The sequence below is a fragment of the Candidatus Eremiobacteraceae bacterium genome (assembly GCA_036511855.1).
Lineage (GTDB): Bacteria > Vulcanimicrobiota > Vulcanimicrobiia > Eremiobacterales > Eremiobacteraceae > JABCYQ01.
On record DATCBN010000081.1, the window covers coordinates 1 to 43,306 of the forward strand.

The following is a 43,306-nucleotide window of genomic DNA, read 5'->3' on the forward strand; positions in this document are numbered from 1 at the left end:
TCCGGCCTAGCTTGACCTCGACGGTCGACCCTCCGGTGAACGATAGGCCCAGCGGCAGTCCGTGATGGACGAACAACGCGATAATGCCTGCGGCGATGACGATGGCCGACAAGCCGAACCAAAGGTTGCGCTGGCCGACGATATCCCACTTCAGATTGCGAAAGAACATGCGCGCCCTCTACGCCCCGTACCAGACGGGCTTGGTCGCGACGTCATTGTCGACGACGATGTCGGTGAACGCGCGCGTGATATTGACCGCGGTCAGCAGTGAGAAGATCGTTCCGATCAGGAGCGTGAAGGCAAAACCTTTGACGGTGCCGGTGCCGAGCCAGTACAACACCGCCGCGCCCACCATCGTGGTGACGTGCGAATCGAAGACGGTCCAAAACGCGCGCTTGAATCCTACGCCGACGGCAGCGCGGGTCGTGCGCCCTGCCCACAGCTCTTCTTTGATGCGTTCGAAGATCAGCACGTTCGCGTCCACCGCCATGCCGATGGAGAGCACGAAGCCGGCGATGCCCGGCAAGGTGAGGACCACGCCGAATTGCGCGACGTACGCGAGCATCATGAAACAGTACACGACCAGCGCGAAGTCGGCGAGCAGGCCCGGCACGCGATAGACGATGAGCATGAACGCGAGCACGATGCCGAGGCCGACCAAAGACGCGACCAGCGACGTCTGCAAGTCCAGCTTGCCGAGCAACGGTCCGACGTTTTCCACTTCGATGATGCGGGTGGGCACTTTCAGTGCGCCCGAATTGAGCTCGGTCACGAGCGACGTGGCGGTCTCGAGCGTGAAGTTGCCCTCGATCTGCCCGTTCGCACCGATCGCGCCCTGGATGGTGGGCGCCTCGATCAGCTTGCCGTCGATGAAGATCGGCAGCGGATTGCCGATGTTCTTGCGCGTCCATTCAAGGAACCGCCGCGCACCGTCGCTCTTCAATGTGAAATCGACGACGTATGCGCCGCCGCCTGGCGCCGGCGCCGGCTGCGCGCTCGAAAGGTCCGAACCTGTGATGATCGGCGCTCCCGATGCTTTGTACGCGTTGAACTTCGGATCGTACGTGGAAGTGCCGGCGCTCCCGCGCGCGACTTGCGCAGCAGTGAGCGGACGCATCTCGAGCACCGCGGCTTGTTGGATCAACTGCAGCGCTTGCTTCGGATCCGTAAGGCCGGGCATCTCGATGTTGATGCGGTCGCTGCCGACTTTCGAAAAGGAGATTTCGCTCGTGCCGAGCGTGTTGAGACGGTCTTGGAGGACTTGCATTTCCTCGCTTTGGATGTCGGTCGTGATGGTCTTGTACTGGTCGTTCGGTTCCAGCTCGACGAGCGCGCGCAAGCCGCCTTGCAGGTCGAGACCGAGTTTCACGGTGCTGCTCAGCGGCGTGAAAATGAACCAGCATCCGACGCACAGGCCGAGGATGACGAGCATCTTGACGAGATGCTTCCAACGATACCAAAACATGACTGGAAGAAGACCTCAAGCGATGAGAAATGCTTTAGCGACGCCGCTCTGACGAGTTCGAGCCACGGGTTCGTCGGCCCACGTCCCGCCGCCTTGCAGGACCGTCCTGCACTTTGCGATGGCCCCGACAATCCGTCTACGTCAAGCGCACGCCGTTGATGGTCACTTCATACGTACAGCCAAGGAGGCGCGCTGCCGCGTCGCTCAGCGCGAAACGCAGCGCGAAGATATCGGCTATCTCCGCTTGTTCCGCGAACGCGAAATCCGCCGCAAGCCGAAGACTGATCCGGCGCTGCGCCGCATCGAATTCCAGCTCGGCCTTCGTGACCGCGTGGTTCACCCGGTCGTGGACGTCGAATTCGTTCGCGTCTCGCGTGCGTACGCGCGAACGGTGGATGTCGGCCTTGTCGGCGATGATGAGCGCCGCGCAGACGGCGTTCACCGGCACGCCGCGCTCGGTCTCATCGTGATTGCCGATGGCCGCGACCACTTCGGCCGCATCTTCGACCGCGAAGCCGCGCGCGGTGAGCAACGGATACGCCATCACCGCGCCGGCCGCGGCGTGGGTGTTGCGGCCCACGACATTGCCGATGTCGTGCAACAGCCCGGCGACGGCGGCAAGCTCTTGTGCGCGGTCGTCGTGCTTCAGATCCGCGAGCAATTTCGCGCCGTTGACCGCGACGAGCGTGACGTGGCGGCGTCCGTGATCGGTGTAGTTCATCGCGCCCAAGGTACGATCGGCCGCATCGATCAAACCTAGTATTTCCGGGTCGCGGCGCAGCGACTCGAAGCGCTTCATGTCGCCAAGCCTTCTTCGATGGCGAGCGCATACCCCGGCGCCACTTCGTCGATGGCAAGCACGGTCGCACGCACGCCCGCGATCTCCGCAAATCGCGCGAGCGCGGGCCGCACGTGGCGCCCGCAGACGATGACGACGGCGCCGCCCCGGCGCGCTGCGACGCCAGAAAGCGATACACGCAGACGGTCCGCGATCTCTGGACCAAGCCCGAAAAGCGGACCACCTTCGGTCTGCAGGAGCGCGCCCGTCAAGAGCTGTTCGAGTTCGGGTCCAAGCGCGATCGCGCGAATGGTTCCGTCGCGGTCTGCGATGTCCGAACAGATCGAAGGCGCGAGCCTGCGACGCGCGGCTTCGCCGATCATTGATGCGTCTTTGGTGGATTCGGCTTCGTCCGCGATCGTCTCGAGCACGGCCACGATGTCTCGGATCGAGACGGCTTCGCGTACGAGATGTTGAAGAACGCGCTGCACGAGTCCGAGACTCGCCACTTCCGGCACGACGCCTTTGATCGCGGCCGGATGCGTGCGGCGGACGTGATCGAGCAAAGCCTGGACTTCCTGCCTGCCAAGAAAGGCGTGCGCGTTCGCCCGCACCGCGCTTGCCAACGCCGACGCAAGAACGCCGATGGGGTCGACCGTGATGGCTCCTGCCGTTGCGGCCGCGTGTGCGACCGTGCCGGCCTCGACCCAGCGGGCATCGGCGCCCGTCACGGGATCTTGCGCCGATTCGCCCGGCAACTGCGACAGCGCCGGCCGCGTGCCGATGGCGAGCGCGCGGTCTGCGTGCAGTTCGCCGCGGACAGCGACGCGGTCACGCACGCGGATCGCATAACCTCGCGGCGGCAAACGCAGATCGTCGCGCACGCGAACGCCGGGAAGCACAACGCCGAGTTCGAGCGCGATTTTCGTGCGTACGCTTGCGATCCGCGCGAGCAACGACGACCCTGCCGGCTCGTCGAGAAGCGGCAAGAGCGCCTCGCCGACATCGATGCTGAGCTGGTCGACGCCGACAAGCGCGACGGCGTTTTCCGGTTTGCGGGCGTCGGCGCGGCGGCGCTGCGCATCTTCGGCAGCCGTGGCGCGCGCGCGCCGCTCGTTGGACCGCAGCGATGCATGCGCGATGCCCAAGCCGGCGAGGCCAAGCGCGCCGAACGCGAAGTGGGGCGTGCCGGGGACGAACGCGAGCACGAGCATGGCGCCGCCGACCGAACGCATCGCGCCTGGGTGGGCCGATAACTGGCGTGCGAGATCATCGCCGAGCGCGGCGTCGCTTGCCGCCCGCGTGACCATGACGCCGGCCGCCGTCGAGATGAGAAATGCCGGCAACGTCGTGGCGAGCGCATTGCCAATGGAAAGCAGCGCAAAGGTCTGCACGGCGGCACCGGCGTCCAAATGTTTTTGAAGCACGCCGATCGCAAAACCTGCGACCAGATTGACCGCGACGATGACGACGGCTGCGATCGCATCGCCCCGCACGAACTTCCCGGCGCCGTCCATCGCGCCGTAGAAGTCGGCCTCCGCTTGCACCGCGCGACGCCGCGCGCGCGCCGCGGGCGCGTCGATGAGTCCGGCGTGGAGATCGGCGTCGATCGCCATCTGCTTGCCCGGCATCGCGTCGAGCGTGAAGCGCGCGGCCACCTCGGCCACCCGCTGCGTTCCATTTGCGACGACCGCCAATTGGACGACGAGCAGGATGACGAATAGCAAGAGGCCGACAACGACGTTGCCGCGCATGACGAACTCGCCGAACGCCGGAATCACCGTGCCCGCGCCGCCAGGCACGTCGCCTTGTGTGAGGATGAGACGCGTCGCGGAGACGTCGAGGCTTAACCTGAAGAGCGTGGCGATGAGCACGAGCGACGGAAATGCCGAGAGCTCGAGCGGATCCTGCACCGATAACGCCGTGACCAGCACGGCGCATGCGGCCATGACGTCGAGTGCGAGCAATGCGTCGAGCAAGAACGGCGGCAGCGGCACCACCAGCATCGCGACGATCGAAAGCACGGCGGCGACAAGCACGCGGCCGCCGCGAGCGGAGCCTGTCGTCAAGTCGCTACGGATTCCCGATCGTCCAGGCCGGCCTGCGCACCCGGAAGCGCGCCGCGCGTTCTCATTATCCACGCGAAGACTGCTGCCACCGCCGCGTATGCCTCCTCAGGTATCGGGCAGTCGGCTTCCGCCCGCGCATAGAGCAAGCGGGCGAGCTCGGGCGCTTCCACGATCGGCACCCCATATGTCTCCGCGGCGCCGCGCAAGAGCGACGCCATGAGGTCGGCGCCGCGCGCGACGACGACCGGCACGTCGATCTCCGGCGGACAATAGCGAAGCGCGATGGATATGTGCGTGGGATTGGTCACCACGGCGGTCGCGTTTCTTACGGCGCTGATCCGTACGCCGCGCGCGCGCTTCGCAGCCGCATGCCTGCGCCGCGCTTTGATCTCCGGGCGGCCTTCATTGTCGGCGCGCTCTTCTTTCACTTCGCGCGGCGTCATGCGCAGCCCGCTCATGTGCCGGTGCCGCGCAAGCACGATGTCGGCGGCGCCGACGAGCAGTGCGATCGGCGCCGCGCGGCGCCACGTGTCCGCAAGCGCGGCGCCGAACGCCGTCATGTCGGCGCCGAAGTCGAACCGCTGCGATGCGATGCCTGCCCATGCGTGCACCGCCGCCGCGGCAGAGAAGACGATCGCCGCTGCACCGGCAAGCGCGACGCCCGCGCCGGCAAAGTCGGCAGTCGCGAGCTTTTTCGCGCCCCCGGCCCATGATAGCCGATCGCCGTCGATGCGCAGCGCCGCCACGCTGGGCGACACGCCGCCGCACAACCCTGCGGAAATGAATGTCGCAGACACCGCGCACACCCATGCGCAGCCGATGGCGGACCACGGCGCCGCGGCGCGAAGCAACGTTGCCGCCGGCCGGCTCAATGCGGACGCGTCTTCATGCGCCGCCGCAGCGGCATGCAGCGCAGACTCGCGCGCGATCTCCATCCACCACGCCGTCGCGTGACCACACGTCGCCGCCACAACTGCGCACGCCGTGACCGTCAGTGCGGCTACCGCACCTGCGCTCCTAGCGGCATTGCCTTGCGAGCGCGCCTTCGCGAGGCGGCGCTGCGTCGGCGGTAGCGTGCGCTCGTCGTCGCCGCTCATCCGTGCGCGCCTACCGCCGCGGCGGCGCGCCAGGCGATGGCATCGAGCGCCGACACCAACGCGCCCGCGCCGACGATGAGCGAAGCGATGACCAGCATCGAACCGATCGGTGCGCCGAGGAACATCCCGTTGATGCGCGGCGCCAAACGCGAGATGCCGCCTGCGGCCGCCGTCGCAAACGCTTGCGCGACGATGGCGGGACCGGCAGCCGCGAGTGCGATCTGAACGCAGGCGCTTGCCAAGGCGGCGACGACGGACGCGCCGATGGCATGATAATCGGGCGCTATGCATACCTGCACGAGCCTGTTGAACGCGCCGCCGAAGAAGAACCAACCGAATGCCGACGTGCAGAGCAGCCCTGCCGGACCGGACTCGCCGAAGACGTCGCGCACGGGGCCGGATTGAGACGCCACCGCCGCGTCGATGAGTCCGCCGGCCGCTGCCGCCGCGCCTGCGACGATCGTCGCGCACAGTCCGATGGCTGCGCCGTGTGCCGCATTGACGAGCGCTGCGACGGCGAACGCGCTCCAGTCGCGAAAGCTTTCGGCATCCGAATGCTGCGCGCTCGCGGCAGCGGGGGCCAAGCACAACGCGATCACGACCCGGACGACGCGCGGCACCGCGCGCGAACGACCGAGCGGCATGGCAGCCGCGAAGGCAGCGGTGTGCGCGAATCCGAGCGCGAGCGCGATATCTTCGTGCCCTATCACGCGCGTGCGAGCTCGGGCAGCGCGCGCATCACCGTATAGAACAGGTCGGCGAGCAGGGCGAACGCGGCGGGCCCAAACACGCCCGCAGCCCACGCGATCGCCAACAGCTTGGGAAAAAACGAGATATTTTGATCCTGCACTTGGACGACCGTTTGCACGATGCCGACGGCGACGCCGACGCACCCGACAAGCGCCACCACCGGCATGGCGATGAGCGCGGCCGTCTGCATGGCGGCGAGGAACAGTGATTGTGCTACGGCCGGCATCGGCGCGTCACCGGTACGATGCGGCAAGTGCTCCGGCTACGAGCGTCCACCCGTCGACGGCGACGAAGAGCAGAAGTTTGAGCGGCAAAGAGAGCGTCGCCGGCGAGACCATGAACATCCCGAGCGACATCAGCACTGCTGCGGTCACCATGTCGATGACCGCGAACGGAAGCGCCAAGGCAAAGCCCATCGCGAATGCTGCCCGCAGTTCGCCGACCAAGAAAGCCGGCGCGACGGCGACGAACGCGGCTTGCGCCGGCGCTCCGGTCTTCTCCCGAGCCATGCGGGTGAAGGCGGCGACGTCCGACGGCCGCGCCTGGCGCAACATGAATGCCCGCAATGGTTCCGAACCACGCTCGATAGCTTGCGCCGGCGTGAGCCGGTGCGCGAGATACGGCCGGACCGCATCATCGTCGACGCGCGCAAGGGTGGGCGCCATGATCGCGGCGGTGAGCATGATGGCCAGCGCAGCCAGCACTGCGTTCGGCGGCAACGACGGCGCACCGAGCGCGGCGCGTAGCAGGCCGAGCACGACGATGATGCGCGTGAACGAAGTGGCGGCGACCGCCAAGAGCGGCACGATGGAAAGGGCGAAAAATCCGACGATGAGATCGACGGGCGTGCCGGCCTGCGGCGCGGCCGCGGCGTGCGGCGCGAGCGTGTGCACAGCGGACGAAACGGAGATCACGAGAGCTGTTCGCGCGGCGTTGCGAGCGCCGCGATCTCAACGGCCAGCGAACCGTCTTGCGTCACGACGATATCACCGTGCGCGATCGCAACGCCGTTGACCAAAAGCGCCACCGGTGCATCCGGTGCGGCGTCGAGCGGCACGACGACGCCCGGCGCAAATCCGAGCACATCCGCCACGCGCACGGAAGCGCGGCCGAGCACGACTCGCACGTCAAGCGCGACCGAGTTCAAAGCGGCGAGGGTCAAGCGATCTTCGATCACGCTGCGTCGCCGCACTGGACTGCGGCGATCTCGAGCGCCCGCACCGCACAGCCAGCCTCATCGGAGGCTGCGCCCGCCCGCCCTCGCGCAAGCCGCACATCGGGATTTGCGCAGATGTTCACGGCGCCGAGCGATCCGCGCGGCAACGGCACGATCGTACCCGGTCGCCACCCTAAGATGTCGGCGAGCGTGACCGCGACCGGCGCGACCTCGACAGACAACATGATGGGCACTGCTTGCAGATCGGGCACGCCGTCTGCATTGTCTGCGACCGGGTTGCTGCGGTCTGCCGGCGCGGGCGGCGCGAACAGCTGCAGCGTGGCCGAGCGGCCACTGCGGGGGGTGAGATCGACGTTGCACCGCCACCACTGCTCGTGAAGCGGCCTTTCGCGTTCGCATTCGGCGAGTTGCGATTCCGGCGAACCCGCACGTAGGAAAAGACGCTCCATCGTTTCAGCGACGATCGCGCGCTCGATAGACGTTGGCCGTACTGCGCCGGGTCCGCCGAGCACGGCTTCGAGCAGCGCTGCCTGCGATTCGAAATCGACGATGCACCAAGCGATGGTCTCGGCTTGCGCAACGCGCCATGCGCGGTCGCCGAGCGGTGATGGCGCGTAGCCGCCGCGTTCGGCTTGCGCATACGCGACGTCCATGCGCCGGTGCAGTGCGCCGGGCGCGTTGTCCGCAACGCGGCGGCTGAGCTCTTCGAGCACGATCGGCGCCGAAGGCGTGTTGCGGACGCGGCTGCCCGAACGAGGCCATGATGGGCGGCGCAATGATGTGCGCCTCACTTGACGAGTCCAAGAGCGGTGCGCGCGTTTTGATCGTTCGCCGCAGCGATGGTCTGCGCGAATTCCGCGCGCCTGCGCGCGGCCCAAAGGCCCGCAAGATCCCGCTCGAGGTCGACCATGCCGTTTTCGAGGGCATGCGTGCGCAGCTTCGCCATTCCGGAATCGCCGGCAGGGGCGATCACCGGTTTTCCCGCCGCGCTGCCGGCTGCAAGCATCGTTTCGCCGTCGAGCGTCATCCGCTCCGGTGCGGGCAGAATCGCGAGTGCGAGGCGGCCGAGCGCGGCAGTCTGCGTGACGCGCTGCCCACTACGGGCATCGGTGCGCTGCATGACGCCCATGAAGACGCCGCGTTCGTCCAGCATATAGGAAGAGAAGCGACGCGATGCGGCGTCCGCCGGCGGCACGCGAAGTTCGGACATCCCCGCGACCGGTTCGCCCGTCGCATCGACGCCGAACCCGAGCGCGCGCGCGCCTTCGGCGTTCGTGAGATACCCTCTCGCGTCGACGCTGAAATCGCCTAGCCGCGCGAATCGTCGCGCGCCATCTCTGGAGAAGACGAATAGACCGGGTCCGTCGATGGCGACGTCGAGCGCCGATGCGCTCGGCGTGGTGCGCACAGCTGTGCCACCGGGGAGCTGCGCTCCGACAAGAACGCCTTGACGATCGGGCGCGTTGCCGATGGCGCCGGGCACCGCTGCGCGCCTGGCGTCGGCGATCATGGCTTGGATGTCGGACATGTGCGGACACCTCCTGAGAACACGCGGCCTCGCCGCACGATCGCGCGGACGACAACGCCGGCGCAGGCCACGAACAGGTAGTAGACCGATGCGGGGCGGCGGCTCGGCTCACGTGGGCGGATCGTCGTGCGCGCGGCGTGAACGGAGGGATCGGCATCTCGTTGTGCTGTGCCGGAGGAGAGCGATCCGCTTGCGTCACGTTGGCGCGGGCCCAATACGGTCGCACTGCCGCAATGGCTTGCCGGCGTTTTATCGCAACCCGGTCCGTGCACGGCCTTGAGGAGAGCTTCGCAAAACGATGGTGCTTCGCGGTGCGTCCGGTCGTGCATTCCGTATGCAGAGCGCGAAGCCGCGCTCAAAGCGGCCGGCGTGCGGTATGCGCCGTCGTAGGCAAACGCGCGATCGGCTTGAGCGAGCGGGTAGCCGGAATCGTCCATGCGCGCATTGTGGCGTCGGCATACGAACTCGATGCGGCCTCAAAGCGGCCGGCGTGCACGATGGAACCTACGAAACTCGCGCTTCGCCCGCTTTGAAGCTCGCGTACAAGTGCACGCCCGGCGCCAGCTCGAGCGCAGCCGCCGACGCGGCGGTGATGCGCGCAACGATCGGCGGCACCGACGCTATTCCCACGCGCACGGCGCTTCCGTCCGGCGACATGAGATCCACGAGACCGCTCAAGCGATTGCGTGCCGACGTCGCGCGTTCGTCGCGCGAAAGGGTCACTGCGTCGGGGTCGACGACCAGCGCGACGGCGCCCGTCCATGCGCCGTGCACCACAAATATTGCCTGACCGACTGCGACCTCGCTCGTGCCGTCGTCGAGCGCGCGCGCCGTGCCCGTGAATAGATTCACGCCGGCGAAAGCGGCCACGTACGGGGTGGCGGGTGCGCGGCGAAGGTCTTCGCCGCTCCCCTGTTGCACGATGCGCCCACCTTCCAGCACCGCGATGCCGTCGGCCAGAAGCAGCGCTTCGGCGGGATCATGGGTGACGAGCACGGTAGCCGCGCCGGTCGCGCGCACCGCTGCGCTAAGCGCCGCCCGCAGTCCGGCGCGGGCGTGGACGTCCACGGACGACAGCGGTTCATCGAGCAGCAAGACCTCCGGACGAAGTGCGATAGCGCGCGCAAGCGCGACGCGTTGCGTTTCGCCGGCCGAAAGCGTTGCAGCGCGGCGCGCGCTGAGACTGGCGGCACCGGTGAGGTCGAGCGCTTCAACACCGCGCGCTCTCGCTTCGTCCAAACGCCAGCCGGCCGCGCGCGGGCCGAACATCACGTTCTCGAGCGCGGTCATCTCGCCGAACAGCGCGCCGCGCGAAAACGTCATGCCGATGCTGCGCGTATGCGGCTCCGCGAAGATGCGCGACGCGGCGTCGAACCACACCGAGTCGCCGCATCTGATCCGGCCGCGATCCGGCCGCGCGAATCCCGCGATGAGCCGCAAGACGGTGGTCTTGCCGGCGCCGCTCTCGCCGACGAGCGCGAGCGTCCGCCCGCGCGCAACGTCGAAGCGCGCGTCGATGGCGAACGGCGCATCGGAGGCGATGTCGATCGAGAGATCCATCCCGGATGCGCGCTACCGGCCCACGCGCGAGAGCGCGCCGGCGGCGAGCAGCGCGCCGTACGACGCGCACGCGAGCACGACGGAGATCGCGACGGCCGCATCCATGTCGGACTGCGCCGCGGCGTAGGCGGCAAGCGGCATCGTCTGCGTGACGCCCGGAAGATTGCCCGCGAACGTGATGGTCGCGCCGAATTCGCCGAGCCCGCGCGCGGCGGACATGGAAAGGCCAGCGCCCAGCGCGGGCAGCGCCGGCGGAATCGCGACGCGCGTGAACGCGTAGACTGGCGATGCGCGCAGCGACGCCGCCGCGTCCAACAACTCGCGGTCCGCGCGCGCAAAGGCGGATCGTGCGGCGTTGATGTAGAGCGGCGCGGCCACGAACGTCTGCGCGAGCACGACGGCGGCCGTGCTGAACGGGACTTGGATGCCGAAGATCGAGAGCACGTGTCCGAGCAGACCCGCGCGCCCAAATGCCAGCAGCAAACCCAAACCTGCCACCACCGGCGGCAGCACGAGCGGCAGCGTGATGAGCGACGCGAGCGCATCCCGGCCGCGGAAGTCGCGGGTCAGCAATGCCGCAAGCGGCGTGCCGCCGAGCACCGTGAGCGCGGCCGCGGCGCAGGTCGTTTCAAACGAAAGACGGAGTGCTTGGATCACGATGGGCTGGTGCATCATGTCGGCAAGCGACGCGACCGGCAAGCGCAGCAGCAACGCGGCGAGCGGCAGGCCGGTGAAGGCGCCGAAGAGCGCGGCCAGCGCAATCGCGACGGCTCCCATCGCCGAATCGCGGGCCACGGCGCGCGGCCGGACAGCCCGGCCGGCGGCGCTCTCGCCGCGCAGGCTTTCAATCTTCATCTCAGGCTAGTTACGCCGCGGGCACGCTATGAGTGTTGTGCGCCGCGCACAACGTCAAACGTGGCGGCCGTCAAGTACGCCGTATCGGATTTGGGCGGACGTTCTCAGGCGACGGAGCCGAAACGCGGACGAATGCCATCAGCGCCGGAGCTATCGTGGCGAGCGAGGCGTCGAACGCCGCGACGTCGCCGTCGACTTTGAAAAGGAGACACGCGCCGTCGATCTGCACGACGAGCGCCCGCGCTAGCACGCGTGCATCCGCGGTCGAACCGGTCTCAATCGCGATCTCCGTGACGAGCGCCTCGAACCGGTCGATCAGGGCGGCGTACGCGCGCCGGATCCGCTCGCCGAACCGCTCGACGTGACCGAGCTCCGCCGCGAGATTCGCGAGCGCATCGCCGCAATTATCTGCATGGCGGCGCTCGCGTACGAGCGCGATGTAGTCGGTCAGCCTTTGCAGCGGCGATTTGGAATGCGAAAATACTTCATCGAGCGTCGGCCCGTTCAGCGCTTTCCCGAGTTCGTCGACGATCGCAAGACCAAGATCGTCCTTGCTTCTGAAGTAGTGATAGAAGTTGCCTTTGCCGACGCCCGCCGCGCGAAGCATGTCGTCCACGGTCGTTCCCGCGAAACCTTTGCGATATACGATGTCGGCGGCCGATTCGATGATATGTTGCCTGCGATTGGCCACGTTGCTCCTAACCCGGCGCTGGACAGCCGCATCCGTGCGGCGGCGAATTACTGCGGGTCGTATCCTATTTCATCTGTCCGAATCCGGCGCTCTACTTCGTCCGTCTGCGCCGTCACCGGCACGCAACGGTAGACTTTGAGCGCGATGTCGTATAACCGGTCTCGATTGTTCGGGTCATGTTCGCGAATCGCATCCACCACTGCCAACCCCTTCACAACGCGTCCGAACGTCGAGAACGCGGCGTCGAGATGTAATTGCGGCGACTGCGTCACGTAGTACTGGCTACCTCCGGAATCGAGCAGCGGTGTATTCGACTTCGAATCATAATTCAATCCAAGCGCGACGACACCCGTCAGTTGCTCGAGCGGATTGAGCTCGGCGGGAATAGTGTAACCTGCGTCACCGTCGCCACGGTTGGTCGGATCGCCGCCCTGGATCACAAAGTCGGCGATGACGCGGAAGAACGCGGTGTTGTTGTAGAATCCGCGGTCTACGAGGTTCGCGAAGTTGTCCACTTGATAGGCGGCCTGATCGGGGAACAACTCGATGACGAACGTGCCCGCGGTGGTCACGAACGCGACTTGCGGATGCGAGCCGAGCGGTGAGCTCGTGAGCACCGCTTTCGGTTCGAACTTGTCGGAGGCGGGCACGGGCGGCGGCGTCACGTCGACCGGCGTTGGGTCCCGCAGCGCTTTGAGCGCGTTGCGGACTTCGACGCGCACGCGCCACGACGGATCGCGCACGAGCAGCCGGACCGCGGTGACGTTCGCGCGATCTTTGATCTTGCCGAGACCGTAAACGCCGAGGCGGCGCACGAGCGGTTCGCGATCGTTCAACATCGTGCGAAGCACCGGCGCCGACATGCCGTAGTAACCGCGCGCGATAGCCCACGCGAGACGCCAGCGGACTTCGGGATCCGCTTCGGTGCGAAACGCAGTCCCGAGCGCGCGGCCGCCGGTGGTTCGCGCGGAATTCGTCAGCGGCGTCTTCGCCGAGGCGAGACCGGCCTCGCCAAGACCGATAGCCGTGCGCGAGCGGATGTAGGAGTCGCGATTGGATAGCAGTCGCGAAAGCGGGCTGATCGCGGCGTCCGCGCCGATGCGGCCCAACGCATCGGCCGCCAGCCCCACCACCATCGAATCGTCATCGCGCGTCGCCGTGACGAGCGGCGGAATCGCTTGACGAGTGCCGAGCAGTCCAAGCGCGAACGCGGCCATTTGACGAATCTGCGCGGGCCTTGTCTTGTCGGCGAGCGCTGCGACCACCATCGGTATCGCCGCCGGATTATCGAGGCGTCCAAGGCCCAGCATCGCGCGCGCGGCAAGCGCCGTATCGTCGGACAAAATGTATTTCGCAAACGCAGACGGCGACGTCTTGCGATTGCGCTCGAGCGGCCCGATGATGCCCTCTGGCGTCCCGGATGCGGCGCTCGCAGGCGGTGCCGTGAATTTCGGCTTTGGCGAGGGCGCGATTTTCATCGTGGCCGAAGGGGTCGGGCTGCCTTGATGAACGGTGATCGGCGCGGGTGTCGCGCCTATGCACGCGCAGGCCGCAAACCCTAGGATAAGCCGCGCGTATAAATGGCGTGCAGGGTATCGCATATGAAACGGGTACGCCAAAGACCGCTGGCTCGCCTTGTCCTGGCGTTTAGCGACCGCTTGGACCGGGTATTCTACAAGGTACGTCGAGTTAGGGCGCCCGGCGCAGGATGGAATAAACAAGGCGAGGAGCGCCGAATGATGACCAAACCAACGAAAAAGCCGCAAGGCGGCATGTCAGTCCGCGAAGCTGGGCGTAAAGGCGGGCAAACGGTCAAAGCGCGGTATGGTTCGGAGTTCTACGAGAGCATCGGACGCAAGGGCGGCGAGGCCACAAAGAACACGCACGGCCACGAGTTTTACGAGAACATCGGCAAGCTCGGCGGCAAAAAGGGCGGAGAATCGACCCGCGATCGTTACGGCCCGAAGTTTTACGAGACCATTGGCCAGCTTGGCGGTCAGAAAGTCAAGCGCCTGATCGAAGAGGGCAAGAAGACCTCTAAATAGCGAAGCGGCCGGCTGATGCCGGCCGTTTCATTTGTAACCCTTTAGTCATTCCGCTTGCCAATAATCCTTGAGCGCCTTGCCGCGGCTCGGGTGGCGCAGCTTGCGCAGCGCTTTCGCTTCGATCTGCCGGATGCGTTCGCGTGTGACGCCGAATTCCTGACCCACTTCTTCCAACGTGCGCTGGTGACCGTCTTCCAAGCCGAAGCGGAGCGTCAGCACCTTGCGTTCGCGGTCGGTGAGATTCTTCAGCACATCGCCGGTCTTCTGCCGCAACAGGGTCATGGATGCGGCGTCGGCCGGCGCCACAGCCTCTGGATCTTCGATGAAGTCGCCCAAGTGGCTGTCTTCTTCTTCACCGATCGGCGTCTCGAGCGAGATCGGCTCCTGCGCGATCTTCATGACTTCGCGCACTTTATCCGATGTGAGATTCATCTCGCGCGCGATCTCTTCGACCGATGGATCGCGTCCGAGCTCTTGCAATAGTTGGCGCGAGATCTTCACGAGCCGGTTGATGGTCTCGACCATGTGCACCGGAATGCGGATGGTGCGCGCCTGGTCGGCCAACGCGCGCGTGATCGCCTGGCGGATCCACCACGTCGCATAGGTCGAGAACTTGTAGCCTTTTTTGTAGTCGAATTTTTCGACCGCGCGGATGAGCCCGAGGTTGCCTTCTTGGATGAGATCCAAGAACTGCATTCCCCGCCCGACGTATTTCTTCGCGATGCTGACCACGAGCCGCAAGTTGGCTTCGGTGAGATCGCGCTTTGCGGTATCGCCGGCATCGACGATGGCTACGGTTGCATTGACGCCCTTTGTGCGCGCCCGCTCGACTTCGTCCGAGGCGCGTTCGATGGCTTTGGCGAGGTCCTGTTCCTGCGACATGCCGAGGAGCGGCACTCTGCCGATCTCCTTCAGATACATGCGGACCGGATCGTCGAGCGACATGCCGGCCGACACCGACGTCAGGTCGACTTCTTCCGGTTCAGCCACGTCATCTTTTTCAACGACGACCGTGTCGGGCACGTCGGTGATCTCGATGCCTTGCGCCATCAGCTCTTCGACGAGCTCGTTGCCCTTGTCCGGATCGTCTTCGTCGAATGCCGCCGAAACCGTGGCGACTTCTTCGTACGTCAGCGAGCCGCGCGCTTTGCCGCGCTCGAAGAGTCCTTTGACGGCCGCCTCACGGGTAGAAGGAACCGCCGCCGCGCCGTTCTGCGCAGAAGGCGCATCGGTGATGGGCGTTACTTTGGAATTTTTCGGCAGTGTGACGGCTGAAGCCGGCCGTTTCGGCGTTGCCACGCGCTAGTTCATCCTCTCCCCGTAGCCCCAAGCCCACGCAAGCGCAGCGCGAGCGCATTGTATTCTTCGCGCAAGGCGATAGGCACGGTAAGTCCTTCGGTCAGGAGCGAATTCATTTCAACGTCAACACTCGAAAGCCTCCGCTCCAGGCGTCTTCGGTCGAAGCGGTCCAGCACGCGCGAGAGGCGCCGCTCGTCGTCTTCGGCGCTCATCGGCGGCGCCGCAAGCGCGAGTCTGGCGAGTTCTGCGCTGCTATCATCATCGGCGAAGACGCTCAGCGGATTGAGCCCTTGCTCGACCTCGTCGCGCCGTTCGAGCAATCGGGCGAACGCGTCGCGGAATTGGGATTGCTCGAGGTCGGCCGGCGCGACGCGCGCGGCGGCCGCGCCGATGAGGGAAGGCCGCGCCAGAATGATCTGCAGCAATTCGCGTTCGACCGACGGCGGATCCGGCGCGCTGCGCGGGCGCGCGCGAACGGGCGCCTCGTCGGCGGCACGTTGTGGCGATGCGTTGGCTGCGCCGTGCGGCGTCGGTGAAAAGCGCGCGTGGCGAAGCGCGGATTCGTCTATGTCCAGCCGCCGCGCCATCGCCTTCACATATTGATCGCGTTCGATGGGATCGCGCACGTGCGCGATGACTTGCATCGCCTCGCGCGCGACCTCGCTTTTGCTCGCGAACGCAAGGGCGATCCGGCTGCACGCCATCTCGATTTTGAAATCCACCCACGGCGTCGAAGCGGCGAGCAGCGCCGCGAAGGACGCGGTGCCGCCGGCGAGCACGATTTCGTCCGGATCTTTACCGTCGGGGAGGCTGACGACGCGCACAGACAATCCTTCCTCGATCAACATGTCGATGCTGCGCGCGGCGGCGGTCTGCCCGGCGGCATCTCCGTCGAAGCACAGATAGAGATTGGCGGCGACGCGCCGGAGTTCGCGCGCCTGCTCTGGTGTGAACGCCGTGCCGAGGCTCGCGACGGCATTGCCGAAGCCGGCTTGATGAAGGGCGATCGCGTCGAGGTAGCCTTCGACCACGATCAACGCGCCCTCGGCAGCAGCGGCGCGCCGGGCGACGTTGAGGGCGTAGACGTGCTTGCCTTTGGTATACGCGGGCGTGCTGGGCGTGTTGATGTATTTGGGCTGTTCGTCTCCGAGCGCGCGTCCGCCGAACGCCATCACTTCGCCGGTGAGATTGTAGACGGGCAGCATCAGCCGGTTGCGGAAAAAATCATAGTGCCCATCGCCGCGCTCGCGCGCGCGCACGAGACCGGCGGTGATCGCACTGCCGATATCGACGCCGCCTTTTTCTAGCGCGAGCTTCAGTCCGTCCCACGCATCCGGCGCGAAGCCGATGCCGAACGCGCGCGCGGTGTGCTCTTCGATGCCACGCTGCTCGAGATACGCTTGGGCCATCGGGCTCGCGCGCAACGCGGCGGCGAAAAACGCTTGCGCGGCGGCGTTGGCTTCGTAGATGCCTTCGCGTTCGCTGCGGCGGCGTTGCGCACCGGGCGACTCGTCGATGACGATGCCCGCGCGGCCCGCCAACATCCGCACGGCAGTGGGAAAATCCGCGTTCTCGTGACGCTGCACGAATTTGAAGAGATCGCCGCCCGCGTCGCAACCGTAGCAATGCCACACGCCCTTTTCGGCGTTCACCGAAAACGACGGCGTGCGCTCGGCATGAAACGGACATAGCCCGACGTATTCGCGGCCCTGCTTCTTCAGCGTGACGTACTGGCTCACGTATCCGAGCAGGTCCACTTTGGCGCTGATCTCTGCGAGGACGGCGCGATCAAACCCGGGCATTGCCTATGCCTGCTCTGTGGGGCCGACCTTTATGGTCGGCCAGCGGCGAGCCGGAGCTCGCCGCTTCAGAGGATGTAAAATCAGACATCCCATTCCTTCGGCAGCAGCAGCTCGAGCGGATCGACGAACAGCTCCTTGAATTTCTTGATCGCGTAGCGATCGGTGAATCCGGCGACGTAGTCGCACACGCGGCGGACGAGCGGATCCTCAGGCGGCAATGCGCTCGTGAACTCCTCGGGCATTTCGGCCGGATGCTCCATGTAGTATGCGAACAGCTTCTTGACGATGTTCTGCGCCTTCGGTTCCTCGGTCTTCGCTTCCGCATTGAGATACACGCGTTCGTACATGTATTCTTTGATGGTCTCGACCGCTGAGAGCACTTTGTCCGAAAGCCGGATCTCGTTCTTGTCGCGGCACGCGGCGATCATGTCCTCGACGACCGTCTGTACGCGAATGCTGCCGCGCGACCCGAGGACGCGCAGCGCCGATTGCGGCAGGTCTTCTTGAGAGATGACGCCCGCGCGAATCGCGTCGTCGATGTCGTGGTTGATATACGCCAGGCGATCGGCATAGCGCACGATCTGACCCTCGAGCGTGTAGGGAAGGTCTTGCCAACCCGCCAGTGCGCCCTTGTTCTTGCTGTGCTTGGCGATGCCGTCGAGCACTTCTTCGGTGAGGTTCAGCCCCGCCGCATCGTGCCGGTGCTCGAGATACATGACGACCCGCATGCTCTGTTGGGAATGGATGAACTTGAAGCCCGGTTCGTACTGGGCGCCGATTTCGGTGAGCGCCGATTCGCCTGCATGTCCGAACGGCGAATGCCCGAGATCGTGACCGAGCGCCGTGGCTTCGGCGAGATCTTCGTTGAGCATCAGCCCGCGCGCGATCGAGCGCGCTAGCTGCATGACCTCGATCGAATGGGTGAGACGCGTGCGATAGTGATCGCCCAGCGGCGACAGGAACACTTGGGTCTTGTGCATCAGCCGCCGGAAGGCTTTGCTGTGGACGATGCGATCGCGGTCGCGTTGATAGCAAGTGCGGATGGGATCTTCGGGTTCGGGCGAGCGCCGGCCGCGCGAGTTCTTGGCAAGCGCCGCGTGCGGCGAAAGCGTGGCGGCTTCGCGCGCTTCGAGTTCTTCGCGGATGGAGAGCGTTTTTGTCATTGCTCCTGATCGGTTTACTTTTCGGAGTTGGGACTCAGATTCCGGACGCGTTCGGCGCAGACCCTCTCTCACGCGTCGTGAGCTAGACGGCAGGTCACGGATGGAGTTGATTAGTCAGTCAGAACCCATTATTAGATCGATGACCACAAGGCTCTTGGCTCGGATATCTAGCCAGTCGCCCGACTTAGCTGACGCAAGGCCGGCGCGGGCGACTGCGAGGCCGGGTATATCCGTGTCGAGATCGGAAACTTCCCCGATCCGCGCTCTAAGTCTGGAATCGTCGGCGGTATCCCGGTCACTGCTCGCGTTGCGAAAGATCAGCGCAGCGGCTTCTCCGAGATTCACGCGTCGTTGCCGGTCCTTATCGTTTGTCTTCCCGTACGTAGCCATATCGGTGTAGAGGGCGTCGAAACGTTGGTCCTTCGCAAATGCCATTGCCTGCGCGGGAACGGAAAACTGTGCCCTAGCAGCCGCCAACGCGGCGAGTGCGCCGGCGTCCGTCGTCGTTGACTTCAGCGAGGCGAACAAATCATCGATGAATCGTTGCGCGTCGCGCTGACCCAGCAGCGCCGGCACGTCGAGCATCTGCGACGCTGTGATTGAGGCTACGCCGCGGCGACCGTCGGCAATACCGCCCGTTCCGTACGTGATCGCCGGGAATGCAGGCTCGGTGAATACGCCCGCGAGGCGATTCGATAAATCTGCTTGATACGACTCCAGATCCGTCTCATTGAGACTCGGCACAGGCGAGGCTCCCGGCGCCGGTGACGCAAGTATTTTCGAGAGGGGTTGAGGCTGGGATGCAGCGGCAATCGCGCTCCCACCGGGAGGCACGATGGACGAAAAGCGACCCGCGTACGAGAGGTGACCCGCCAACCACGTCGGATGAATCGATTGCAGATCGCCTGCCAAGAAGTCCACCCTTGCGGCATCGGTGTCGATCGACGCCATCCCCGCCTCCACGATCCACCATTGCTCCGGATTCGGCGGAGCAGTCAACATGTACGGCTCGATGAATGCGGAGCCCCACAGCTCCCGGTCGACGCCGCTTTCATCGCCGCGGTCAATAAATGGCCTGAGCGTTTCCAGCTTCGATAGTAGTCCTGAGAACTTCTTGGCGTCGCGTCCGCCTCCGAGAAGTTGTTCCGTAGCGGTTAAATCGGCGATCGAGCGGCTACGCAGCAACGCGATCGCGAAGATTTGTGGCCGCTCGAGGCCAAACATGATTCGCTCTGCCGAACGCCCCTGCTCGAATAGAGCGCGCTCGGATGCCGTCGGCACTATTGGTGAGGCCGTGGGTACCGCAATGCTCGACGACGGCGAGCTCATCGCCGCCACCATCAGCGCCGCTAGAGCTAGGGGAGCCACGCCTCAATCCTGATCCGCGGATTTCTTCTTCGCGCCTTTTTCGTGTTCGGCGCGTTCGCGCAGCACCACTTGAGACGCCGCGAGACGGGCGACCGGCACTCGGAACGGCGAACAGGAGACGTAGTCCAGACCTAGGTCGTGGCAGAACGCGACCGACGACGGGTCGCCGCCGTGCTCGCCGCAGATCCCGATCTTGATGTCCGGACGTGTCGAACGGCCGCGCTCCATGGCCATGCGCATCATCTCGCCCACCCCGTCCTGATCGATGACTTGGAACGGGTCTTCGCGCAAGATCTTCTTCTCGAGATACGCGGGGATGAACGACCCTTCGGCGTCGTCGCGCGAATACCCGAAGACGGTCTGCGTGAGATCGTTCGTGCCGAACGAGAAGAACTCGGCGTGGTCGGCGATGCGGTGCGCCACGATACACGCTCGCGGCAGCTCGATCATGGTGCCGACTTGATACGGCAGCTTCACGCCGGCTTCTTTGATGATGCGCTCCGCTTCTTTCACGACGAGCCCGCGCACCGCGATCATTTCCGTGACGGTGCCGACACCTGGGATCATGATGAACGGACGCGCGTCGATCTTCTCTTTGCGCAGCTCCACCGCCGCTTCGACGATGGCGCGCACCTGCATCTGATAGATCTCCGGGTAGACGATGCCGAGCCGGCACACGCGCAGGCCGAGCATGGGATTGCTCTCATGCAGCGCGCGAACCCGGCGCAAGATCTTGTCTTTTTTCGCGAGCAGCGACGCGTCGGATTTGTTGAGGCGCATTTCGGTGGTTTCGACGAGCAGGTCTTCGAGCGACGGTAGGAACTCGTGCAGCGGCGGATCGAGAAGCCGGATGGTGACCGGCAAACCTTTCATCGCCTTGAGAATGCCCTTGAAGTCGTCGCGTTGCATGGGCAAGAGCTGCTCGAGGCACTTGCGCCGCGAATCCGGCGTCTCCGCCATGATCATCTCTTGCACGACCGGAAGGCGTTCCGGCTGCATGAACATGTGCTCCGTGCGGCACAGACCGATTCCCTCGGCGCCGAAATCGCGCGCTTTTTGCGCATCCTCGGGAGTGTCGGCGTTCGCCCACACGCCGAGCCGCTTGTATTCGTCGGCCCACTGCAAGACGTGCTGGAATTGCGGCGACATCCTCGCCGCCTGCATCGGCAGCTCTTCGAGATAGACGTTGCCGGTGGTGCCGTCGATCGTGATCGGATCGCCCTCGTGGACGATGACGCTCGAGCCCTTGATCGCGAATTGACGCGCACGCAGGTCGATCAAGATCGATTCGCAGCCGACGATGGCCGGCTTGCCCATGCCGCGGGCGACGACGGCGGCGTGCGACGTGGCGCCGCCCTGCGACGTGAGGATTCCCTCGGCGGCGTACATGCCGTGCACGTCGTCTGGCGTGGTCATGGGGCGCACGAGCACGCAGCGTTTGTTCTGTCGTTTGTATTCCACAGCGGTGTCCGGTTCGAACACCACGACGCCCGCCGCCGCCCCGGGCGACGCGTTGAGACCGCGAGTGACCGCTTTGGCTTTGATCTTGTCGTCGAGCTGCGCGTGCAGCAACGCTTGAATCGAGGCGGGATCGATGCGGAGCACAGCCTCTTCGCGGGTGATCTGATGTTCTTTCACCATGTCGGCGGCGATCTGAATCGCCGCGGCGGCGCTTCGTTTCCCCGAACGGCATTGAAGGATGAAGAGGCGGCCGCGCTCGACGGTGAACTCGATGTCCTGCATGTCGTGGTAGTGCTTTTCGAGCGTGGACGCGAACTCGAGGAATTGCTTGAAGAGCTTTGGATTGCGCCGGTCGAGCTCGGTGATCTTCATCGGCGTGCGCGATCCGGAAACCACGTCCTCGCCCTGCGCGTTGGGCAAGAACTCGCCGTACAGCTTTTTCTCGCCGGTCGACGGATTGCGCGTGAACGCCACGCCGGTGCCCGAGTCCTCGCCCATGTTGCCGAAGACCATGGTGACGATATTGACCGCGGTGCCCCACCAGTCGGGGATGCGTTCGTGCTTGCGATATTCTTGCGCGCGTTTGGAGTTCCACGAGTTGAAGACCGCGTCGACAGCCATCCGCAACTGCGAGTAGACGTCTTCGGGGAAATCCTTTTTGGTATGATGGCGGACGAGCGCCTTGAATTCGCTCGTCATATTGCGAAACGCGAGCGCGGTGAGTTCCGAGTCGGACGCGACGCGCGCTTTTGCGACGTACCGTTCGATGACTTCCTCGAACGGATCGCGCTTCATCCCGAGCACCACGGTCGCGAACATCTGCACGAAACGCCGGTAGGCATCCCACGCGAACTTGTCGTTCTTCGTGAGGACGACAAGCGCGTTGCACGTGCGGTTGTTCAATCCGAGGTTGAGAACGGTGTCCATCATGCCCGGCATGCTCACGCGTGCGCCGGAGCGCACGGATACGAGCAGCGGATTCGTCTCGCCGCCAAATTCCTTGCCTGTCTTGCGCTCGAGCTCGGCGATCCGGCGATGGATCTCTTCTTCAAGTCCGGATGGGAATTGACGGCCGAGCTCCATGTAGCGCCGGCAGACTTCAGTCGTGATCGTGAATCCCGGCGGCACCGGCAACCCGATGCGCGTCATCTCGCCTAACCCTGCGCCCTTGCCGCCGAGTATGTCGCGCAGATCGGCGCCCGATTCTTCGAACGTGTACGTCATCTTGCCGAGGTGCAGCTTGGTGGGCGGATCCGGCTTCTTGTGAGTGCGGTTCCGCGGCGACGGAAGTTTCGGCATCGGCTTGCGCTCGATGTAACCGAGCGGCGGTATCAGATCGATGACGGGTACGGCTGCCACAACGGCCGCCTCGCCGTTGACTGCAACCGCTTCGACGACCGGAGGCGCCGCTGCCGATTTGCCGTTGCCGCCCTTGTGCGCGGCCGCGATCTTACCGGCCGGCGCTTTGGCGGCGACAATTTTGCGTGCTCCGGCAGCCTTCAGGGATTCCGCTTTGACGATCACGCCTTTTTTTGCGGGCTTGAGGGGCTTCTGAGGTGCGACGGATTTCGGGGCCGGTCGCGCCGGCATGGCCGCTTTTCCGGCTGCCTTTTTAAGGATTGTCTTCTTCGCATTTGCGGTTGTCTTGCCGGTCTTCAAACGATGGTTCCTCACCCGAGAGTGCCGACCAACAAAACAGCCGGGACGCCGCAAAATCGGGGTCCACGGCCATTTTTGGACGCACTATTCCTGGTAAGCCGCATACGCCGGGGGTCTAGAGAACCCTTTTTGCGGTCTAATCGCGCAATGGGCAAGCGATGCTTGCCCTAGTACGAGGGAAAGCATCGCCTGCCCAAACGTGAAACCCTGAGGCTTAAAACTAAGTACGAATACTTGAGTCTTTCGCCAGGAGGCGGGTAGGCCGACAACTAAGAAATAAAGAGTGATGCCAATGGCTGTATCCCATTCGGAGGCACTTTTCTCAGATGTTAATGACAATTGGTGAGAAGAACTCGGTGCTGGACGACATCGACGCCAAAATCCTCGAAGAGGTCCGCGTCGACGCGCGCATCAGCTACCGGGATTTGGCCGAAAAGGTCGACTTAAGCGCGAACGCGGTGGCCGATCGCTTGCGCAGACTCGTGAAGTCCGGCGTGATCACGGGTTTCCATGCAGCCGTCGACAACGTCGCGGCCGGCCGAGGCATGCTCGCGCTTATCGACCTGAAGCTCGGCGCGAGTCAGACCCGGGCCGGTTTTGAAGAAGCGCTGCGCGGCATTCCCGGCGTTTTGAGCGCCATGCTCATGACCGGAAAGTCGGACTATCAACTGAGGGTTGCGTGCCGCGACGCCGCGGATCTCGACGCTCTCATCGGCACGCTGCGCGAACGAGCGGGCGCCGTCGACACGTATAGCCATGTCGTGCTTCGCGAGATCGTCTTCTAGCGAGCGTACTTGTCCTAGGATGCGGCGCGCGCCGAGCGGAATCCGCGGCTTCCACCTGTGAAAGGGGGCCGCATGTTCAAGGATCGCGTCGCAATCGTCACCGGAGGCACGCGCGGTATCGGCGCTGCCATCACTTCGTTGCTCGCGCGCAGCGGCGCCCACGTCGCCGCAGGCTACGCGCGCGACCGCACGCGCGCCGAAGAATTGCAGAAAACTCTGACCGCGGCCGGCGCATCGGTTTCGGTTCATCAAGGCAACGTCGGCGACGCGGACGACTGCAAGCGGGTGGTCGACGAAGTGCTTCGCGAGCGCGGCCACGTCGATTTCTTGATCAACAACGCGGGCATCACCATCGACAAGACCGTCCGGAAGATGACGGTTGAAGATTGGCACAACGTCCTGCGCGCAAATCTTTCCGGCGCGTTTTACATGACGAAAGCGCTGCTCGAGCACATGATCGAGCGCAAATTCGGCCGCATCGTCAACATCAGCTCGGTGATCGGCGAGACCGGCAATGTCGGGCAGGCGAATTACGCGGCGTCGAAATCCGGTCTCTTCGGCTTCTCCAAGAGTCTGGCGCTTGAGATGGCGCGCAAAGGAATCACCGTTAATTGCGTGGCGCCGGGGTTCATCGGCACGGAGATGGTGGAAGCGATTCCTAAAGCCGTGCTCGATACTGTCATCGAAAAAATACCCATGCACCGGCTCGGTACGCCGGACGAAGTGGCGCGCGTCGTCCGCTTCTTGCTGGAAGACGAGTCGGGATACATCACCGGTGCCGTTTACACCGTGAACGGCGGCCTTGATATGTGATCCTTTGTTACATCGCCGGTCGACAAAAGTCGTCGGGCGCCGAAATATTCGACCATTCCTCTTGACGCGCTAAGCGGGTGCTAGGTACACTTAGCGCATGACCGACACAAAACAATTGGCGCTCGCTGCTCGCGTCGCTATCGTCACCGGCGGAGCGCGCGGCATCGGCGCTGCGGTCGCCCGTAGACTTCTCGCCGACGGCGCCGCGGTTGCCGTCACCGGGTTGGCCTCCGATCACGACCGCGCCGAACTCCTTCGCGCATCTTTGCCTCCCGAATCGGCAAATCGATTTTCATTTCATCAGGGCGACGTCGGCGAGTTCGCGGACTGCGAGCGCGTGGTCGCTGAAGTCATCGCACAGCACGGTCACGTCGACATCCTCGTCAACAACGCCGGCATCACACAAGATAAGACGATCCGCAAGATGAGCGTCGAAGAATGGCATGCGGTGCTGCGCGTCAATCTCACGGGTCCGTTCTTCATGATAAAATCGGTGTTCGCGCAGATGCTCGATCGTGGATTCGGCCGCATCGTCAACATGAGTTCGGTCGTCGGCTTGGCGGGCAATTTCGGCCAGGCCAACTATGCATCGTCAAAAGCCGGGCTGCTCGGATTGACGAAAACGGCCGCGCTGGAAGGCGCTTCGAAAAACGTCACGGCGAACGCCGTCGCTCCGGGCTTCGTCGCAACGGATATGGTCGCGGCGATGCCGGCATCGGCCATTGCGGTCGCGGTCAGCCGCACGCCGGTGGGGCGACTCGCCGAGCCCGACGAAGTCGCACACCTTGTACGCTTCTTAGTCGACGAGCGCTCGGGATTCATCACCGGCGCCGTGGTCAGCATCAACGGAGGATGGTACATGTGACGGACCCGGCTGCGATGTTCGGCGCGATGCCGCCGCTTGAAGAATTCGCGTACGGCCTCGACGTGACCGGGGTCGATCCCGCTTCGCTCGGCGACGCTCTGCGGGCGGCCGTCAACGATGTCATGACCGATCCGGCTCGCCTCACGCTTTGGATGGGCACGCTCGCCATGTCCGAGCAGACCGCGGCCATGAACGCGCTGCGCCGTTTCGCAGGCGAAAGCGCTCAGCCGGCAGCTTCCCCGGAATCCGGCGACCGCCGTTTTGCCGACGATGCGTGGCGTTCCAATCCAATGTTGAGCTCGATGCTCGAGAGCTACCTCGTACGATCGCGCGCACTCGTTCAGCTCGTCGATCTTTCGCGGCTGCCCGAAGCCACGCGCCGCAAAGCCCGGTTCGCGGCGCGCATGGTCGTCGATGCGATGGCGCCCAGCAACGTACCCTGGCTGAACCCGACCGTCGTCCGGGAAGCCATGAACAGCGGCGGCGAAAGCCTCGTGCGCGGCATGGAGAACTTTCTGGAAGACGTGCGTTCCAACGAAGGACGTCCGCGACAGGTCGACGCGGGCGCGTTCGTGCTTGGCCGCAATATCGGCTGCACGCCCGGACGCGTGGTATTGCGGAACGAACTCATGGAATTGATCGCGTACGAGCCGCAAACACCGAAGGTATACAGCGAACCGATCTTGTGCAGTCCGCCGTGGATCAACAAATACTACATCATGGATCTTGCGCCAGGCCGTTCGTACATCGAATGGGCGGTGACCCACGGATTCACCGTCTTCTGCATCTCCTATCGAAATCCGGATGCGTCCATGGCGAAATACACGATGGACGATTACCTGCGGCTCGGCATCCTGAGCGCGATCGACCGGATCCAAGAGATAACGGGCTCGCCGCGCGTGAATATCGCGGCGCTCTGTCTGGGCGGCACGCTGGCTGTGCTCGCGCTCGCCTATTTCGCCGCCACGGGGCAGAGCAAGCGCGTCGGATGGACGACGCTCACAAACTCGCTCATCGATTTTTCCGAGCCCGGCGATCTGGGCGTCTTCACCGACGAGTCCTCGATCGCGCGCTTGGAGAAGCGCATGAACGAGCACGGCTATCTCGAAGCCGGCGCGATGGCGGGCACGTTCGATTGGATGCGCGCCAACGATCTCGTCTGGAACTACGTCGTCAGCAACTGGTACATGGGCAAGAAGCCGCCCGCATTCGACATCCTGGCTTGGAACGGCGACAGCACGCGGATGCCCGCCGCCATGCATTCGCAATATTTGCGGTCGTGCTATCTGCACAATCTGATCGTGACGCCAAACGCGTTCTCCATTCTCGATACGCCCATCGACCTCGGCACGATCAAGACGCCGATGTTCGTCTTGGGCGCCGAAACCGATCATATCGCGCCGTGGCGCTCCACATATCGCACCGCGCAGTTGACGGGCGGCGAGGCCACCTTCGTGCTCACTTCGAGCGGGCATGTCGCGGGCATCGTCAATCCACCGGGCAATCCGAAGTCCAGCTATTGGACGTCCGGCGTGGTGCGGAAGGACGTCGACGCGGACGCGTGGCGTGCGAACGCGACGCGCGCGACGGGCAGCTGGTGGGAGAATTGGGTCGCGTGGGCGCAGGCGCGCTCGGGCAAGCTGATCGCACCGCCCACATTGCCGCAAGGCGATCCGGCTCCGGGCCTGTACGTTCGCGATCAGCTCGGACCGCTGACCGGCCGCGGCGATGGCGAGCATCGCGCAGCAGCAAAACCTGTTGCTGGGAACGGCAAACGCAGCCCGGCGAAAATAGCGGACCGCGTTCCGGCGAAAAAAACCGCACCTCGTAAGAAACGATGACCGACAAGAAACTGCCCTGGAACGACCTTGGCGAGTTCATCCGCGCGCAGCGGGAGCTTGCCCATCTTTCGTTGCGTCAGCTCGCCGGGCTGACCAAGGTATCGAACCCATACTTGAGCCAGGTCGAGCGTGGCTTATACAAGCCGTCCGCGGAAGTCCTCAAAAGCATTGCAAGCGCACTTCAGATCTCGGCTGAGACCATGTACAACCAGGCCGGCCTGCTCGACGACGAGCCAGGCACCAAGGGCCACGATGCGGGACGAGTCGAGCAAGCCATCCACGGCGATTCGCGCTTGACGAAGGACCAAAAGGAGACGTTGCTCCGTATTTACCGGGGATTCACCCAACATACTTGACAAACATAGCGCGTGCTTGGTATACTTAGCGCAACACTAATAGTGTATCGAAGGAGCACCAAGCCATGAAAAATTATAACGAAATCGTCGCCAAGGTCCAAAGCGACGTCATCACCGCCGTCAAGCAGATCCAAGAGAACAGCCTTGCCGGTTTCGAGACCATGCGCGAGAACGCCACCGGCATCGTGTCCGGCAAGTCGCCCGCGACCATGATCGAGTCGATGCCGAACCCCACGCAAGTCATCGAGAACGCCTTTGGGTTCACCACCCAGATCCTCGAACTCCAAAAGGGCTTCGCCCTCAAGGTCGCCGAGCAGATGGTGAACTTCGCCAAGGCCGAGAAGATCGAGCTCGCGCACAAGTTCGACAAGGGCACGAAGTAACTAACCAACCCGTCTACATCGCAAAGCCGGCCCTTTGGGCCGGCTTTGTTTTTGGTATCCAAGCCCGAGGTCTTAGCGCTAACGGCTCCAATCGGCGAGTCTGTCGCGAAGGTATGATCCCAGGCTGTCGACCGCCACGCGCACCTGCGCTTTGGTGTCGCGGTCTCGCACCGTGACGTCGTGCTGTTCGAGCGAATCGTAGTCCACGGTGACGCATAGCGGCGTCCCGATCTCGTCTTGGCGATAGTACCGCTTCCCTACGTTGCCGGAATCATCAAAGGTCGTCCGCATCGACGGCCGCAGCGATTTTTCGATGGTGCGCGCCAGCTCGACGATGTCCGGTTTGTTGCGGACGAGTGGAAAGACCGCCGCTTTGTAGGGCGCGAGACGCGGGTGCAAGTGAAGCACCGTGCGATCGGCTTCGCGCTCGAACGCGTCGAGCAAGAAGACGAGCAGCGCGCGATCGACGCCGAGCGACGGCTCAATGACGGTCGGCAGATATTTCTCCTTCGACTCTTCGTCGAAGAACGCGAGGTCTTTGCCGCTCGCCGCGACGTGTTGCGTGAGGTCGAACGTACCGCGGTGCGCGATCCCTTCAAGCTCGCCCCAACCGAACGGAAAATCGTATTCGAGGTCGGTGGTGGCCTTGCTGTAATGGGCGAGATCCTTGCCGGCATAAGCGGTCTTGCGCAGGCGTTCGTGCTGCACGCCCAGCCGCATCCACCAGTCGAAGCGCTCGTTCACCCAATAGTCGTACCAGCGCATGGTCTCGGCTTCCGGTTCGGTCGGCACGAAATACTCGAGCTCCATCTGCTCGAATTCGCGCGAGCGAAAGATGAAGTTGCCCGGTGTGATCTCGTTGCGGAAAGCTTTGCCGATCTGCGCGATGCCGAACGGCGGCTTTTTCCGCGCGGTCTGGTAGGCCAGCTTGAAGTCGACGAAGATGCCTTGCGCGGTTTCGGGGCGCAGATACGCTTCGGACGACGCGTCTTCCATAGCGCCGATGGACGTCTTGAACATCATGTTGAACGCACGCGGTTCGGTGAGCGTCTTGTTGCCGCACGCAGGACACTGATCGCTCGTGAGATGGTCGGCGCGCCAGCGCTTCTTGCACGTCTTGCAGTCGACCATCTGGTCGTGAAAATTTTCGACGTGCCCGGATGCGCGCCATACAGCCGGAGCCATGAGAATGGCGCTGTCCAGCCCGACGACGTCGTCGCGCAGTTCGACGATGTCGCGCCACCATGCTTCGCGCACGTTGCGTTTGAGCTCGACGCCGACCGGCCCGTAGTCCCACGCGCCGTTCACGCCGCCGTACAGCTCGCTCGACTGGAAGATAAAGCCGCGGCGCTTGCACAGCGCCGTGATCTCTTCCATGGTGGGCTTCGGACGCAAAGCGGTAGGGGCCAAAGATCCTCCACTCAGTCGGCGGGTCTGCTCTGCCCATCCTTCGACGGTCTGGGCAACGATGCCCTCGCACGCCGCGCCGCCGCGAATTACGTCGGGGCGCGCAGCGCCCGCCAGATCTCCTTGACCGACGGCGGCTTTCCGTACATCAGTACACCGACGCGATACAGCTTGCCGGCGAAAATCGTGAGGCCCCATATCGTGATGATCGAAGCGCCGATCGAAATCACGATCTGCCACCACGGCACGCTGGACGTCGATATGCGTGTGAACATCAACATCGGGCTGACTAGTGGAATCATCGAACCCCACTTGACGAGGGGGATGTCCGGCTGCTGCAGCGCGAAGATCGCGAGGATGTAGGCCGCGATGAGCGGTGACATGAAGACCGTGCTGTATTGCTGCACTTCTTCCGGCTTCGAAAGCAGAGAACCGATGCCGGCGAAGATGGCCGCGTACGTGAAGAAGCCGAGGAAGAAGAACACGATCAGAAAGCCGAGCGTCGCCCACGGCACGCTCGGCAGGCCCTCCGAGAGAATGCGGTTCATCGCGGCCTGCGCTTGCGGTGATGACGCCGCGGCAGTAGTCGCGTTTTGCGCGGCGGCGCCTGCCCCGTAGAGCACCCCCGCGATGACGGCCGCGACCGCGGCAGCAACCGCGTTGATGGTAAGCTGCAGCAACGCAACCGCGCTAATACCGAATATCTTACCGGCGAGCAGTTGCGACGGCCGCACCGCGCCGATCATGATCTCCATGATGCGGTTGGCTTTCTCTTCGATCACGCCGGTGGCCACCTGCATGCCGTAGACGATGACGGCGATATACAAGATGACGAGCAAGAAATAGACGATGCCGATCGAGAAGAATTCGTCCGCCTCGTTCTTATAGCGCGTGTTCAGACTGTGCACTTCAAATTTGAACTTGAGCGATCTCTCGATCGCGGGGCGTTGCGGACCTGCATCGCCGAGCAACGCGGCTCGTTGCACCGCGTCGTGAATCGTGCCCGAATCCGACAGCGCGGACGATGTCTTCGGATAGTACGCGTACGCGAGATGATGATGCTCGTCGCGATATTCGACGAGAGCGGCGTCGTAGACGTCCTTGCCCATCTGAGACCGCACCGGTGGTGGCAAATCGGGTCCGTTCGCGTGCATCGAGGCGACCGTAAGAGCATCACCCGTCGATTTTAGCGACAGGAGCGTGTCCGCGGCTGACGTGGCATCCGGCGCGACGATCAACAGTCGTGTGGCATTGGAATGCGAGAACGAGCTGAGCACTTGCGGGAGCAGCGCGAGAAGGATGATGCCGACCGCGCCGAGCGCGGTGGCCCAGAGAAACGACTTCTGCCGGACCCGCTCGATGAACTCACGCCGGATGAGGATCCACGTGACGCTCATGCGCTTGCCTCTTCGGGCTTCACAGCGGCGATGTAGATGTCGTTCAAGGACGTGCTCACCGTGATCGTCTTCTCCGGATAGCCGCGTTTGATCTCACGCAGATTGCCGGCAAGCACTGCGCGTGAGCGGTCGATGATGCAGATGTCCTCGCACAATTCCTCGACCTGTTCCATGCGGTGGCTCGAGAGCATCACCGTCGTGCCGCGTGCGACGAGATCGCGGATCGAAGCCTTCACCACTTGGACGTTGATGGGGTCGAAGCCGGCGAACGGCTCGTCGAGCACGAGCAGGGGCGGTTCGTGCACCACTGCGGCGATGAACTGCACTTTCTGCTGGTTGCCCTTGGAAAGCTCCGTCGGCACCGACTGGAGCTTGTCGGTCAGGTGAAGCGCGGTGGCCAATTCGTCGATGCGCTTCTTAGCGTTCACATCGGCGACGCCGTGTAGGCGCGCCAAGAACATGAGCTGATCGATCACCTTCATCTTCGGATAGAGGCCGCGCTCTTCGGGCAAATATCCGAACGTGCGGCGCGAATCGCCGTCCACGCGCTTTCCGTCCCAGCGCACTTCGCCGCTGTCGGGCGTCAAGATGTCGAGGACCATCCTGATCGTGGTGGTCTTGCCCGCGCCGTTCGGCCCCAGCAGGCCGAATATGGTGCCCCGCTTGACCAAAAACGATAGGTCGCTGACGGCCGTGACCGCGCCGAATGACTTGGAGATCCGGTCGACTTCAAGCATGTGTCCCTTTCTAGGTTTGCGCGCGATCGACGCGCAATTGGCCGCAGGCTCCCAAACTAGTCCGAGTCACCGTCACTTTAGTCCTCGACAAATTCCAGGAAGCCGTCGGAAGCCCGCCGCTCCATACGACCCGGCTTCCCATTAACGCTCGTAGCGTAGCTGAATACAGTTTTGAATGGTTCGCCGGCGCTGAAATCTTCGCAAACTGAGGCCCAGCATCGGTCCCATATCTCGGCCGTACCCGAAAGGACGGGCCGCCCATCGTCTCCCGTTTCCATCGAGTCGATTACCGCCTTTATTTCGTCCTGTGGCCCGATTTCGTACCAATTCACCAAATAGTCGCGCGCAGCCGCAAACGCTTCAATTCGTGTGGATAATTTTCGTGACCCGACGACTTCGGTCCAGTCGTCAAGCATCGCCGGATCGATGCTGCGCTGGCCGTCCGAGCTGAGGGACATGCCGCTAACCAGTACCATCAGGTCTTCGTATCGCGTTTGGTTGTAAATCGATTCAAGAAAGAGATGTGTCGCGACGTAAGCTCTGATGTGTTCGTTTTCTTGCATGTTGATAATCCGCCTACCACGGTCTCATCGAACGGCCGCGGACTTAGGCGCCCGTTTAACGTCGACTCTTAGTTGGCCGCAGGCGGCGGCGATGTCCGAACCCATCGTGTGACGGATCGTGGAGGGCACACCGCGCTCGCGCAACATCTCTTGAAAGCGTCGCATGACGGCCGGCGTCGAACACCCGAACGGTGCGTCGGTGGCATTGTACGGAATGAGGTTGACATGATGCAGCGGACCGCCGAGAAGGTCCGCCAATTGTTTGGCATCGTCTGGCCGGTCGTTGACGCCGGCGAGCATGAGGTATTCGTAGAATACCTTGCGATTCGTGGCTCCGATGTACTCGCGTACCGCTTTCATCAAGACGGCGATCGGCCACTTCTTGTTTATCGGCATGATCTTCGTGCGCAGCGCATCGTCGGGCGCATGCAAAGAGATGGCGAGATTGACCTGGACGCCTTCGCCCTTGAAGCGTTCGATGCCGGGCACGACCCCGGCGGTTGAAATGGTGATGTGCCGCGCGCCCAGGTTGAAGCCGTCGCCGTCATTGAGCAAGGCGACTGCGTCCATGACCGCGTCGTAATTGAGGAACGGCTCACCCATGCCCATGAACACGAGGTTGGTGAGCGCCTTGTTCTCATCGCGGGCGCGCCGCGCCACGAACACCGCCTGGTCGAAGATCTCTAAAGACGTCATGTGGCGGAAAAAGCCACCCTGCCCGGTGGCGCAGAAATCGCATTTGAGCGCGCAGCCCGCTTGCGAAGAGATGCACGCCGTGGTCCGGCCGCCTTTATGGCGCATCAGCACGGCCTCGATCTCTTTGCCGTCTGCCAGCGCGAACAAGAATTTCGTGGTCTGGCCGTCGCCGGACGTCGCCTCGTGCGCGAGCTCGATGCTCGCGAGCTTCATCTTCTCCGCAAGCGCGATTCGCATCGCGGCCGGGAGGACGGTCAGTTCAGCGAAGCTTCCGCGCAGTTCTTTCGCCGCGGCGCGATAGATCTGCGCAAGGCGGTAGCGGGGCAGCGCGAGCGCTTCCGTCAACGCCTGCGCCGAATCAAAACCCGCTTCTGAGGCGCGCGACGACCACCAGATAGCGCCGGCATCGCGTTGCCCGGCCGCTGGTTTCGCATGGCGGGCACGCGGTGGACGTGCAGGTTGTTTGACCGGTCTCGTAAGTGCGACGGCTGGTTGTGTCAAGCGTTCAAAGATCTCCGAACGTGAGCTGCGCGGCGGTCGCGCTTTGTTGATCGTTCGGCGACGTGCCGGCATTTTCCGGCCCAGTAGAAGCGGCGGCTGAGGACATGGCGTCAAGACGTTCGCGGACGGCGAGCAGATCGGCATAGACCAGTTTCTTCACCGCGTTCATCTCGCCGCCGGTAAGACGCAGAATGTATGCCGGATGAAAGGTCACCATGAGGTCGATTCCGGCCGGTCCGGTATACCAAATGCCGCGTTGACGGGTGATCAAAAACGCGGGTCCCAGAAACGTCTTTGCCGCCGGCGCGCCGAGGGCGAGAATGATCTTCCCCTGCACGATCGCGAGCTCCCTATCGAGGTACGGCCTGCAGTTCGCCAGCTCTTCCTGCATCGGCGCGCGGTTTTTGACGCGCCCTTGTTCGACGAGCGTAGCTCTGCATTTTATCGTGTTGGTGATGAACACGTCTTCGCGGCGAAGATCGATCGCCGCCAGCATCTTTGTGAGCAGCTCCCCGGCGCGGCCGACGAACGGCGCGCCGACTCGATCCTCGTTTTCGCCGGGTCCCTCGCCGATGACGACCAGGCGTGCTTGCGGGTCGCCGACGCCGCAGACCACTTTCGTGCGGGTCGAGCCGATCGCGCATCGCCGGCATGCGTCGACTTCTGCGTGCAGTCCGGCAAGCGCTTCGGCGCGGTCCCCGCTCACGGAGTGACCACGGCGCGTCGGACCAAGAGTATCACGCCGGCGATCAGCGCGAGCGCGACGACGTAGCGGCCGACGAGCGCCGCACTTAGCGAGTAGTACCACCGATAGCCGTGGCGTTTGATCCAGTAGAGGCGCCGGCTGCGCTGACGCCAACCGAGGACGCCGGCCGCTCCCCACGTCTTCTTCGAGCCGCCTTTCTCGCCGCCGTGCACGGCGACGCATTGCGGCAGATAGACGAGGCGCAGTCCCGCGTCGCGCAGACGGTGGGCGAAATCGATCTCCTCGTGGTAGAGGAAATAGCGCTCGTCGAAACCGCCGAGCGTTTTGAAGACGTCGGCGCGGATGAACATCGCGGCTCCGATCACGAGATCCACGTCGCGCTCGGAAGCATAGTCCCATTGGCGCAGCGCGTAACCGTTGGCCTGTTTGGCGAACATCGGCAAGTCGCCGAGCGCCGAGCTGCGCAAGAATGCCTGCCACCAGGTATCGAATTCGCCGCACGATTCCGCCGCAGTGCCGTCTTCGTTCAGCACCTTGCAGCCGCACATCGCGACCCCGGGATTGGCGTCCAGATACGCGACGGCGTTGGCGAGCAGACCGGGTTTAGCCCGCGCGTCGGGATTGAAGAAGAAAAGCACGGGCGCAAGCGCGCGACGGGCGCCGATGTTGCATCCTTTGGCGAAACCGAAATTCGCGCCGTTCTCGACGACGATGGCCCCCGGATACGCCGCACGCGCGCGCGCGACCGAATCGTCGGCGGACCCGTTGTCGGAGACGATGACTTGCGCAAAGCCGGGATCGGCCATCACTTCGGGCAGAGCTGCGAGGGAGCGCAGGCAGGCATCGAGCTCGTCCGCGGCGTTGAACGAAACCACGATGACGGATACTTTAGGCATCGGTCAGGCGTTCGCGAGAAAAGAACGAGCGCCATTTCTGGCGCTCGTGATTCGACGACGCATCGTCGGCCGTTAGGAGGCCTTTTCAACCGCCAGGGGGGCGGTCTCGTCCAGTGCGTTGAGGGCGTCGAGGATCATGCTTAACGGTATGCCGTAACCCTCGCTCACTTGCTCGATGGTCTCGAATTCCGAGATCGCGCAGTTGGAGCAACCTCCCAGGTGGAAGTTCGCGAAGACCACTCTAGCACCAGGGTGCAGAGCGAATGCTTCGCCGACCGTAAGGTCTTGGTGAAAACGTGGACTGTCTGTACTGACGGCGACCACCCCCCTTTCCCCGTCGTGCTCGCACATTTGTCTGTATCTAGCGAGCCGCGGGATTGATACGCGTGAGTATTTCGGGCGGGTCTCTTGTCGAACCTTCATCGAGCGCTCGTGTGTGATATGAAGGGCGGTCGTACCGCCTCCCGAACTCGTCCCGCGTGAGTGCGCTTTCGGCTTCTGTGATTGCGCCTGAAATCGTTGTCGTCGCGCATGATGAGCTCGGAATCGACGTGTGCCGACAGCTCGCCAAGACCGGCAAGCGCGTGGTCGCCATTTGGGCCGGTAGCGAAAATTCCACCCCCGCGTTCGCGTTCGAATCCGTTCCCGTCGTCACCGGCGACGCGCGGCGCGCCGACGTCCTGCAAAGCGCCGGCGTGACGGACGCCGATACGCTGCTCGCGATCACGGGCGACGATCAACTCAACGTGCGCGTAGTGCTCTCGGCGCGCGATATCAATCCAAACATCCGCGTCATCATCCGGCAGTTCAATCGCCGGCTCGGCCGCAAGATCGCTCAAGTTTTGCCGAATACCGAGTCGGTGAATCCGGAAAATTTCGCGGCAGCGACCTACGCCGCGGCGGCGCTCAACTCGGCGGTTTATCACGCGCTCGAATTTCCTCGATTCTCGGAGCGCCTGGTCGCGTTTTGCCGCGGCACTCCCCAGCAGCTCGGCTGCCCGGACCGCACGATAGGAGGCATGGAGCATCAGTTCGGCTGGCACGTGCTCGCCGTTGACGGCGCTAGGTTTCCCGACGCCGGCGTTATGCCCGGGCGCGACGCCGTCATCAGCATCTTCGCGCCGCTCGCGTCGGCTCCGTCGATCCCGGCAGCGCCGCAGCCTGGGGACGAAAACGCCGCCGCAGACAAGGGCTCCGCGAGAAACCCTCGGCGACGGCGCAATCGTCTCCTAGGGCTCCGGTATATGCACATCGATCCTATCCTCGCGCTGCTCGCCACTTTCTTGCTCGCGCTCATGATCGGTTCTACGTCGTTCTACCATCAAGTCACTGGACTCAGCGTCCTCGACGCCGTCTATTTCGTCGTCAGCACCGCGACGACGACCGGCTACGGCGACATCGCGATGCGCGATGCCTCACCGGCCGCGAAGATCGTGGATATCGTCTTGATGATCGGCGCGCTCGCCACCACGGGCGTGCTCCTCGCCTATCTCACCGCGGCGATCACGAAGCGGTCTTTGGATTTCGCGGAGGGCCGTCATCCGATGCGCGACGCGGGCCACTTCGTCGTTTGCGGATTCGGCAATGTCGGCGCGCGCGTGGTGGCATACCTGTTGCACGCGGGCCGTCGAGTGGCCGTCATCGACAAGAATCCGGATCCTGCTCTCGCCGCCGAAGCGCGCTGGCGCGGCGTCCACGTGATGACGGCCAATGCGACGAGCGATTCGGCCATCAGCATGGCGCGGGTGGCCGACGCGGAAGGTGTTCTCGCGCTGACCGACAGCGACTCGGTCAACTTGGAGATCGCGCTGTCGGCGATGGATGTCGCACCCGGCATTCCCATCGTGATGCGCATCCGGGAACATTCCGTGGCGAAATCACTAGAACGCCATTTCAATCTTCGCGCGTCGTATGCGTCCGCGACGCTCGCGTCATCCCTCGTTGCCGGCCTCGCTCTCGAACGCGGATCGCGCGGCACGATCGACGTGGCCGGCGCGCAGTGCACGCTCGTTCAGCGGCGCGCGGACCAAACACCGATTGCTGACGGCGACATCGTGCTCGACGCGCGCGACGGCTTCGTGCTCGTCTTGCGCAAGCCCGCGCCCGGCGCTTCGCCCCTATCCGATCGTTGATATTATGTAGCGAGTCGCCGGTTGGCGCGGGAAGACTCCGCTAGCGAGGAGTCCGTGCTTTGCCGACGCGAACGAGCGTCGACATGCGCTTCACAATCGTTTCGATCACGGTCGCCGCCGTGCTGTTCGCCGCGGCTTCGCCCGTCATCGCAGCCGACGCTCCGATGACGCTCGTCCTGGACGCGCGCGACGCCACGCATAATATCTTGCACGTCCGCATGGAAGTCCCGGTGCATCCGGGTCCGTTCACGCTCGTCTATCCGGAGTGGATTCCGGGCGAACACGGACCCACGGGTCCTATCAGTTCGGTCGCCGCGCTTCGCGTCACAAGCGGCGGAGCCTCAGTGCCGTGGCAACGCGACCTCGTCGACCTATACGCGTTTCATCTCGACGTGCCGACGGGCGCGTCGTCGCTCAACGTCTCGTTCGACCAGTTGATCACGTCGCAGGATCCCATGGCGACGCCCAATCTGCTGATCATCAACTGGAATCGCGTGCTGCTCTACCCAGGCGGATCGCACTCGGACGACGTCAGCGTGAAACCCAGCATTCTGCTTCCGGCGGGTTGGGACTACGCTACCGCGCTAGCCGGCGGGCAGCGCAATGGCGACACCGTCGCCTTTGACCGCGTGAGTCTCTCAACGCTCGTCGACTCGCCGCTCGATGCAGGGCGGTACTTCCGCCGCTTCCCGCTCTTGGAATCCGCCGGTTTTTCGAACGAGCTCGATTTCTTCGCCGATCAAGCGCGCGACCTGGAAGTGGCGCCCGAAATCGTGCAAGACTACAAGAATCTCGTGGCCGAAACCGACGCACTGTACGGAGCGCGCCACTGGTCGAACTACCATTTCTTGTTGACGCTCAGCGACAAGATCCCGTTTCAAGGAATCGAACACCATCAGTCGAGCGACAACCGTGCTTCGGACGACTACCTCACAAATGCCGACGCGCTCAAAGACGCGCCGGACTTGCTCCCGCATGAGTTCTCGCACTCGTGGAACGGCAAGTACCGCCGGCCCGCAGATCTCACCGTGCCGGATTATCAGCAGCCTGAGAAGACCGACCTGCTCTGGGTCTACGAGGGTCTGAACCAGTATCTCGGCGACATGCTGTCATTCCGCTGCGGCCTTGTCTCCCCGTCCGAATATCCCGAGTATCTCGCCAACCTCTACGCCGAGCTGGACAACGAACCCGGCCGGTTGGCGACCCCGCTCGTGGACACCACGATCTCGGCGCCCTATCTATACTTGGCGCCCGCCGAATGGGCGTCGCAGCGCCGGACCTCAGGCGACTTCTACACTGAGGGCGAGCTCGTGTGGCTGTCCGCCGACGCGATCATCCGCACGCGATCGCACGGAACGAAATCGCTCGATGACTTCATCAAAGCGTTCGACGGCCAGCGCACGACGCCGCCGATGGTGGTGACGTACGACCGCCAAGATGTCGTCAACGCCCTCAACGCCGTGCAGCCCTACGACTGGGCGGGCTTCTTCCAGAAATACGTCTACGAGGTCGCGCCTCACCCGGTTTCGTTAGGGATCGACCTTGCCGGGTATAAGCTGGTTTGGACAACCACGGAGAACACGTGGGATGCGCTCGACGAATCGGTCGGACAAACGCATCACTTCGACTACACGCTCGGCTTCAACACCGACGAGAACGGACATATCGCGGACGTCTTGCAGGGCTCGCCGGCCGCAAACGCCGGCATGGGAGCGGACACTTCCATCGTCGCCGTCGACGGCCGAAAGTACAGCCCGGATGTGCTGCACGCGGCCATCGCGGCGGCGAAGAGCTCGCCGCGGTCCATCGAGCTGATCACGGTGAGCGACGACCAGTACCGGACCATCGCGATCGACTATCATGGCGGCGAGCGATATCCGCATCTCGTCCACATCGCGGGCACGCCCGATCTCTTGGCGGCCATCATGGCACCAAAGTCACACCACTGAGGAGAAACGCAAATATGCTACGACGCGCAGCAATCATGCTTACGGCACTCGTCGCGCTGACCGCGCTCCTGTCGCCGCTTCCGGCAGCGGCTGTCGATAAGATCTGGGTGGGTTATGTCGTTCACGTCTCGACCGACAACATCAAGGTCATCAACAGCGAAGGAACGCAGACGTCGAGCTTCTTGATCCTGCCCAAATTCAAACAAGTCTTCTCCGGCGACGGCAAGACGACATATCAAATGGCCCAAGTGAAGCGCAACATGCTGGTGAAGGTGTACTACGACCAGAACCTTCTCGGTGCGCGGCATGCGGACAAGATCCTCGTGCTCAACGACAACGGACAAATCCAACACCGGTCCTGACCGTCCGTCTATTGTAGGAGGGCAAGCATCGCTTGCCCATGGGTGAGCGTTGCTCACCCTCCTACAAAACAACGAGGCCGAGGATAAACCTCGGCCCCACATTAGATCTCTGCGGGGCCGGCGAAATTTTACGAGGCGCGGCGGCGTTGCTGCAGATACGCCCACATGAACGGATCCAGTTTGCCGTCCAGCACGCCCGCCGCATCGCTGATCTTCACTTCGGTCCGATGGTCGTTCACCATCGTGTACGGCTGCAGCGTGTACGATCTGATCTGACTGCCCCATTCGATGGCGCTCTTCTGTCCGCCGAGGCTTGCAAGTTTAGCGGCGCGCTCCTCGCGCTCTCGCTGCGCCAGTTTTGCGGCCAGCATCTTCATCGCGCGGTTGCGGTTGGCCAACTGCGAGCGCTCAGTCTGGCACGCGACGATGATGCCGCTAGCCTTGTGGGTGATGCGGATCGCGCTCTCCGTCTTGTTGACATACTGGCCGCCCGCGCCGCCGCTCTTGTATGTTTCGATTTCGATTTCGTCCGACCGGATCTCGGGCGCCTTGTCCGCTTCTTCAAGCTCGGGTGTGAGATCCACCGAGGCGAACGACGTGTGCCGGCGTTTTGCAGCATCGAACGGCGAGATGCGCACGAGCCGGTGGACGCCGCGTTCGCTCTCGAGATAGCCGTAGGCATTGCGGCCTTGGACGAGCAGCGTCGCGCTTTTCAATCCGGCTTCGTCGCCATCGAGACTGTCCACGATCTCGGCGCGATAGCCGTGCTGCTCCGCCCACCGCAAGTACATGCGAAGAAGCATCGACGTCCAGTCGCACGCTTCGGTGCCGCCGGCGCCCGCATGAATGCTGAGGATCGCGTCGTGGGAATCGTACTCGCCATCGAGCACGGCGGTCATCTCGGCGTCGTCGACCCGCTTTGCCAGCGCGGTGACCTCTGCGGTCACCTCGGCTTCGAACGCGGCGTCCGTATCGCTCAACCCGATAAATTCGGCGAGCTCCGCGGATTTCGACGCGAGGACCCCAAGCGGGTCGACATCGGCTTTGATGTCGGCCAGTTTCTTCATGTGTTTCTGCGCGGATTGGGCGTCATCCCAAAACGCCGGGTCGTGGGTCTGGAGTTCGAGTTCGTTTATTTCGCGGAGCTTGCCGGCATAGTCAAAGCCGCACCTGAAGGGTTTTCAGGCGATCGTCGATGCGCGCGAGGTCGGTCTTCAATTGTTCGTTCATGCTGCTCCCTAAGCGCCGTGGCACTTCTTGAATTTCTTGCCCGATCCGCACGGACACGGATCGTTTCGTCCGACCCGCTCGTTCTCGGCTTTGCGCACCGGCTGCCGCGGGCCGCTATCGTCGCGGTTCGAGCGCAATTGTTCGAAGCGCCGGGCCGCGCCGGCGTCCAGTGGCAAGCTCCGGTCGACGCCGGCCGGCTCGAACGGCGCCCCGTTGCCGCGACGAGCGCCGGCGGTGGCCAGCGCTTCCTCGCCGGCATCGGTCGTGAGCGACTCGAGCGGAGTCGGAGGAGGCGGCGGCTGGACGACGATGTGGAAGTCATCGCCCTGGTACATCGCTTGCAGAAAATCGTCTTGGATAACGACCTTGAGGTCTTCGAACAGTTCGAATGCTTCTTTTTCGTACTCGACGCGCGGATCTTTTTGACCCCAGCCGCGCAGACCGATTCCCTGCTTGAGACTGTCCATCGTGTAGAGATGGTCGATCCAAAGCCTGTCGACGATCTGGAGCATCGTGCCGCGTTCGAGCCCGCGAAGGCCCTCGCGCAAACCTTGTTCTTCTAGCTGCGGATAGTTCTTCACCATCCGCTCTTCCTTTTCGGTGTAGATGAGATCGCCTTCGCGCGCGAGCAACTCGACCATCTCTTCTTTTGCGAGCGGCTGCAGTTGTTCGGGAGTGACGCGCTTGGCTATCCCGCGCACGGACTGGTCGAGCTCCGTGATGATGCGGGCGCGGTCCCATTCGTGCGGATGGATGTTGTCGGCGCAGTTGCCATCCACCGCCAATTGCGCTTTGAGCCCCACGATCTCGGCGATGGACGGGCGCAGATCGAAGCCTTCGAGAACGCGCCGCCGTTCGGCATAGATCACGGTGCGCTGCTTGTTCATGACGTCGTCGTATTCGAGGACGTGCTTGCGGCTCTCGTAGTGATGAGCTTCGACTTTCTTCTGCGCGTTCTCGATGCTCTTCGTGAGGATGCCTGCCTCGATGGGCGTGTCGTCTTCGAGCTTGAACAGCGGCGACTCCATGATGTTCTTGATCCGGTCGCCGCCGAAGATGCGCATCAGTTCGTCGTCGAGGCCCACGTAGAAGCGTGATGAACCGGGATCGCCCTGGCGGCCCGACCGGCCGCGAAGCTGATTGTCGATGCGCCGCGATTCGTGCCGCTCGGTGCCGATGATGTGAAGACCGCCGACGTTTGTGACCCCATCGCCGAGCTTGATGTCCACACCGCGGCCCGCCATGTTCGTCGCGATCGTGACCTTGCCGGGCAGGCCGGCGTCCTTGATGATCTCGGCTTCCTTCTCGTGGTATTTCGCGTTGAGCACATTGTGCGGGATGCCGCGCTTGCCGAGCATGGCCGCCAGCCGTTCGGATTTTTCGATGGAGCGCGTTCCCACGAGCACCGGCTGACCGGCGGCATGACGCTCGACGATCTCGTTGATGACGGCCTTGAATTTTTGATCTTCGTTCTTGTAGACGACGTCGTCATTGTCTTTGCGCGCGACCGCGACATTCGTTGGGATCATCAGCACGTCGAGGCCGTAGATCTCGCGAAATTCGCGCTCCTCGGTCTTGGCGGTACCCGTCATGCCCGCGAGCTTTCCGTAGAGGCGGAAGTAGTTCTGGAAGGTGATCGTGGCGAGCGTCTGATCCTCGCTCTTCACCTTGATGCCTTCCTTCGCTTCGATCGCCTGGTGGATGCCGTCGGAATAACGGCGGCCGTGCATCAGGCGGCCGGTGAACTCATCCACGATGATGATCTGGCCTTCTTGCACCACGTACTGTTCGTCTTTTCGGAACAGCTCTTTGGCTTTGAGGGCTGCCTGCAGTTGATGCGTGAGCTCGAGGTTGGTCGTATCGTACAAGTTTTGCACGCCTAGCAGCCGCTCTGTCTTGGCGACGCCCTTCTCTGTGATGGGCACCGCGTGCATCTTCTCATCGACCGTGTAGTCCTCGTCCTTCACGAGCTGCGGCATGATGTTGCGCGCGAATTGCTCGTAGAGGTGCGTCGCATCTTTGAACCCTGGACCGAGGATGGCTTCAGGCGGGCCGCTGATGATCAGCGGCGTACGCGCTTCATCGATGAGGATCGAGTCGACCTCGTCGACGATGGCGTAGTGAAGCTCTCTTTGCACGCAATAGTCGATGCGCGGCGCCATGTTGTCGCGCAAATAATCGAAGCCCGCTTCGTTGTTGGTGACGTAGGTGATGTCGCTCGTGTAGGCGGTGCGCCGTTCCTGCGGCGGCAAGAAGTGTTGGATGATGCCGACGGAAAGACCGAGCGACTTGTACACCGGGCTCATCCACTCGGCGTCGCGTTTGGCTAGATAGTCGTTGGAGGTGACGAGGTGGACGCCTTTGCTCAAGAGCGCGTTCAGATAGATCGGCAGCGTCGCGACGAGCGTCTTTCCCTCGCCGGTCCGCATCTCGGCGACTTTTCCTTCGTGCAGTACCATGCCGCCGATGAGCTGAACGTCGAAATGACGCATCGAGAGCGTGCGGCGTGCCGCCTCGCGGCAGACCGCGAACGATTCGATGAGGAGATCGTCGAGCGTGGCGCCTTGGCTTAGACGCTCGCGAAACTCGACCGTCTTGCGCGCGAGATCCTCGTCGCTGAGCTTTTCGATCTGGGGCTCGAGCTCGTTGATGCGCAGCGACTTCTTTCGCAGGCGCATGACTTCGCGGTCGTTGCCATCGACCCACGATTTGATGGTGGTGAATACGGACACAGGTGAGCAGACCTCCGGAATGGGTGCGAATGCGGCATGGGAAGCCGCAGCGCTAGCGCCGGAGCTGCGTGGTCAGCACGACGGGGACGATTTGCGGTGCGAGCCAGTCGGCCACCGCTGCTTTTGGGTGCCGGTCGGTCCGTGATGATTGATGTGGCGCTCGTCCAGCCGCGGTGAACGCCGAACAC

At 63.5% G+C, this 43,306-nt stretch carries 38 protein-coding genes and 1 pseudogene; 10 read left to right on the forward strand and 29 right to left on the reverse strand.

Annotated elements, in window-relative coordinates; genetic code table 11:
• Nucleotides 1-178: 178 nt before the first annotated feature.
• The 15 genes from secD to VII69_10410 form a co-directional block, all read right to left on the reverse strand.
• Nucleotides 179-1,465: a protein translocase subunit SecD gene (gene secD / locus VII69_10340; protein ID HEY5095505.1), complete on the reverse strand. Its 1,287-nt coding sequence runs from the start codon at nt 1,463-1,465 to the stop codon at nt 179-181.
• A gap of 136 nt (nt 1,466-1,601) precedes the next feature.
• Entirely contained in the window at nt 1,602-2,264 is a 663-nt protein-coding gene (locus tag VII69_10345) for an HD domain-containing protein (protein ID HEY5095506.1), read from the reverse strand.
• Nucleotides 2,261-4,312, reverse strand: coding sequence for a flagellar biosynthesis protein FlhA (locus VII69_10350; protein ID HEY5095507.1), 2,052 nt, complete (start codon nt 4,310-4,312; stop codon nt 2,261-2,263). The genes VII69_10345 and VII69_10350 overlap by 4 nt, the downstream gene beginning before the upstream one ends.
• The gene (locus VII69_10355) at nt 4,309-5,409 is read right to left on the reverse strand and encodes an EscU/YscU/HrcU family type III secretion system export apparatus switch protein (protein ID HEY5095508.1); all 1,101 of its coding nucleotides are present in this window, start codon (nt 5,407-5,409) and stop codon (nt 4,309-4,311) included. Before VII69_10355 ends, VII69_10350 begins: the two co-directional genes overlap by 4 nt.
• Entirely contained in the window at nt 5,406-6,119 is a 714-nt protein-coding gene (locus tag VII69_10360) for a flagellar biosynthetic protein FliR (protein HEY5095509.1), read from the reverse strand. The genes VII69_10355 and VII69_10360 overlap by 4 nt, the downstream gene beginning before the upstream one ends.
• The gene (locus tag VII69_10365; protein HEY5095510.1) at nt 6,116-6,385 is read right to left on the reverse strand and encodes a flagellar biosynthetic protein FliQ; all 270 of its coding nucleotides are present in this window, start codon (nt 6,383-6,385) and stop codon (nt 6,116-6,118) included. Before VII69_10365 ends, VII69_10360 begins: the two co-directional genes overlap by 4 nt.
• A 7-nt stretch (nt 6,386-6,392) precedes the next feature.
• Nucleotides 6,393-7,073, reverse strand: a complete 681-nt coding sequence (locus VII69_10370) for a flagellar type III secretion system pore protein FliP (protein ID HEY5095511.1) — start codon at nt 7,071-7,073, stop codon at nt 6,393-6,395.
• Nucleotides 7,070-7,321, reverse strand: coding sequence for a FliM/FliN family flagellar motor C-terminal domain-containing protein (locus VII69_10375; protein HEY5095512.1), 252 nt, complete (start codon nt 7,319-7,321; stop codon nt 7,070-7,072). The genes VII69_10370 and VII69_10375 overlap by 4 nt, the downstream gene beginning before the upstream one ends.
• A gap of 11 nt (nt 7,322-7,332) precedes the next feature.
• Complete coding sequence (locus tag VII69_10380; protein ID HEY5095513.1) at nt 7,333-8,112, reverse strand: FliM/FliN family flagellar motor switch protein; 780 nt, start codon at nt 8,110-8,112, stop codon at nt 7,333-7,335.
• An 11-nt stretch (nt 8,113-8,123) separates the two neighbouring features.
• Nucleotides 8,124-8,864 (reverse strand): hypothetical protein, encoded by a 741-nt coding sequence (locus VII69_10385; GenBank protein ID HEY5095514.1) that lies wholly within the window; start codon nt 8,862-8,864, stop codon nt 8,124-8,126.
• On the reverse strand, nt 8,843-9,301 hold the full coding sequence (locus VII69_10390; protein ID HEY5095515.1) for a hypothetical protein: 459 nt from the start codon (nt 9,299-9,301) through the stop codon (nt 8,843-8,845). The genes VII69_10385 and VII69_10390 overlap by 22 nt, the downstream gene beginning before the upstream one ends.
• 67 nt (nt 9,302-9,368) lie before the next feature.
• Nucleotides 9,369-10,424 (reverse strand): ABC transporter ATP-binding protein, encoded by a 1,056-nt coding sequence (locus VII69_10395; GenBank protein ID HEY5095516.1) that lies wholly within the window; start codon nt 10,422-10,424, stop codon nt 9,369-9,371.
• 12 nt (nt 10,425-10,436) lie between these two features.
• Nucleotides 10,437-11,279 (reverse strand): molybdate ABC transporter permease subunit, encoded by an 843-nt coding sequence (gene modB / locus VII69_10400; GenBank protein HEY5095517.1) that lies wholly within the window; start codon nt 11,277-11,279, stop codon nt 10,437-10,439.
• A gap of 70 nt (nt 11,280-11,349) precedes the next feature.
• A complete protein-coding gene (locus tag VII69_10405) occupies nt 11,350-11,970 on the reverse strand; it encodes a TetR/AcrR family transcriptional regulator (protein HEY5095518.1) in 621 nt (206 codons plus the stop codon).
• A gap of 47 nt (nt 11,971-12,017) precedes the next feature.
• Complete coding sequence (locus tag VII69_10410) at nt 12,018-13,448, reverse strand: HEAT repeat domain-containing protein (GenBank protein ID HEY5095519.1); 1,431 nt, start codon at nt 13,446-13,448, stop codon at nt 12,018-12,020.
• Nucleotides 13,449-13,706: 258 nt separating this feature from the next.
• On the opposite strand from VII69_10410, the gene VII69_10415 reads away from it, so the two are divergent.
• Complete coding sequence (locus VII69_10415) at nt 13,707-14,015, forward strand: hypothetical protein (protein HEY5095520.1); 309 nt, start codon at nt 13,707-13,709, stop codon at nt 14,013-14,015.
• A gap of 45 nt (nt 14,016-14,060) precedes the next feature.
• Here VII69_10415 and rpoD read toward each other — a convergent pair whose 3' ends face one another.
• The 5 genes from rpoD to ppdK form a co-directional block, all read right to left on the reverse strand.
• On the reverse strand, nt 14,061-15,314 hold the full coding sequence (rpoD, locus tag VII69_10420) for an RNA polymerase sigma factor RpoD (protein HEY5095521.1): 1,254 nt from the start codon (nt 15,312-15,314) through the stop codon (nt 14,061-14,063).
• Between the two features lie 8 nt (nt 15,315-15,322).
• A complete protein-coding gene (gene dnaG, locus VII69_10425) occupies nt 15,323-17,116 on the reverse strand; it encodes a DNA primase (protein HEY5095522.1) in 1,794 nt (597 codons plus the stop codon).
• 80 nt (nt 17,117-17,196) lie between these two features.
• Complete coding sequence (locus VII69_10430; protein ID HEY5095523.1) at nt 17,197-18,279, reverse strand: deoxyguanosinetriphosphate triphosphohydrolase; 1,083 nt, start codon at nt 18,277-18,279, stop codon at nt 17,197-17,199.
• A gap of 114 nt (nt 18,280-18,393) precedes the next feature.
• Nucleotides 18,394-19,503, reverse strand: coding sequence for a hypothetical protein (locus VII69_10435; protein ID HEY5095524.1), 1,110 nt, complete (start codon nt 19,501-19,503; stop codon nt 18,394-18,396).
• A gap of 147 nt (nt 19,504-19,650) precedes the next feature.
• Nucleotides 19,651-22,698 carry a pyruvate, phosphate dikinase gene (gene ppdK / locus VII69_10440; GenBank protein ID HEY5095525.1) on the reverse strand — a complete coding sequence of 1,016 codons (3,048 nt, stop codon included), beginning with the start codon at nt 22,696-22,698 and terminating at the stop codon, nt 19,651-19,653.
• A gap of 395 nt (nt 22,699-23,093) precedes the next feature.
• Between ppdK and VII69_10445 the strand changes: the two genes are divergently transcribed.
• The 6 genes from VII69_10445 to VII69_10470 all read left to right on the forward strand — a co-directional run bounded on the left by VII69_10445 (nt 23,094) and on the right by VII69_10470 (nt 27,810).
• Nucleotides 23,094-23,552: an Lrp/AsnC family transcriptional regulator gene (locus tag VII69_10445; GenBank protein ID HEY5095526.1), complete on the forward strand. Its 459-nt coding sequence runs from the start codon at nt 23,094-23,096 to the stop codon at nt 23,550-23,552.
• 72 nt (nt 23,553-23,624) lie between these two features.
• Nucleotides 23,625-24,365: a 3-oxoacyl-[acyl-carrier-protein] reductase gene (gene fabG, locus VII69_10450; GenBank protein HEY5095527.1), complete on the forward strand. Its 741-nt coding sequence runs from the start codon at nt 23,625-23,627 to the stop codon at nt 24,363-24,365.
• 97 nt (nt 24,366-24,462) lie between these two features.
• The gene (locus VII69_10455; GenBank protein ID HEY5095528.1) at nt 24,463-25,230 is read left to right on the forward strand and encodes a 3-oxoacyl-ACP reductase; all 768 of its coding nucleotides are present in this window, start codon (nt 24,463-24,465) and stop codon (nt 25,228-25,230) included.
• Nucleotides 25,227-27,071 carry an alpha/beta fold hydrolase gene (locus tag VII69_10460; protein ID HEY5095529.1) on the forward strand — a complete coding sequence of 615 codons (1,845 nt, stop codon included), beginning with the start codon at nt 25,227-25,229 and terminating at the stop codon, nt 27,069-27,071. The genes VII69_10455 and VII69_10460 overlap by 4 nt, the downstream gene beginning before the upstream one ends.
• The gene (locus VII69_10465; protein ID HEY5095530.1) at nt 27,068-27,427 is read left to right on the forward strand and encodes a helix-turn-helix transcriptional regulator; all 360 of its coding nucleotides are present in this window, start codon (nt 27,068-27,070) and stop codon (nt 27,425-27,427) included. Before VII69_10460 ends, VII69_10465 begins: the two co-directional genes overlap by 4 nt.
• Before the next feature lie 65 nt (nt 27,428-27,492).
• Nucleotides 27,493-27,810 carry a hypothetical protein gene (locus tag VII69_10470; protein HEY5095531.1) on the forward strand — a complete coding sequence of 106 codons (318 nt, stop codon included), beginning with the start codon at nt 27,493-27,495 and terminating at the stop codon, nt 27,808-27,810.
• A 78-nt stretch (nt 27,811-27,888) separates the two neighbouring features.
• On the opposite strand, the gene VII69_10475 is transcribed toward VII69_10470, so the two are convergent.
• From VII69_10475 to VII69_10505, 7 genes are all read right to left on the reverse strand, one after another.
• Nucleotides 27,889-29,187: a glycine--tRNA ligase gene (locus VII69_10475; protein ID HEY5095532.1), complete on the reverse strand. Its 1,299-nt coding sequence runs from the start codon at nt 29,185-29,187 to the stop codon at nt 27,889-27,891.
• A gap of 119 nt (nt 29,188-29,306) precedes the next feature.
• Complete coding sequence (locus tag VII69_10480) at nt 29,307-30,614, reverse strand: ABC transporter permease (GenBank protein ID HEY5095533.1); 1,308 nt, start codon at nt 30,612-30,614, stop codon at nt 29,307-29,309.
• Nucleotides 30,611-31,351 carry an ATP-binding cassette domain-containing protein gene (locus tag VII69_10485; protein ID HEY5095534.1) on the reverse strand — a complete coding sequence of 247 codons (741 nt, stop codon included), beginning with the start codon at nt 31,349-31,351 and terminating at the stop codon, nt 30,611-30,613. The genes VII69_10480 and VII69_10485 overlap by 4 nt, the downstream gene beginning before the upstream one ends.
• Nucleotides 31,352-31,428: 77 nt before the next feature.
• Entirely contained in the window at nt 31,429-31,914 is a 486-nt protein-coding gene (locus VII69_10490) for a hypothetical protein (protein ID HEY5095535.1), read from the reverse strand.
• A 24-nt stretch (nt 31,915-31,938) separates the two neighbouring features.
• On the reverse strand, nt 31,939-33,111 hold the full coding sequence (rlmN, locus tag VII69_10495; protein ID HEY5095536.1) for a 23S rRNA (adenine(2503)-C(2))-methyltransferase RlmN: 1,173 nt from the start codon (nt 33,109-33,111) through the stop codon (nt 31,939-31,941).
• A gap of 4 nt (nt 33,112-33,115) precedes the next feature.
• The gene (locus VII69_10500; protein ID HEY5095537.1) at nt 33,116-33,817 is read right to left on the reverse strand and encodes a uracil-DNA glycosylase; all 702 of its coding nucleotides are present in this window, start codon (nt 33,815-33,817) and stop codon (nt 33,116-33,118) included.
• Entirely contained in the window at nt 33,814-34,713 is a 900-nt protein-coding gene (locus tag VII69_10505) for a glycosyltransferase family 2 protein (protein HEY5095538.1), read from the reverse strand. Before VII69_10505 ends, VII69_10500 begins: the two co-directional genes overlap by 4 nt.
• 479 nt (nt 34,714-35,192) lie before the next feature.
• On the opposite strand from VII69_10505, the gene VII69_10510 reads away from it, so the two are divergent.
• The 3 genes from VII69_10510 (at nt 35,193) to VII69_10520 (ending at nt 39,156) form a co-directional block, all read left to right on the forward strand.
• On the forward strand, nt 35,193-36,845 hold the full coding sequence (locus tag VII69_10510; protein HEY5095539.1) for an NAD-binding protein: 1,653 nt from the start codon (nt 35,193-35,195) through the stop codon (nt 36,843-36,845).
• A gap of 83 nt (nt 36,846-36,928) precedes the next feature.
• Nucleotides 36,929-38,794, forward strand: coding sequence for a hypothetical protein (locus VII69_10515; GenBank protein HEY5095540.1), 1,866 nt, complete (start codon nt 36,929-36,931; stop codon nt 38,792-38,794).
• 35 nt (nt 38,795-38,829) lie between these two features.
• The gene (locus VII69_10520) at nt 38,830-39,156 is read left to right on the forward strand and encodes a hypothetical protein (GenBank protein HEY5095541.1); all 327 of its coding nucleotides are present in this window, start codon (nt 38,830-38,832) and stop codon (nt 39,154-39,156) included.
• 128 nt (nt 39,157-39,284) lie between these two features.
• Here the strand turns inward: VII69_10520 and prfB are convergent.
• Both prfB and secA read right to left on the reverse strand, forming a co-directional pair.
• Nucleotides 39,285-40,307 (reverse strand): annotated as a pseudogene (prfB, locus tag VII69_10525) (peptide chain release factor 2).
• Nucleotides 40,308-40,394: 87 nt separating this feature from the next.
• Nucleotides 40,395-43,118 carry a preprotein translocase subunit SecA gene (gene secA, locus VII69_10530; protein ID HEY5095542.1) on the reverse strand — a complete coding sequence of 908 codons (2,724 nt, stop codon included), beginning with the start codon at nt 43,116-43,118 and terminating at the stop codon, nt 40,395-40,397.
• Nucleotides 43,119-43,306: the final 188 nt, after the last annotated feature.

Coding starts and splice junctions, on each gene's coding strand:
- secD (HEY5095505.1), bottom strand. CDS start 1,465: ATGTTTTGGTATCGTTGGAAGCATCTCGTCAAGATGCTCGTCATCCTC.
- VII69_10345 (HEY5095506.1), bottom strand. CDS start 2,264: ATGAAGCGCTTCGAGTCGCTGCGCCGCGACCCGGAAATACTAGGTTTG.
- VII69_10355 (HEY5095508.1), bottom strand. CDS start 5,409: ATGAGCGGCGACGACGAGCGCACGCTACCGCCGACGCAGCGCCGCCTC.
- VII69_10365 (HEY5095510.1), bottom strand. CDS start 6,385: ATGCCGGCCGTAGCACAATCACTGTTCCTCGCCGCCATGCAGACGGCC.
- VII69_10385 (HEY5095514.1), bottom strand. CDS start 8,864: ATGTCCGACATCCAAGCCATGATCGCCGACGCCAGGCGCGCAGCGGTG.
- VII69_10390 (HEY5095515.1), bottom strand. CDS start 9,301: ATGGACGATTCCGGCTACCCGCTCGCTCAAGCCGATCGCGCGTTTGCC.
- VII69_10395 (HEY5095516.1), bottom strand. CDS start 10,424: ATGGATCTCTCGATCGACATCGCCTCCGATGCGCCGTTCGCCATCGAC.
- modB (HEY5095517.1), bottom strand. CDS start 11,279: ATGAAGATTGAAAGCCTGCGCGGCGAGAGCGCCGCCGGCCGGGCTGTC.
- VII69_10410 (HEY5095519.1), bottom strand. CDS start 13,448: ATGAAAATCGCGCCCTCGCCAAAGCCGAAATTCACGGCACCGCCTGCG.
- VII69_10415 (HEY5095520.1), top strand. CDS start 13,707: ATGATGACCAAACCAACGAAAAAGCCGCAAGGCGGCATGTCAGTCCGC.
- dnaG (HEY5095522.1), bottom strand. CDS start 17,116: ATGCCCGGGTTTGATCGCGCCGTCCTCGCAGAGATCAGCGCCAAAGTG.
- VII69_10430 (HEY5095523.1), bottom strand. CDS start 18,279: ATGACAAAAACGCTCTCCATCCGCGAAGAACTCGAAGCGCGCGAAGCC.
- VII69_10435 (HEY5095524.1), bottom strand. CDS start 19,503: ATGTTTGGCCTCGAGCGGCCACAAATCTTCGCGATCGCGTTGCTGCGT.
- ppdK (HEY5095525.1), bottom strand. CDS start 22,698: ATGCCGGCGCGACCGGCCCCGAAATCCGTCGCACCTCAGAAGCCCCTC.
- VII69_10445 (HEY5095526.1), top strand. CDS start 23,094: ATGTTAATGACAATTGGTGAGAAGAACTCGGTGCTGGACGACATCGAC.
- fabG (HEY5095527.1), top strand. CDS start 23,625: ATGTTCAAGGATCGCGTCGCAATCGTCACCGGAGGCACGCGCGGTATC.
- VII69_10455 (HEY5095528.1), top strand. CDS start 24,463: ATGACCGACACAAAACAATTGGCGCTCGCTGCTCGCGTCGCTATCGTC.
- VII69_10465 (HEY5095530.1), top strand. CDS start 27,068: ATGACCGACAAGAAACTGCCCTGGAACGACCTTGGCGAGTTCATCCGC.
- VII69_10470 (HEY5095531.1), top strand. CDS start 27,493: ATGAAAAATTATAACGAAATCGTCGCCAAGGTCCAAAGCGACGTCATC.
- VII69_10475 (HEY5095532.1), bottom strand. CDS start 29,187: ATGGAAGAGATCACGGCGCTGTGCAAGCGCCGCGGCTTTATCTTCCAG.
- VII69_10480 (HEY5095533.1), bottom strand. CDS start 30,614: ATGAGCGTCACGTGGATCCTCATCCGGCGTGAGTTCATCGAGCGGGTC.
- VII69_10485 (HEY5095534.1), bottom strand. CDS start 31,351: ATGCTTGAAGTCGACCGGATCTCCAAGTCATTCGGCGCGGTCACGGCC.
- VII69_10490 (HEY5095535.1), bottom strand. CDS start 31,914: ATGCAAGAAAACGAACACATCAGAGCTTACGTCGCGACACATCTCTTT.
- VII69_10505 (HEY5095538.1), bottom strand. CDS start 34,713: ATGCCTAAAGTATCCGTCATCGTGGTTTCGTTCAACGCCGCGGACGAG.
- VII69_10515 (HEY5095540.1), top strand. CDS start 36,929: ATGCGCTTCACAATCGTTTCGATCACGGTCGCCGCCGTGCTGTTCGCC.
- VII69_10520 (HEY5095541.1), top strand. CDS start 38,830: ATGCTTACGGCACTCGTCGCGCTGACCGCGCTCCTGTCGCCGCTTCCG.